The organism is Cupriavidus sp. 2TAF22, from assembly GCF_052115045.1.
Classification (GTDB): Bacteria; Pseudomonadota; Gammaproteobacteria; order Burkholderiales; family Burkholderiaceae; genus Cupriavidus.
This window is the reverse complement of record NZ_JBFRFX010000032.1, coordinates 1-57,110: the sequence shown is the minus strand read 5'-3', so window position 1 is coordinate 57,110 and position 57,110 is coordinate 1. Positions and strand designations below refer to the sequence as shown.

The window sequence follows — 57,110 nt, the reverse complement described above, 5'->3', positions numbered from 1 at the left end:
GACCCGGGCCGTTTCAACGGACGTTACCAATGCCTTGAGAGGCGGCCTCGCTCCTCAGGGCGGGCGTCCCATTTTTTTGCCATTTGAAAAAATGGAACTCATGCCGATGTTCGAAACAGAGCCGCCCGGCGGGACGCAAAAGTACCGAATCGACATTGTGAGTAGAAAAACCCAAGAGGAGGAGACATGAAAAGTAAGGCGATTGTATGGTTCGCCGGTGTGGCATCGGTTTGCGCCGGAAGCGCATATGGGCAATCCAGCGTCACGCTATATGGCGTAGTGGACACCGGGATAGAGTATGCGAATCACCAAACGGAGGGCAACAATAGCGTCGTCCGCATGACGCCGGGCAATATGGCTGGCTCCCGTTGGGGGCTGCGCGGCACTGAAGATCTGGGTGGCGGATTGAAATCCCTCTTTGTACTAGAAAGTGGATTTGAGTCTGACACTGGGCGCGCGTCGCAGAACAGCCGACTGTTTGGTCGATCAGCATACGTGGGGTTGCAGAGCGGATGGGGTGTGCTGACCCTGGGTCGTCAGACCAATGCGCTCTACGACATCTTCGGCACCGTGGACCCGATGTGGATCGCATCAAAGTATTCCATTCTGGTGCAGGACGCTGCCTTCTCCGCTAGAGCTGACAACACGGTGAAGTATGTGGGCATATTCGGGGGCCTGAAAGCGAACGCAATGTATAGCTTCGGCGCTGACAGCACTCGAGACAATGCGAGCGAAGTGCCAGGAAGTCCGAAGATTGGCCGGGAGATCGGAGGAAGTCTGACGTACACGGGCCAGAACTGGGAGGTGACGGCCGCATATGACCAGATCAACACCGGTACTCGAACCACTACGCCGGACGCCACCACCCGCCGTGCTGTAGTTGGCGGCAATTTCGCTATTGGGAATGCCACGCTCTTCGCTGGCTACCGTTGGGCCAAAGCGCTAGACGGCGCACTCCTACCGGGCGCGCGGGCCGGATCGAATCAACGCTCGAACCTATACTGGACCGGCGTCAGATACCAGGTAACCCAACCGCTAAACGTCGTCGCCGCAGCGTATTACCAAGATTTTTCTGGAGCCAGTGCCGACCCTTGGTTCTTCGTGCTCTCCAGCGACTATGCATTCTCTAAGCGTACCGACGTCTACCTAAACGTTGGTTACACGAAGAACAAGAACGGCTCGACACTTGGCCTGGGAAGCTTCGGAACGGTGGCCAACAGCGCTAACCAATTCGGCGCAGTTGCAGGCATTCGACACAAGTTCTAGCGCCTGAAGCGACGGTGCAGAAGGCTCGTGTAGACCGATGGTGACACGAGCCTAAAGGTGCACAAAGGGACCGGGGCAGCACGAAGCGAAGTGCTATCTCGGCGCGTCGAACAGGTGCGCGTTGAACCGGCCCTTGCTTAAGCGACGAATCTTCACGCTGGCGAACACCCCGGCGGAGTTGTAAGGCTCGCTCCGGATGAATTCCTCTGCCTGTTGATAGGTGTCGATGTTAAGCAGGAAAACGCTTCCTACGAACGCATTGCCGAGTTCATCCAGTTGCGGTCCCGGGATCCTGTCGTTCCAATCATTCAAGTAGTTCCGATGAGTAGCCTGAAGCTCTTTACGAAGCTCCGCCGACCCCTCTCGATCGCAGCAAAACACGATGCAAAGCATAAAGTCTCCTGATGAAGAATTCCTCTGTGACTGACTGCGCGCATGGGCGCCATTCCGACCTTGTGCGTCGCGCACGAAAGTTTCGGTGATTGGAACCCGAATTGTACAACGGAACCAATGTAGAGTATTGTGAAGGTAGTCGGCAAGCCAGGCTCGAAGGCGTTGTGAAGTGGACGGACGCGACAACCAGCAGCCTTGGCCTTGCGCGGGGCGGATGTCCGTCTAAGAGTTCGAGTGTCCATTCAGTTAGAGGAAGGTATGAAGACGTTTGATAGGTTTTACATCGGGGGAGAGTGGGTTGAGCCTGTAGGAACCCGCAGCTTTGAACTGGTCAACCCGGCCACTGAGATTCCGTTCGCGAACGTGCGGCTTGGCGAAGTTGAAGACGTTGATCGAGCAGTAACCGCTGCACGGAAAGCTTTTGAATCTTTCAGTGTGACAACCAAGGCCGAACGGATTGCCCTGCTTGAACGGATCGTCGAAGCCTTCGCGGCGAGGCAGACCGACCTCATGAGTGCGATCTCCGAGGAGATGGGAGCTCCGCTTTCCCTTGCTGGTCAAACGACCACGGCCCTCCAGGCCTTTAAGCAGGCCGTGATTACGCTTCGCGAGTACGACTTCGAGAGCCGTATGGGCGACAACGTGATCCTGCGAGAGCCAATTGGTGTGTGTGCTTTGATTACAGCCTGGAACTGGCCTCTCCAACTACTGTGCGGGAAGCTTGCTTCCGCAATCGCCGCTGGCTGCACGGTAGTGGTAAAACCAAGTGAATACACGCCCATTGACGCGTTGCTGCTTGGGGAGGTATTGGCGGCCGCGGGGGTACCGGCCGGCGTCGTAAACATCATTAACGGCGATGGTCCGACAGTCGGAGATGCACTGAGCCGACATCCGGACGTAGACATGATTTCATTCACCGGCTCGACGAGAGCGGGGATTCTGGTAGCTCAGTCAGCCGCAGATACCGTCAAGCGCGTTTGCCAGGAACTCGGCGGGAAGTCTGCAAATATCGTTCTTGAGGACGCAGACCTCGAGGCAGCCGCTCGGTATAACGTCACCCGAGGGTTCTCGAATACGGGCCAGTCCTGCCATTCGCCCACTCGCATCCTGATCCACGAGAGCCAAGCCGAGCAGTTTATTGGCCTACTGCAACGCGAGGCGCAGAAGGTACGGGTAGGCGATCCGCGAAGTCCAGACACGACAGTTGGCCCCGTAGTGAATCGGCCGCAGTTTGAGCGAGTGCAAAGCTACATCGAACGCGGAATCGAAGAAGGAGCGCGATTGGTATGTGGAGGCCTTGGCCGACCTGGCAACCTGGATCGCGGCTACTTCATCCAGCCGACAATCTTCGCCGATGTTCGAGCAGACATGACCATCGCGCAGGAGGAGATCTTCGGCCCGGTGTTGTCGTTGATTACCTACCGTACAGAAGACGAGGCCGTCGCCATCGCGAATGGAACGAAGTACGGACTGGGCGGGTACATCTTCTCCTCGGACGCCGGACGTGCGCGCAAGCTTGCCGCGCGTATGCGGGCGGGGCGCATCTTCTATAACGGAGCTGCGTCTAACTACGTTGCCCCAATGGGCGGTTACCGTCAGTCAGGCAACGGAAGAGAGGTGGGTGTATTTGGCTTGGAGGAGTATCTGGAAACGAAGGCCCTCCTGGGCTTCAATCCAGGCGACTAAACGCAATTTGATTCCAGGTGGTCTCCTTTGCGCAGGAAGCCGGCTCTTTCCTGGCCGCTCTTGCGCACTTTTTACCGTGCACATTGACGACCGGAAACGACAAGACTCAACGACGCCCCGGTAGACCTCTAAGCCTGCCTCCGCACGCGCGTAACGTTTCGGTATGCGAATTCAATACAGCAGGACTGATTCCGCTGAACGTTTACGCCAAAGGTAACAAACCGGTAGGTAAAGACCAAATTTAGATGAACCCAAACGTCCACGACAGGGTGGGAAACGATTGAACCACCGAACGATGGTTGGGAAGATTAAATCGAGAACTAGGAGGAGGCACGTGGCAAAGAATATTTGGCGGCAGCTATGTCTTGCTGGCATCTGTTTGTCGGCATTTGGAGCGGCAGCCGATCCAGGAAGCGCACCGACTCGCATCGTCGTCGCATCGGCACCCGGCGGAAATATCGATGTCCTTGCTCGAATCCTGGCTGAGAAGCTCGGAGTCAGGCAAAAGCGGACATACATCGTAGAGAACCGTCCAGGAGCCGGTGGAAACATCGCGACCGCACAGGTCGCCCAGGCGAATCCGGACGGACGCACGCTGCTTATCGTCTCCACTAGTCACACCAGTAACGTTCACGTCTACAAGAAGGTCGGCTACGACCCGATCAAAGACTTCACGCCAATCGCGAAGCTGGCTGAATCGGCATTTGTGGTCGCGGTCCCGTCGGATTCCAGCATCACAAGTCTCGAGGACCTCGAGAAGGTGGCAAAGGCCCGTCCTGGCTCGCTCAACTATGGGTCTTCAGGCATCGGACAGGGCAATCACTTGGGAATGGAGATGTTGAAGAATCGGCTGGGTGTGAAGATTACTCACGTTCCGTTTACCACAGCAAATGCCCTCGTGACCGCATTGATGGGGAAGCAAGTCGATGTTGCCATGCTCACTCTGCCTGGAGCGTTCATGGGTGTGAAAGCGGGAAAGATTCGTCTTCTGGCTGTAACCAGCCAGAAGCGCGTGGAACGACTTGCCAATATTCCAACGGTCGAAGAGAAGATCGGGGGCGACTTCGTCATGACGAGTTGGCAAGGCCTCGTTGCACCCGCGGGCCTTCCGGCAAAAGAGGCCGCCGAACTAAGTCAACAGGCCGCGAGCGTGATGGCCCTGCCGGAGGTCGTCGATGCGCTCGACAAGATCGCACTTACACCCCAGGTCACAACCCCGGAAGCGTTTCAACAGTTCCTTGTGAAAGAGACGCGGCGTTGGGGTGACGTCGCCAAGCAAAGCAACATCAAGATGGATTGAAGATGAAGAACGCTACTCTCTCTCGCCGATATGGTGAGTTCATCGCTTCAACGCAGTATGACGAAATCCCCGCTGAAGCGGCTGAATACGGGAAGATGCTGATCGCCAGTACTTTAGCCAGTTCCGCTCTCGGATCGACGCTCCAATCGAGCAAGATCGTTCGAACCCTGGAAGTCACGCGAGGAGGCTCTCCGGAGTCGACTGTTTGGTTTGGAGGCTGGGAGTCGGTGCCGGCCGTGGCCGCTGCACGCCTGAACGCTCTTATGAGCGATGCGGCTGCTTCGGATGACAGCGATCTCAGGAACATTGTCCACAGTGGGACCCAGGCGTGTGCTGCGGCGCTCGCCGTCGGAGAAAAGGTCGGTGCGTCCGGAGCGGAGGTAGTTGCCGCAGTAGTTATCGGCTATGAAGTTGCCGGCAACATCAACACTGCCATGATTGGAGGCCTGCAGCGAAAAGGCTTTCACGGGTGCGTAGTGGCAACGTTTGCAGCGGCGGCAGCTGCAGCTCGACTGCTGGGGCTCGACGCAGACGCCGCGGCCCATGCACTCGCATTGGCGGCAACCTCAATGGGCGGCTTGCACGCCGCGGCGGCAACCAGCTTAGCGAGGGAGTACCACGCGGGGAATGCAGCAATGATGGGCGTGAACGGCGCTCTAGCCGCTCAGCTGGGATACACCGCCGAGCTCGCCACGTTCGAGATGAAGCGCGGCTTCTTCGAAACACTGGGCGTCACCCAGCAAGCCGAGGAGGTGATCAGTCAGCTCGGGGAGAAATGGTGCATCCTGACCGAACTAGGCATCAAGCTAGTTCCTGGTGGGTCGCCATTTCACGCCGTTGCCGAAGCTGCCGCCAATGCGGCGCGCCGAGGGGACCTGGATGTCGTGGACATTCGCAAGATCGAGTTTACCCTTCCCGATTATCCTTTCCCGGGGCCAAAGCATCCAACCGACCTCATCGGGATCGCGCACAGCCCGTTCTATTTCGCGGCTGCAGGCGCAGCGGATCGTGACTACAGCTGGGAGCACGCATTCCCAGAGAAGATTCAGGACCCCAGGATCCGCTCCTTGTTCGATAAGGTCTTCCGCGTAGATACAGAGGTCGCGGATAAGGCCAACTACAAGAGCGGCGCAATTGTTCGCATCGAGACTGTCGGTGGACAGCTTATCGAAGAACATGTCCGGTATCCGAAGGGTGCCGCTTTGCGTGGAATCACCTGGCTAGAAATTGAAAGCAAGTACAGGAGCCTGATGCCGTATGGCGGCGTCGGAGAGCAGCAGATCTCAGCGTCCATCGAAGTGATACGTGCAATGGAGAATCTCCTGGACGTGCGGAGACTTATCGGCACTCTTTGGCCTGGGAAATCGTAGCCGACGCGCATTCTGCAAAAAAATACACAGGAGATAAGATGACCAACGTTAAAAAAATAAGGCAGGTTACCCTATTCGCGGCAACGCTTTCTGCAATTCCCATCGCCCACGCGGCTGAGCCCTATCCCTCACGACCCATCAAAGTGGTCGTCCCTGTATCTGCGGGTGGGTGGGGCGATATCACGACGCGGATTATTGCCCAGCGACTGGGCCAGGAAATCGGTCAGCCCGTAGTGGTGGAGAACCGGCCTGGCGGGGGCGGGTTGGTGGGTATCCGCTATACGAAATCGGAGTCTGCGGACGGGTACACCTTGATGTCGACGGGAGGGACGCTACCCATCCAAAGCGCTCTCTCACGCGAGACTGGCATTGATGCCATGAAGGACTTTGTCTCGGTAGGTTCAATGGTCCGTTCGCCAGCTGTGGTTGTGGCGGGCGCAGGAACCGAGTACAAGACCATGGCTGACGTATTCAAGAGTGCAAAGGCCAGCCGTGGCGCGATCAGTTATGCATCGGCCGGGGTTGGAACGACCACGCATATTGCGGCGGAGATGATGCTGAAGCAGGCGGGCGTACAGATGCTTCACATTCCGTACAAAGGAAACGGGGCTGCCATGCCGGATGTGATTGCGGGGCGCGTGAGCTTCATGGTCGATGCGTACGGAAGCAGTTCGTCCAATCTCGCGGGTGGAAAATTGCGGGCGCTCGCGGTCACATCGCAGGATCGTCTGAAGCTTCTTCCCAACGTGCCAACCGTGGCGGAGCAAGGCTTGCCGGGCTTTAGTTACTACTATTGGCTCGGCCTCTTTGCGCCGGCCGGCACGCCGCGCGATGTGGTCGAGAAAGTGTCGGCGGCCCTGGAGAAGACCATGAAAGATCCGCAGGTGACAGAGAGGCTTCAATCGGATGGTACAGAGCCGTACTTTAAGAACCCCGCGGAATTCACATCCTTCGTTCGTAAGGAAGTGGCGGACACGACGGCTCTGGTCGAGAAGTTGAACATTCAAAAGCAATGACCCTAGGAAGTCCTCGGCGGCTCGTAGCGTGGCGCTAGGGACTGGCGTCGGATGAAAGGGAGAGAGTGTTGCAAATATCCAGTCAAACAGTGCGTCCGATCGACCCAGAGGCAAGCAAGGCGATCGCAGCATCGATGCTTTCATTGTGCAGCCTGATGACACTCGAAGTCATCGCAATGGGCCTGAAGGCGGGGCTTGCGTTGTCTCCGATGCTTGATGCAATCAACGGAAGCAGCGGGCGTAGTCGATTTACGGAACAGCGACTTGCGGCACTCGCGGACCATCGTCCTGGATTCGAGGGCCCGTTGCTATCAGAACTCTCCGACGGCATTCGACGAGCAATCCAACTCTCCGAGCAATGTGGCGTTTCTCTGCCTCTGGCATCCGTGGCCCGCGGCTTACTGGATGTGGGCATGAACGTCTATGGTGGAGATTCTCGCCTGGGCAGCATGCTGTCTCTTATAGGCTCAATGGCGGGTGTAAGCGACGACGCATATAGACACACACCGCAATCGCCGCTTCCTCAAAGCAGGGTGGGTGCACAAAAGCCGACTATTGGCTACGTGGGTCTGGGCGCAATGGGCTCTGCCTTGGCGCGTAGAGTCCGTACGGCTGCAGACAGGCTTCTCGTGTTCGATGTGGTCCAGGATCGGGTGGCTGAGCAAGTACGGGATGGAGCTATGGCTGCAACGGACATGCCCTCCCTCGCGCGTGAGAGTGACATCATCATGCTTTGTGTCCCGACGTCAGCCCATGTTCGGGAGGTGCTGTTGGGCGAGAAAGGGATGCTGAGGGGCCTGTCACCCGGCAAAGTGGTGATCGATCAGACAACTGGAAGTCCCTCGGATGCCCGCTCGATATCGCAGGCGCTCAACCAACTGGGAGTCGGGTTCGTCGATGCTCCGGTCGCAGGGGGGCCTGCCAGTGCGGACAACGGAACTCTTCTTGCGCTCTGCGGAGGGTCCCAAGAAGACTATCAGAAGGTCTATGGCCTTCTCCAAACTATGGGCCGCAGCATCTACTTCGGTCCGACCGGTAGCGGACAAACGGCGAAACTTGTGAAGAACGCAACTGGCGCTTGTAATCGGTTCATCTGCTACGAAAGTATCGATTTGGCCCGGCGCCTGGGCCTGGGTCTGGCGGACCTCCTGGAACAGACGAAGGACACGGACGCGTGGACCGCGGCACTCCAGAGAATCGCGGAGGCCGAACGCACGGGGGTGCCAACTGCCATCATTACGTCGAAACTGTTCTATAAGGACTTGCGTCTTGTTTCGGAGCTAGCGGCGTCGTTCGGGGCTCCGATGCTTATTGCAAATGCGGTTAGGAGCCGAGTTGAGGCTCTCATTAAAGAGATCGGCCCAGACTCGAACATCGATGAACTTGGCCGGGCATATGGGCTGTCTCGGAAGTGACTGACATTCCAGTGTCGGCCTCGGTGCCCGTCGAGGGAGCCTGACAGTCCCATCTAGGTTTGCTCGTGCCGAGGAGGTGATACATGGAGAGCGTTCGGGGCATCAATACCTTCATACGTGTCGTGCAGACCGGGAACCTAAGCCGGGCCGCTCGGGAACTGGGAATCACGCCCCAGGCCGCCAGCTTGCATATCAAGCAGGTCGAGGAGTGGGTCGGAATTCGGCTTCTGAATCGCAGCACGCGCAGACTAAGCCTAACCGAAGAGGGTTCCAGCTTCTATCGGACCTGTGTCAATGCATTTGACGCCATCGACAGTGAGGTAGAGCGAATGCGTGATGCCTCTGCGGAGGTATTCGGCACGGTCAAGGTTGCTGCACCTGTCGGGATGGCCGCGCGCTTTGTCGCACCAGCTCTCGGATCCTTCCTCGAGAAGTTTCCGCGCCTCTCGGTCGATTTGATCGCCCAGAATCGAATCCCGGACGTGGTCGCCGAGGGCATTGACGTCGGTATCCTTCCACACCCATTGCCCGACACGAGACTCATTGCGCGGCGCGTGGTGACCTCGCCCTTCGTTCTCTGCGCTTCGCCAGCCTATCTGCAGCGGCATGGCAGACCGTCAACAATTGAGGATCTTAAGCGTCATCGACGGATCGATCTGCGGAGCTGGGTGACCAATGCGATCCGGCCGTGGCGCCTCCGCTTCGGCAACGAAATCCTGGTAAGCGAAGGGCAGCCGTCACTTGTCACAAATGACGGCGATAGCCTGATCGAGGCAATGCTGAGTGGAGTGGGGATCGGACTCCTGACTCTCTATCGCGTCACGCCCTACCTGCGTTCGGGTCGGCTCGATACGGTGATGGACGGACAGGTCGAGGGGGAGTTGAGCTACTCCATCTATATGCAGCAACGCCACCACGTGCCGCTGAAGGTCCGTGCCATGGCAGATTTTCTCTACGACGTGCTTAGCCAACATCCCGACCTGCAGCGGCGGGAAGAGCGACCTCCAACGATTCAACGCTAGTCACATCGCGCGGCCGGCGTTTGACACTCGGGAATTGCTTAACTTCAAGGCGTCGTTACGCTGTGCGCGTTCGCCGACGTTTTCAACTCTCCAGCTGTATGGAGACATTGACGTAGTACACGACGCGACCATCGGAAGCAGAGGATTCGATCTTCAATTCGTACTTGAAAGTCCTTAAAGGATGGGCGCGGTTGTGCAGGTATCTCCGCCATAAGATTCATTCATCGGTGCGCTAGATCGCAGTCTCGTCGGGAGCCAGCGTCGGAAGTGCTATCGGAGATTCAGCCAGTTACTGGAGTGGGCATGGATGTCGTCAATACAGACGTTGCTGTCATCGGCGCCGGAATCGCGGGCCTGACAGTCGCTCTACGGCTCGCAGAGCAAGGAATCAGAACGCTGGTAGTTGAAAAAGGTGAGCAGGGTAGGTACCCGTGCAACACCCGGATGGCAGGCGGGGCATTCCACGTCGCCCACCAGGACGTAGCCGAAGATCCTGAAGTCATTCTGGACGCCATTGTCAGCCGCGCTGGCAACTCGGTTGCGAAGGACCTCGCGGAGGCACTCGCACATGACGTTGGGCAGGCAACGCAATGGCTGCAGCAGCACGGTGTGCGGTTCATCAAGGTTGGACACGAGCCTTACCGCAGACATACGCTGGCACCTCCTATTGCAACGCAAGGACGCCACTACTGGCAGGGGCGCGGCGGGGATGTACTGCTACGAACCCTGGCAGCCAGGCTGGAGGCCAATGGGGGAACGGTCCTCTACGGAACTCGTGCCGAGCGCTTGACGATGCGGGGTGGGCAGTGCGTCGGCTTCCTGGCGACGCAATCTACCGCGCAAGTCGGCATTGAGGCAGGCGCGGTTGTGATCTGCGACGGGGGATTCCATTCCAACCTGGACTTGCTGCGCGAGCATATCGCACCTGCGCCAGAGAAGCTTAAGCAACGAAACGCACGGGCAGGCTGCGGAGACGGATTGCGCATGGCAGGTGAAGTCGGTGCTCAGTTCGTGGGAATGACGCGGTTCTACGGGCACGTGCTCGCACAGGATGCGATCTACAACGACGATTTGTCGCCCTTCCCGATGCTCGATCTCGTTTGTGCCGCGGGCATTGTGGTTGATAGATCCGGGCGACGATTCATGGATGAAGGGCTGGGTGGAGTCACCATGGCAAACACCATTGCGGCACAGGCCGATCCCCTGGGAGCAACCGTCATCTTCGACTCGGATATCTGGAATGGCCCAGGGCGCGAGTACCTCATTTCCGCAAATCCCACCTTGATCACGAACGGAGGCACCGTCTACGCCTCGTCCGACGTGGAGGGCTTGGCGCAACAGGCTGGCTTGCCTGCAAACCAGTTAGCAGAGAGCGTCGCGCAGCACAACGCCGCAATCGAGGCCGCCGGTACCGGAGAGCTTCGGCCCCGGCGCAGCACAGGCGTTCATCGAGCGTGGCCCATCCGAACCGCACCCTTCCATGCGGTAAAGCTCTGCGCCGGGATCACATACACCATGGGCGGAATCGCGACCGACGCTGCCGGTCGGGTGCTTGATATTGCCAATCGTCCGATTGCGAATTTGTATGCGGCAGGCTGTACGACCGGCGGAATCGAGGGTGGCGGTGATCTTGAACAGGTTGCATACATAGGCGGTCTCAGCCGGTCGACTGTCTTCGCCCTGCGCGCTGCAAATGCAATTGCGTCAACATGGGCCGCCGCCTGATTTAACCGGTTTTGCAACGTTAATTTTTAATATCGATGAATTTGATTGATGAAATCACATTTCAAACAGACGATGCCGACATTTCCTGCTCTGCATTTCCTTGTTAAAAATGGCAACGCGATTGCATTGCTGCTGGCGTCGAGTATGCCGATAGCCGGATTCTGGATTTGGGAAGTCAGCGGATCTACTGCTTTTCTTATTGGCGGCGGGATCGCAGGTCTTTTTGCTTACCTGATCATGCGCAGTTACGTCGACTTGGTCAGGCTTGTTGTGGACGCGATGCTTCCGAAGTGAGCTACGGCATCGCGCCGTATTGCACGTTAGAGATAGCGCTACTGAATGGTATTTTAACTGGATGGCCTGACATGAATGATGCCATATCGCAGGCACCGGCTTTGAGCGGTGTGCCGCTAGGAAAACGCCGGTCACTGCTCCTGGCGGGAGTGCTGACCGGTGTCCTGGGAAGTCTTGCATCAAGAGACGTAGCGGCCATGGCCTATCCGGATCGCCCCGTTCGCTGGATTGTTCCATGGCCGCCGGGTGGTGGTGCAGATCTTCTCGCACGCATACTTCAAGCGCGGTTGGGTCAATTACTGGGGCAGCCAGTGGTCATCGAGAACCGTGGTGGAGCGGCGGGAAATATTGGCGCATCAGCCGGTGCACGGGCAGCTGCCGATGGCTACACGCTGACGTTTGCCTACTCAGCGACCCATTCGATCAACCCGCTTGTGTTCACGAAGATGCCGTTTGCGCAGAGTGACTTTGCGCCGGTGATTTTCTTGACGACCGTCCCGCAGGTACTCGTTGTCAACGCAAAGCTGCCGGTGCACAACATCCGGGAACTGATTGAGTTATCGAAGAAGCGACAGATTACATACGGATCGGCTGCGCCGGGATCTCTTGGACATCTCGGAGGGGAGTTGCTCGCGTCAATGACAGGCGCAAACATGTTGCATGTTCCCTATCGTGGGGGTGGACCAGCCTTGTCTGCCGTCCTTTCTGGGGAGATCGACGCCCTTATTGGTGTGCCGGTCGTGCTTAAGCCGCAGATCCAAGCGGGGAGGCTCCGCGCATTGGGCATTACCGCCGCGAAGCGGACAAGCGTCTTGCCGAACGTGCCGACGATTGCGGAATCCGGAGTGCCTCACTTCGACGTGAGCTCCTGGAATGGCGTACTGGTACCCGCGGGAACCCCAGGGGCGGTAATTACCACCCTTAACGCCGCTTTCAAAGAGACTCTTCTGGATCCGAAGGTGCGAGAGCAACTCATCGATGCCGGCTATGAGGTCGTCGGAGGCGAACCTGCTGTCCTGTCTAAGTTCATCGCCGGTGAACTCGAAAAATGGAAGCCCGTCGTGAAGAAGATAAATCTCCACGTGGAATAGAGAAGTATTGCCGCACGCATTCGACACCTTGGACTATCGATATGACTGAGAAACTGCTGGACACCGATAACGAAAACTCAATTCGACTGAGCGTAAGTGAGGCGCATGATCTTGGCGTGAGCACCCTTATAAGGATTGGATTCACACGTGCAGAGGCGGATGTCATCTCCGGACATCTGCTTGATGCATCCATGTGGGGTTACGAGTTCGCAGGCCTTCCGCGGATTCTTGTCATTGCGGAAAGACCGGAAATGAAGAAGCCCCGTGTGCCGGTTTCAATCGTGCGCGAGTCTCCGGTCTCGGCATTGCTCGACGGAGGGAACCACGTCGGCTACATCTCTTTAAACCGTGCTGTCGATGTTGTCATCGACAAGGTGCGTCGCTCCGGCATAGCGGTTGTGGGGTTGAGGAACAGCTGGTTTGCGGGACGCAACGCATATTACCTGGAGAAGATTGCCAGGGAGGGGTATGCGGCGATCTACTTCGGCAGCAGCAGCCCAAGCGTTGTGCCGCCAGGGGCGTTAAGCAAGGCGTTGGGGACCAACCCGCTAGCTATTGCCCTACCTGGCAAAGTGGACCCATTTATCTTTGACATGGGGACGGCCTCGGCGATGTCAGGCGAAGTCCTGATGAAGGCCTTCCTCGGCGAGGAATTCCGTGATGTCGTTGGCATCGACAAACATGGCGAGCCCACGCGCGTTGCCCGAGATTTGCTGGAGGGCGGTGTCTTTCCATTCGGCGGACACAAGGGTTACGGCTTGTCCCTCGCAATCCAGAGTCTTGGCCTGATGGCGGGTTCACGGCTACGGAATGGCGACGTTAGCGATTTTGGATATCTCTTCGTCGCTTTCAATCCGGAACTATTGATGCCTGCCGAGCAGTTCAAGGACCAACTGGAGGAGTTATTGAACAAAGTAAGAACACTGCCTCGCCAAACAGTTTCTGCGGAGATTCGAATTCCATCGGAGCGCGGCTTTCGGGAGCGTGAGATTCGACGTCGGCAGGGCATCTTGGTGAACAAGACTGTTTTGGAGCGTCTACAGCAGTTGAAGTGAGCTTCCATCTGTATGGAATTGGAGAGAGACATGGATAAGCCAGTGAAGGGCAGAACAACGTTGGTTACAATGGTGGTATTGACAGCTGCCCTATTTGCCAATGCAGCCTCGGCTCAGGATCACTATCCGAGTCGACCCGTGAGGATTCTTGTCGGCTTTGCGCCTGGAGGCTTTACGGATGTGGCCGCTCGCATCATTGCCCGGAAGCTGACCTCCGCACTGGGCCAGCCCGTGGTGGTAGAGAACCGACCGGGTGCAAATGGATTGATTGCGAGTGACGCCACCGCACACGCACCGGCCGATGGTTATACGTTGATGCTTGCGTCGATTGGTCTCACGACTAATCCGCTGCTTATGAAGGGGGCTAACTATGACCCCGTCAAAGCCTTTACGCCCATTTCTCTGCTCGCGATGGTCCCCAATGTCCTGGTCGCTTATCCCGGTATTCAGGCAAGGAACCTGGCAGAGCTGTTGACGCTGGCCCGCACTCGACCGGCGCCCCTCACGCAGGCCTCGGCCGGAAACGGCTCTCCGGGGCATCTATCTGGCGCCCTTCTTCAGGTGATGGCTGGAATAAGGTTGGATCATGTCCCCTACAAGGGTAGCGGACTGGCAGTAAATGACCTCGTTGGAGGACACGTCGACATCTCGTTTCCCACCATTCCTACGGCCTTGCCGTTGATTCGTGCCGGCAAGCTCAGGGGAATCGCGGTTACAAGCGGGAAGCGATCGCCACTTATGCCCGACGTGCCGACCATCGCGGAAGCTGGCGTACCAGGCTACGACACCGGAGGCTGGTATGGAGTGGTTGGGCCGGCGGGTATGCCCAAGGATGTGGCACAAACACTCAGCAATGAGATTTCCAAAATCATGAAGATGCCGGATGTCCGCGAGCGGTTTATCGCCGAGGGTGCTGAGCCGGTTGGCTCGAATGGCCCGGAAATGCTGACATTCCTCGGACGCGATACCGAGCGGTGGGGGATGGTGGTGAAAGCGGCACACATTGCGCTGCAATAGCGCAAACCGATCGTTTCAGAAAGTTCTCTGCGTCCTCACCGTCATTCAATTGGTTGCCATGGCTACACCTATCAGCAAGACATCTCAAGAGCCGCCTCCGGGCCACGCGCGTAACCTCATTGAATATCTGCGCGCCTTGGGCGACGAAACGCCGCGCGATGCAATAGATAAAGCACGTTGGTGTCTTCTCGACGCTATTGGTTGTGCTCTGCTTGGCGTGCGGCAACCCTGGGGCAAGATCATGGCAGAGGAAGTCATCGCGGATTCTTCTCGTGGCTCTTCCACTATCCTGGGCTGCGTCGATGAGGTTGCCTCGAGCCAAGCTGCGCTCTGCAATGGTACCGCGATGCATGGATTTGAACTCGATGATCTGCTATCCGCCGCCTTGGTTCACCCCGGTGCAGTCATCGTTCCAGCAGTACTCGCAGCGGGGGAAGCCGTCGATGCGTCTGGTGTGCAGATTCTTCGGGCTATTGTGGCTGGCTACGAGGCAACTGCACGCATCAGCATGGCGCTGGGCACGGAGCCCTCCCAGCGCGGGTTCCACAAGACCAGTGTAGTGGGGCCTGTTGCCGGCGCCCTGGCGGCGGGGGTGGCAATGCGCCTGCCACTCGAACAACTATTGAGCGCAACCGGCCTTGCTTGCTCGTGTGCGTCTGGCGTCAAGAACTTTGCTCTGGGTTCCGCGGGAATGGTAAAGCGGATGCATGCGGGCCGAGCGGCGGAAGCGGGTGTTCGAATGGCGATGCTCGCTCGTCGTGGTTTTACCGCCCCCCCAACGGCGATTGACGGAAAGTTCGGATTGCTGGATGCATTTGGCGGCGGGAGGGCACAGCCGGAGTTATTGGACGCAGGCCTCGGGACTGGATGGGCAATCGACGATGTCTGGGTAAAGGTCTATCCAATTTGTGGGTGGATCCAGGGCGTTGTACAGCTTCTGCTTGCAATGCGGGAGCAAGTCGGTATCGATGTGCGGGAAGTAGAGAAGATTGTCGTCGCGACAAGTGCGTTCGCTGTCCAGAACAACGCCAATGCGGACGTCTGCGATACTATGGATGCCCAGTACAGCATCCCATACTGTGCAGCTTTGGCGCTTACCGGAGATCCGAGCGACCCGATGGCGTTTAGCCCCGACGCCATTCGAGATCCTATGAATTCGAGTGTTGCCAGGCGTGTTGAACTGGTGGTCGATCCAGTCGCGGAACTGGTCTATCCACGACAGTTCGCCTGTCGTGTGGAAGTTCACTTGAAGAATGGAGAGGTGCATCGTGCGGAGACGCGTGACGCACACGGGACACCGGGGGATCCATGCGATGAAGAGGAGAGGATCGCAAAGTTCAATCGCATGGTTCGGCTGTCAGGCCTGCCAATTCCTGCGCAGGAAGTCGTCGATCGTGTGTGCCGACTGGAAACACTGCCTTCGGTGCGGATGCTGACGCGTTTGCTGAGCCCTCAACGAGGAGTAACACGAGAGCTGTAAGGCATGCGAGGACCAGCGCAGGCGCTGGTCCTCGCTGGCCGCTCGATATTCTTCATATTCCAATCTGCTCTGGAGTCGTCATGAAAGTGGAAGGGCAGTGCCACTGTGGGGCCATCCAGTATGAGGCGGAGGTCGAACCTGGCACCATCTCCATATGCAATTGCGCGGACTGTCAGATGCAGTCTGGCTCAGCCTTTCGCGCAAACATTGCGGCCTCTGGGCTATGAGTTGGGTCGACCGGTGAGACAAATATGGACGAAGCGGCGCTTTGAATGGATGCCTGATATCGATGGCGTCGTAGAGTTCGAAGGCCAGCCATAGGTCTCGGTGCCGCGGCCCCTTGACCTCGGCTTCTTCATTCATCCGAGCGATGGCTGATGGTATCGAGCTGCTAGCACCGCTGAGATGATCCATTGGCACAGGTGCAGCCTTTCGAAGCGCGCCCCGTGCCCGCCCGTCGTGCCATCCCGACATTGGAATGCCGCACGCCCGATGGCAATGTCGCTCGTCAGCCGGCCGGACGCCAGTTTTTTGCCTGGAATTCTTCGTAGGCTTCGTCTGCCCAAGTCAGAGCCCGTGCGGCTTCACACATGATTATCGTGAGGCCTGCTCCTGCGAGTACGACGGCTTGGACATGTTCCTTGGAAAGACCGAGGGAGAACAGCCGGATCGCGTGAATCTTGAATTGCACCTCCTTGCCCAGCAAAGCGAACTGCACCGCGATAATCGTCTCGTAAGTAGTCTCGTCTAATGTCTCGGCATTGCCGAGCGCCGCGCGCATCTGCTTGTAGTGCCCGAGCGCCTGCGGGTTGACGGCGGCGATGATTTCACTGGTGCTGTTGACGTCTGTCGTCTTCATATGCGATCCAAAGTTGTATGCGCTTGATCCGCGGTGCAAGCGTTAGTCGGCGTGGCGCCTGAGCCCGAGAGGGTCTTATCGATGTGCCAGGCGCGCGATCTGCGCGGCATCGTGGTCGGCTGTAGGCGGAAACAACGGCTCAAGCGCTAGCGGATTCCGGTATCCGTTATGATTGCTGAGATATCGAATTGCGGCAGCCTTGCAAGGGCCGGCGGTGGAGGAATTTCTCTTCGCACCCCACGGCCTCGTGCACCAGCGTGTGCGGCACCCTGGCGATCATCTGCTGGTTGCCGGGGCTCCATCGCAGCCGAATCCGCTCCTCTGGCGCGAGCACCGCGGTGCGGCCCTCGGCAATCCACAGTCGGTGGCTGTCACATTCGATCTCGGCGCCGGCTCCGAGCGACGTATGCACGAGGGAAAGTCCCCGAACGGGCGAGCGGATATCTCGACTTCGGCGCCATGGCGCAGCGCGTAGATCTTCAGGCGATTGATCTCACCCTTGAACATCGCCGCATCTGGCGCGCCAGGCTTCCAGCCCAGCACATGGTCAGTGAGTTCGCGAGAGACGTGGTCATGCGCCTCCACGCACACATCGGATCGGAGCAGCGGATTGCTATATGGCGCGGAGAGGGCAGGGGGCCGCGGAGAAAGTAGCTATTGCCCGTGTTTCCGGCCTTGCGGTGGTTTCACTGAGCCGCTGCACTGAAACTGCCTGGAAAGGCACAGACTGATCTGCGGGAGGGCTGATTGCCCTTTTCCTTTCCCTGCGCCGGGTACCCGAAAAGCAAAAACCCCACACTTCGGAAAGTGTGGGGTTCGGCAGCAATCTGAAGTCCACATCCGGGCGGGCCACTTCGCCAAGGCATGCGAAGCGGGCTCCTCTTGGTGCCTTTCCCAAGACCTATGGGGCAGGCTGGAGAGGGAAGCGGTCCCCGACCCGGGTTCGCCCCTTTTAGAGGGCGGCGCGGTCAGACGCTATGTAGTACCTGGCACCGTCGGTATAGGTGTCGAATTTGCCGCTTTTCGCGCCGTCAGTGTACACATCGTACTTTCCAGACCGCGCGCCGTCGGTGTAAGTGTCGAATTTGCCACTCTTGGCGAACGCTGGAGCTGCCAGCAGGGCGGCTGCGACTGCGGCGATAGCGATCAGGGCATGGCGATTGGTATTCATGGCTCACCTCTTTCTTAAAGCTGGTGGATGCCATTCTCTTGGTCTGACTTGTTGCATTGCGGCATCCGATGACCGCATATTAGGGGTTTCCCTCATGGAGGTAAACCCCAGCATTCACAACGATTGGTTTCAATACCGACAATAATCTGGCCTGAGCCGGAAAAATTCCGTTGGACTATCCCAGGAGTGGCCCAGGAATCGATGCGCATCCTCGGGAACGGTTGGCGCCACACCTTGCACTGTGCGGCGCCAATGAAGCAGTGGAACATCACTCGCTGACGACCAGCTCGGACTCCGGCACTTCGAGCAACGGCTTCTTTGCAGTGCGGCTGCGCCAGGCCGACCAGGTCACGCCGATCAGCAGAAGCGCCGACGCGACAACGAAGGTGCAGCTGATCGGCCGCTGCAGGAACACGGTCATGTCACCGCGCGAGAGCAGCAGGGAGCGGCGGAAGTTTTCCTCCACCATCGGCCCGAGCACGAAGCCGAGCAGGATCGGCGCCACTGAGAACTCCAGGCACATGAGCAAGGCGCCGATCAGGCCGAAGGCCAGCACTTCCCAGATCTGGAACAGGCTGCTCTGGGTGCTGAACACACCCACCGCGATGAAGAACATGGCTGACGGGAACAGGTAGCGGTACGGCACCTGCAGAAGCTTGACCCAAACGCCGATCATCGGAACGTTCAAGATCATCAGCAGCACGTTGCCGATCCAGAAACTGGCGATCAGGCCCCAGAAAATGTCCGGGTGCTCGCTGATCAGCTGTGGCCCCGGGCTGATGCCCTGGATCATCAGCGCGCCGAGGATCAGCGCCATCACTGCGTCGCCAGGAATTCCCAGGCTCATGGTGGGGATGAAGTCCACCTGCGTCTTGGAGTGCGAGGAGGCCTCAGGTGACGCAACCCCCGCGATCATTCCCGTGCCAAACTTTTCCGGCGTCTTGGAAATCTTGCGCTCCAGCGCATAGGCTACGAAGGTCGTGATCGTCGGCCCCGTTCCGGGCATGGCGCCGAACAATGTTCCTACGCCGGTGCCGCGAACCATCGGCCAGAAGGCCGTCTTGAGTTCGGCCAGGCTTGGGCGCATGTCGCGGATGCGCAGCTTGGTCTTGGCAGTGACAGTGCTCATTCGGTTGACGTTCAGCAGGAAGTCCGCCACACCGAATAAACCCATGGCGATCGCTACCAGCTCCAGCCCGTCGCTCAGCTCGGGAATGCCCATCGCAAAGCGGAAGGCCCCCGTGTTGACGTCGGTGCCTACCACGCCGCAAAGCAGCCCGAACAACGTCATCGCTACCCCCTTCAGCGGTGAGCCACGCGACATCGTCGAGCCGGCCAGCAAGCCCAGCAACATGATCGAGAAGATCTCGGCAGGGCCGAACTTGAACGCAATCGCCGTCAGAACTGGCGACGCGAAGATCATCACGAGAATGCCCACCGATGCGGCGAAGAACGAGCAGATCATGGTGATGCCCAGCGCGGTGCCGCCCTTTCCTGCGCGAGTCATCGGGTAGCCGTCCAGGCAGGTGACTGCGTGCGGCGGGTGGGACGGCAGGTTCAGCAGGATCGCGCCGATCGCGCCGCCATATTGCGAACCGTAGAAGATACCCGCCAGCATCAGGATGGCGGGCACCGGATGCATCGCGTAGGTCAGCGGCAGGAGGATGGAGATCGCGGAGAGCGCGCCCATGCCGGGCAGCACGCCGATCAGGTTTCCGACCAGCACGCCGAAAAACGACCACATCAGGTTGGTGCCCTGAAAGGCGACGCCGAACCCGAACCAGAGATCATGCAAAGCATTGGAAACCATAGCAGTCAAACCCCCCAGCCAAACAGCGGCAATTGCAGCTTCAACGCCCACCAGAACACGCCCGCGGCCACCACGCACATGGCCAGCGCGAGCAGCGCGGCCTGCTTGAGGCTATTGCTGCGGTCACCCAGGGCGGAAATAAAGACAATGGAGAAAGTGGCCGGGATCAGGCCGCCGTACTTGCCGAACAGCAGGAACGCGAGCGCACCCAGCACGATGCACACGGCCCCGCGCAGGTCCGGCGCGCTATGGCTGTGGCCGTGTCCGGCAGGCTGCGCGGCCTGAGGTGAATCGCCGCGGGCGGACATTGCAATCAGCACGCCAACCAGGGCCAGTAGCGCACCCACGGCCACCGGGAAGAAGCCGGGGCCCATGTGGCTCAACGTTCCGGTGTGGTACTGAAGGCCGGCTGCCACCGCGGCCAGGCCTACCAGCGTCATCAACGCGCCCCCGTAATAGTCCTTCCTGAAACGATGCGAGGTGTTCATGCTGCGCCCCTCCTGCCGTTGTGCAGCGTGGGCTGCGATGTGACACTGCCCGCCTCGGGGCAGCGCTCTTTGGCACGTCGTCTGATCATGGATTGGTCTCCTTCGTTCCGTTCTATGAGAACGCCGATGACCATGCGCCCTTCGATCAGGGCGGTGGCGCAACGGGTGAGAGGACTCTAAAGCCGGCTGCTTCCAACCGGCTTTCAGTCGGCTTGCGGCAAGCTTTCTAAATATGTCACGATGTGATGTAATAAATTCAGGGCCACGTAATCTTAGTGAAATCCCTAGGGAGGATCCGTTGCCTGCTGGCGCTTTCTCGCAGCCGCTTCAATGGCCGTCGCGGTGGCCCAAGGGTGGCCTGCTTGAAGCGCCCGGGATGCGTGCCGGTGAGAACCACCGCCCTGACCGCCGCATCGGACTCCACCTTGACAACGCCGCCAGATCTGCATCGTTCACCGCGTCCTAAGGCCAGTAGAGGGAGCGCTGACTAGGCAGTTGTTGTCTGCGGGAAAATCTCAGTACAAATATCGCGCAAATTTGGTATGATGTACGTCATGCGAAATATGAAGATCAACGCTAGAAGCGTCGCCAAGGAAGCGTCGCACGAGCGCATTGTGGCCGCGGCTGCCCGAGCGATCCGGCGCAGTGGTTATGACGGCGCTGTCGTCGCCGACGTCATGAAGGACGCCGGGCTGACGCATGGAGCGTTCTATGCTCATTTCCCCTCGCGCGAAGCCATGCTGGCAGAAGCCGCGGATCGAGCGTGTGCGGAGTCCGCGGCCGCCGCGGAAGGCGTTGTGGCTAATGCGGCTCCCAAGACGGCCTTGGAATCGATGCTTCGAGCCTATCTGTCCAAGGAACACCTCGAACTCGTCGAGATGGGATGCCCCTTGGCCGCGCTAGGCTCGGAAACGCCTCGACAGGCGCCCGAAGTTCGCCGCGCGACGACTCGCCACATCAAGGCGATGACAGACCTGGTCGCCCGCCAATCTCCTGACTGGGGACAGCCCGGTGCTCACGAACAAGCACTCGTGACCATCGCCACCATGGTTGGCGCCTTGGTGCTGGCTCGTGCAGTCGACGAGCCAGCGCTGTCCGATCGCTTGCTCGAAGCTGCGCTGGAGCGCCTGGTCCCCCCTGGTATCTAAACCTGGGTTAATGCAATCATCTCGCTCGCCCATTGATATGATGCGCATCATGCGAAATGGCGGCGACGCTCGTTTTGAGCGTCGCGCCGAATCGCTCTCAACGCGCATCCCGGACGATCCCGAATTCCACACTCTGACGGAGGAACTACATGAACATGCGCGGCAAGATTGCCCTCGTTACCGGGGCCTCCTCAGGCATCGGCCAAGCCACCGCGGAGCGGCTCGCGAAGGCGGGCTACAAGGTGTACGGGACCAGTAGACGCGCAGGCACAACCGGTCAGCGATCGTTCGAGTTGCTGTCTCTCGACGTAGCGAGGGACGAATCCGTCGATGCTGCTGTCCAAAAGGTGATGCAACTGGAAAGCCGTATTGATCTTCTCGTCAACAACGCCGGCTTCGGGGTCGCTCCGGCGGGTGCGGAGGAGAGCTCGATCGAGCAGGCCCAGTCGATCTTCGATACGAACTTCTTTGGGATAGTCCGGATGACCCGGGCCGTCGTGCCACATATGCGCCGGCAAGGGGATGGTCGCATCATCAACATTGGCTCCGTGCTCGGCTTCCTGCCGATGCCTTACATGGCGCTATATTCCGCCACCAAGCACGCGGTGGCTGGCTATTCGGAAGCGCTCGACCATGAACTGCGCACGTTGGGGATCCGCGTTTCGGTGGTCGAGCCGGCCTACATCAACACCCCTTTTGATGCCAACCTGATGGAACCCGATGCCCCTCTCGATGTGTATCGAGAGATTCGCGCGGGCGTGGAGAGGCGGGTGAAGGAAGTTCTCGTCAGCGCGGACGGGCCAGAAGTGGTGGCCGACGTCGTGCTGAAGGCGGCCATGGCGACGCATCCAAAAATTCACTACGCCCCGGGCCTCGCCAGGCGCATGCGCATGCTGCGCAGGTTTGCGCCGGCCAGCGTGCTGGATGCGGGGGTTCGCAAAGACCTGCGGCTTGAAGCATAGGCGGTTACCCGCTTCGCGCGCTTTTCCGTGTTGCACATACCCAGTCATCCAATCTGTGAGAAAGGAATGTCCATGTCATCATGCATCGCCAGGCGGCCACCCGCCGGCCAGGCAACGTTAACCGTTGAAGCCATGGCAGCGCTTCGTTTGAAACAAGCGGCCGGCGTCGCTCTGATCCTTGCGGCAGCGCTGGCGGCACCGCCGGTGCGGGCCGGCGATGCTTCTCCCGCTGGCCTGTGGAAGAACGTTGACGACATCAGCGGCAATCCGCGCGCGCTGATCCGCATCACTGAATCGAATGGAACGCTTCAGGGCAAGATAGAGAAAGTGTTTCCTGCCCCGAGCGAAGACCCGAATCCGAAGTGCGACAAATGCGAGGGTGCAAACAAGAATGCGTCGGTCATCGGCCTGGTCATCTTGAGTGGCCTGAAGACGGAAGGCGAAGAGTATGTCGGCGGCCAGATTCTTGATCCCGACAACGGCAAGGTCTATCGCAGCAAGGTCCGCCTGGCCGACGACGGCAAGACGCTCAGCGTGCGCGGCTACATTGGCGTGCCAATGCTGGGCCGCTCGCAGACTTGGGGGCGTCAAGAATGAGAGCGACCATGAAAGCGTTTCTTCTCGATCGGTACGGGAAAAAGCGCGCGTTGCGTTCCGCGGAGGTACCGAGCCCGATGCTGGGTGAGGATGAGATCCTGGTCCAGGTCCATGCGGCAGGTGTGAATTTGCTGGATTCCAAGATCAGGGACGGCGAGTTCAAGCTGATCCTCCCCTATCGCTTGCCTCTTGTCCTGGGCCACGACGTGGCCGGCGTCGTAGTCAAGGTCGGTTCTCGCGTCCGGCAGTTCAAGCCGGGCGACGAAGTCTATTCCCGGCCTGATGATTTCCGCATCGGCGCCTTCGCCGAGTACATCGCGGTCAAGGAAGCGTCTTTGGCTATCAAGCCCAAGGCACTGAGTATGGAAGAAGCCGCATCGATCCCTCTGGTGGGGCTGACGGCATGGCAAGCGTTGATCGAGAAGGCCAATCTGAAGAAAGGACAGAAGGTATTCATCCAGGCGGGTTCCGGTGGCGTAGGCACATTTGCGATCCAGTTGGCCAAGCATGTTGGCGCCACTGTAGCCACCACCACGAGCAGCGCCAACACCGACCTGGTAAGAGGCCTCGGGGCAGACGTCGTCATCGATTACAAGAAAGACGATTTCGAGCAGATTCTTCAGGACTACGATGTGGTTCTGCACAGTCAAGATGCAACGGCGCTGGATAAATCTTTGCGCGTCCTTAAGCCTGGCGGAACGCTCATCTCGATCTCTGGCCCTCCCGATCCCGTATTCGCAAAAGAAATCGGAGCGCCGTGGTTCGTGAACTTGGTTGTTCGTCTTCTGAGTTCGGGAGTCCGGAAGCGGGCAGCACGTCGCGAACTGAGGTACTCGTTCCTCTTCATGAGGGCCAGCGGGCGCCAGTTGCGCGAGATCACCTCGCTCATTGACGCCGGCGCGATACGCCCGGTAGTGGATCGGGTCTTTTCCTTCGACGAGACCAACGAGGCCATGGCCTATGTCGAGAAGGGGCGAGCTAGGGGAAAGGTCGTCGTCCAGGTCAGATAGGCGCGATCACCCATCGGTTCTTTTTCGACCCTGCTCGACTGCATGGATGACCAGCCGGGGGCGCAGAAGCCGCATGCCGCCAGCGCATGCTCAAGAACTGATGCGACCCCACATTGTTCAGTGCCAGCAAAGCGACCAGACATGCCCTGCCTCCAGCTTGATGTAAATGGAAGCTATGCCCTCGCAGTACGGAAGGAGGCGATGCGAAGACCGGGTGGCTCGCCCCCCCGGTAACAGAGCATCCTCAAATGTCGACGCCATACAAAGAGCTGCAAGGCATTTTTGGCGACCCGTGGTTCGAATCGCTTGAACCGGCGTCGCAAAAGGTGTTGCTAACGCAAGGGCGCCCGTTTCGTGTCAGAAGCGGCGAGTTCGTTGTGCGCAAGGGGGATCCGGCGAACGGACTCTTCGGCGTCGTGAGCGGCGCTCTCGCTGCATCCTCGGTCCTTGAAGACGGGCGGCAGATGATTTTCGGCTTGCTCGAGCCGGGGGATTGGTGCGGCGAGGCATCGTCGCTCGACGGATTGCCCCGCACGCATGACATCCATGCCGTGCGCAACGCCGAAGTGCTGCACATCGCGCCACCACTGTTCGAGCAATTGATGCTGAATGCCCGGTTCGCACGGGCGATTGCGGTCCTGCAGACGGCGCGCACCCGAACCATGTTCAGTTTCTTCGAGGATGCGGCGCTGCGTAGCACGCGCGCTCGCGTCGTGCGGCGATTGCTCAGGCTGGCGCGCGGCGACGCTCCGGCCTTGCCCCGCTCCAGGCGGGTGATTCCCATCACGCAGGAGACCCTTGCGATGATGCTGGGCCTCACCCGCCAGACCTTGTCCCTGGAGCTCAAGGCCCTGGCCGCGACGGGTGCACTGTCGCTGTCGTACGGCCGCATCGTCATCGAGTCGGAGCAGACGCTGAGCGCGCTCAGCGAGGCCTGATCACGGCGCTACGAGCGACTGATCCTAGGACTTACCCGTGGAATGTCAGCTGCCTTGCATTCGCATGCGCACGCCCATCCGTACCATGTGCAATCCCTCATCGCACTGGCTGACTCCCATGACTGAACGCGCAACATTTCGTAGCTTCCAAGAAAGTACGGCCCAAGATTGGAAGGCAATCGCGGGTGAGTTTCAATCATTCTCCCAAGGGCTAGCCGACCGAGTCCTTCATCACCTGAGTCTGCTTCGGGGCGACTTTGGCGGCTTTCCTATCGACCGGCTTGACCACTCCTTGCAAACTGCAACCCTGGCCTTGCGCGATGGCCGCGATGAAGCGTACGTGTGCTGCGCGTTGCTGCATGACATCGGCGACACCCTGGGAACCTTCAACCACCCGGACATTGCCGCAGCGGTGCTGAAGCCGTTCGTGAGCGAAGCCGATCACTGGATGGTTCAGAACCACGGGATCTTCCAGGGACACTACTTCTTCCATCATCTGGGCATGGACCGCGACATGCGCGAGCAGTTCGCCGGGCATCCGTACTACGACCGCACGGCGGAGTTCTGCGAGCTGTACGACAGCCTGGCCTTCGATCCGAAGGCCGAGACGTTGCCGCTGTCGGAGTTCGAGCCGATGGTGCGTCGCCTGTTCAAGCATCCCGTCAACAGCATCTACAAGAAAACGGCTGCGATGGCCGGGACCTGACGGGGCCGTGCGGGCTGGTCCCGCTCGGCCCTAGGCATCCCACGGCACGGCCCTGATGACCGGTACGGCCCTTAAATATAAGAAAAATGTTGGAGACCCACGATGAACCGAACGGCAAAACCCGCCCTGGCAAGTCCTATGGACCATGCGTATGAACTACGCAGGGAGACGATGTACCGGAAGATCACGTGGCGGCTGGTTCCGCTACTTTTCCTGGCCTACGTCATCTCGTATATCGACCGGATCAACGTCGGCTATGCCAAGCTGCAGATGAGCTCGGACCTGTACCTGACCGATTCCATCTACGGGCTCGGCGCGGGCATCTTCTTCGTCGGGTATGCGTTGTTTGAGGTGCCCAGCAATATCTTCTTGATGAGGATCGGTGCGCGCCTGACGATCATGCGCATTATGGTGTGCTGGGGCCTGGTCTCCGCGGCGACGATGTTTGTCACCACGCCCTTGCAGTTTTACATTGCACGCTTCCTGCTGGGGGCGTTCGAGGCTGGTTTCTTCCCGGGCATTGTGCTCTACCTGACGTTCTGGTTCCCGGCAGCGCGCCGCGCGCGCATCATCGCCTTGCTCATGAGCGCGACCGTGGTAGGCGGCCTCTTTGCTGGCCCGCTGTCAGGCTGGATCCTGCAGAACCTCGACGGATGGCACGGTCTTCGCGGCTGGCAATGGATGTTCCTTCTGGAGGGCTTGCCCTCCGCCTTTCTGGGTTTCGTTGTCTACGTCTGCCTGTCCAACTCGCCTGAAGAGGCCAAGTGGCTGTCGGAGGACGAGAAGCGAATGATCTGCGTCGAACTGCCCAGGGAAGCTGCCCCTCACGCCTCGACGCCGGCGCTGGAGGCCGCGGGTGCCGCACTGCGCGACCCCAAGGTCTACCTGCTGTCTTTCCTGTACTTCGCGGCCGTTTGCGGCGGCACCACCCTGAGTTTCTGGATGCCCACGATGATCCAGAGCTTGGGTGCAAAGAGCATGCAGATCATTGGACTGATCTCCGCCGTGCCTTATGCATTCGCGGCCCTGACCATGATCCTGTACGGCCGCCACTCGGACAAGCGAGCCGAGCGTCGCTGGCACTACGCCGTGGCGGTTGCCATCGGTGGGGTGGGGCTGGCGCTCACAAGCTGGACCGGTGCCTACATGTGGCTGTCGGTAGCGTTGATCGCGATCGCGATTGCGGGCTCGGTGTGGGCGCTACCGGTCTTCTGGGCRGTCGCGACCGCCCAGCTGTCCCGACAATCGACTGCTGCAGGCATCGCGATCATCACCAGCTTGGGCAACCTGGCCGGACTTGCGTGCCCGTACGTGCTAGGGGTGATCAAGCAATCCACCGGCAGCCTGACCGGCGGCCTGTTCCTGATCGCCGGCGTCATGCTGGCCGGCGCCTTCGTGATGATCGGCAGCGGGTCGATTCGCCCCCGCGCTGATCATCGATCGCTCCCGGTCGGGAAGATGCCGGATGCCTCCGCGCGCTGAACAATGACCCAGGAACCATCCATGATGACCTTGCCGCTCGAGCCCGGCGTGCGCGCTTGCTATTCCGACAACGGCAATGGCCTTCGCATGCATTGGCTGGAGGCAGGCGACCCGCGTCCCGAGACGCCGATGATCGTGCTGCTGCATGGCTTCCCCGAGCTGGCGTTCAGCTGGCGGCACCAACTGAATGCGTTGGCGCAAGCGGGATTTTACGTGGTCGCGCCCGACCAGCGCGGCTATGGCCGCACGACGGGCTGGATCGCCGAAGCCGACACGGACCTCTGCACATTCCGAATGGACAACCTGGTGCGAGACGTACTGGGCCTTGTCCAGGCGCTTGGAAGGACGTCGGTCCATGCTGTGGTGGGGCATGACTTCGGCGCGCACGTGGCGGCCTGGTGCGCGCTGATCCGCCCCGACGTCTTCCGTTCACTGGCAATGTTGGCCACGCCTTTCACCGGGCCGCCGCCGTTCCGGCTCGGCGCACCTGATGCCCTGGACCTTCGTGCCAGGCAACTGGCGGAAGCCCTCGCGGGCCTGTCGGCCCTCCAGCCCCCGCGCAAGCACTATCAACTCTATTACTCGGGCCCGGACGCCAATGCCGAGATGCACGCCGGCCGCCAGGGCTTGCATGAATTCCTGCGGGGCTACTACTACCTGAAGAGTGCGCAGGGCACCGACAAGCGGCCCGAGCCCTTGCCCGACCTGACCGCGCAATCCTTGGCCCGGCTGCCCACCTACTACGTGATGGACGCCGACCTGGGGATGTCGGAAACCGTCGCCCGCAGCCTTGCACAACGCGAGATGCGGCCAAGCCGGTGGCTGTCGGAAGAAGCGCTTTGCGTGTATAGCCAGGAATTTGGCCGCACGGGTTTCCAGGGCGGCCTGCTGTGGTACCGGGCCGCCACCAGCCGCGAGCTTCAGCAGGGGCTGCAGCTCTATGCCGGATTGACCATCGACGTGCCCAGCTGCTTCATCGCCGGCGAGCAGGACTGGGGTGTCCACATGCTGCCGGGCGCGCTCGACGCTATGCACTGCGATGCCTGTCCCCGCTTGGTCTCGTCCCGGCTTATCGCCGATGCCGGCCATTGGGTGCAACAAGAAAAACCCGAGGCGGTGAATGCTGCGCTTCTCGATTTTTTCAATAGGGGCTGTTGATATGCAATCTGCAACCGCGGAACCGAATACCACATCTGACGCCTTTGGTCCGAACTCGTTGCTGATCAAGCAACTGCTGGAAGCGGGGCTGACCCGCAACCCTTCACAGGAGGTTGTGTACGGCGACGCCGTGCGCTTCGATTACGCCGAACTGAGCCAACGCATCGGRCGCTTGGCGGCCGGCCTGGCGTCGCTGGGTGCGCGGCCCGGCAACACCATCGCCGTCATGGACTGGGACACGCATCGCTACCTGGAGTGCTTCTTCGCCATCCCGATGGCGGGCATGGTCCTGCATACGGTCAACGTCCGGCTGTCGGCCGAGCAATTGCTCTACACCATCAACCACGCACAGGACGACTTCATCCTCGTCAATGCGGAGTTTCTGCCGATGCTCGAGGAGATCTGGGATCGCGTGGACCCGGGAAAGCAGTTGGTCCTGATGACAGACGAGGCCCATCCGGGTGCGATCCGCCTTCCCATCGCCGCCGAATACGAGGCACTGCTCGCTCGCTCGAACGCGGTGACAAATTGGCCTGATCTGGACGAGTCGACGCGTGCCACGACCTTCTACACAACCGGCACCACCGGCTTGCCCAAGGCGGTCTGCTTCAGCCAACGGCAACTCGTGCTGCATACCCTGGCTAGCCGCTGCGCGTTGGCTGGGCCGGGCACCGGTCGATTCAACCCTGACGACGTCTACATGCCGGTGACGCCCATGTTCCACGTTCACGCCTGGGGCATGCCCTACGTCGCCACGATGATGGGCGTCAAGCAGGTGTACCCCGGGCGATACGTTCCGGACCGTCTGCTCACCTTGTTCGAGCGCGAGAAGGTCACCTTCTCCCACTGCGTGCCGACGATCCTGCAGATGATGCTGGACGCGGCAGTGGGGAGAGGCCAGCGCCTCGACGGCTGGACGGTCGTCATCGGCGGGGCGGCGCTCGCGCAATCCCTGGCCAAAGCCGCAATGGCACGCGGAGTCGACGTCTTTGCCGGCTACGGCATGTCGGAGACCGGGCCCATCCTGACGTTGGCACAACCCCGTTCGGCACGGTCCGAGGCACCCACTGACCAGGAGATCGAAGCCCGCTGCCATGCAGGCTGGGCCATCCCATTCGTCCAGTTGCGCGTCGTCGACGAAGCGATGAACGACCAGCCGCGGGACGGCCGCTCGCCTGGTGAACTCGTGGCGCGATCGCCTTGGCTCACGCAGTCCTACCTCGGTGATGCACAAGCGAGCCAGGCGCTGTGGGGCGGTGGCTGGCTGCACACCGGCGACATCGCCGTGATGAATGCAGATGGCTGCGTCCGGATCGTGGACCGATTGAAGGATGTGATCAAGACCGGCGGCGAATGGGTCTCGTCGTTGCAGCTTGAGGACATTCTCCTCAAGCATCCACGGATCCAGGAAGCCGCCGTCATCGGTATTCCCGACCCCCGCTGGAGCGAGCGTCCCGCCGCAGTGATCGTGCCAAAGCCTGGGACGGCCCTTGATGCTGACGCCGTGCGCGCCTACGTCAAGCAGTTCGCGGACGCGGGCGCGATCTCGAAGTTCGCGATCCCGCAAGAGGTGATGTTCGCCGACAGCCTGCCCAAGACCAGCGTGGGCAAGCTGGACAAGAAGCTGATGCGGTCGCGCCGCGCGCAGCAGTCGCAGGCGCAGACCTCGGGCACCGTGTAGGCCAGACATCAGCGCAGCACCCCTTCATTCAAAGGAGTCAATCGTGTATATCCCATCTCTCAAAGAAGTCGTCAGCGCCGAAGAATGGCAGCTGCGTTGCGACCTGGCTGCCTGCTACCGCCTGGTGGCGCTGCACGGCTGGACCGACCTGGTGTTCACGCACATCAGTGCGCGCCTGCCGGGTGACGGCCATGACTTTCTGATCAACCCCTACGGCCTGCTGTTCGACGAGATCACGGCGTCATCGCTCCTACGCGTCGACGCATCGGGCAACCAGCTCACCGAGTCGCCGTTCACGGTGAACCGCGCCGGCTTCGTCATCCACAGCGCCATCCATGCCGCACGGCCGGACGTGCAGTGTGTGTTGCACACGCATACGCGTGCCGGTGTCGGCGTCAGCGCGCAGCAGGCAGGGCTGCTGCCCATCTCGCAGCAATCGATGGTGATCCAGGGCTCGCTGGCGTACCACGACTATGAAGGCATTGCGCTGCGTGACGCGGAGAAGCCGCGATTGCAATCGGACTTGGGCAAGGCCAACTACCTGATGCTGCGCAATCATGGCCTACTCACGGTAGGTGCGACGATCGCCGACGCGTTCCTGGCGATGTACATCTTCGAAAGCGCCTGCCAGATTCAGATCGCGGCACAGGCAGGCGGGCCGTTGACCATGGTCGATGAGTCCATCCAGGCGACCGCGCAGGCCGATGCGCGCGCGCAGACCGGCGGCATTGGCGGCCGTTTCGTGTGGCCGGCCCTGTTGCGCAAGCTCGAGCGCACCAACCCCGGGTACGACGCGTGATTGATTCGCTGGTTGCGCGAGCGGCCCTGTGCCTTCTCCTGCAAGCGTGTGGCTTGAAAAAAACAAGATGATGGAACACATGAACCCTCAATTGGCTGTCGGCACCAAAGTGCTTGCCTTCGATGTATTCGGAACAGTCGTCGATTGGTACACGAGCATCATGCAAGAGCTCGGCGCGATGAACCTCGACGTGGACCGCAACAAGTTCACGCTGGCCTGGAGAGCAGGCTACATGCCTGCTATTCGGAAGGTCATGTCCGGCGAACTTGGCTGGACTTCGATTGACGACCTGCACAGGATGGTCCTGGATGAACTCCTGGAAACGTTTCGGGTGCTGCACTTGACGGAGGCGGAGAAGCGCAACCTGAACAAGGCCTGGCATCGATTGGAGGCGTGGCCGGATACCGTGGAAGGCCTTACCCGATTGAAGTCGCGATACACGATCTGCACCATGTCGAACGGCAATATCGGATTGCTGGCCAATATGTCCAAGAGCGCATCGCTACCATGGGACTGCATTCTTTCGGCAGAGGTCTTTCGCAAGTACAAGCCCGACCCGGCGACTTACTTGGGAGTCGCTCAGGTGTTCGATATCGATCCAGGCGAAGTCATGATGGTGGCGGCTCATCAGGATGACTTGGCACATGCGCGCGCATGCGGACTGCAAACCGCTTACATCGAGAGGCCGCTGGAATACGGTCCTTTCCAGCGGAAGGACGTCTCTCCCAATGCGGACAACACGCTTCACGCCAGGAATCTGGTGGAACTTGCCGTTGCGCTGGACTGTTGATCGAAGGCCTGGGAACAATTCGGGCAGCACCGCGACGACCCGCTTTCTGGCATTGATCGCCAAGACGGGTGTGGATTTGCGCGTCCCCCCCAATCCTCTTTCCTCGCGCACTCGCGTTGGCTGGTGCGTCCGGTCGTTCAATCCCTGGTGCTGGCAAGCCACGCTAGCGGAACAAGTGGGTACGGTCGAGAAAGAGCATCGCACTTGTCCGCTCGGGTATGCGGGTGGTACGCGCTAGCTTGGCTAGTCATCGACACATTGCACGCTGGTTCAGTGATTCCAATCAGAGAAAGAATCTGGTTCCATCAGTAGTAACAAGAAGAGAAAAGGAGAGAGACACCAATGACCCTCAGGAACATCGCTCTTGCAGCACTGCTGGCTTGTCCGCCGGCTGCATTCGCGCAGTTGTCCGTCACGCTCTATGGCGTCGCGGACGTCAACGTCGAGTACGCCAATCACGTTGCCGCATTGCCCACGGCAAGCAACGGCTTCAATTCCGGTTCGGGGGCCAACGTTGTCCGCATGGATTCCGGTGGTTTATCAGGTTCGCGCTGGGGCCTGCGCGGTACGGAGGACCTTGGCCAGGGACTTCGCGCGCTTTTCGTGCTGGAGAGCGGCTTCGGTCTCGATACCGGCACCCTGCAACAAGGCGGCCGACTGTTCGGGCGGCAGGCATTTATTGGCGTGCAAGATGTGCGCTTCGGTCAGATCACCCTTGGCCGCCAGTACACCTCGGTGTTTGACGCACTCGCCAACTTCGTGCCAGGAGCCTACTCGACCCAGTATGAGCCCACTGTGTTGCAGCAGGGCGCCAACTACCGCGAGGACAACACCGTCAAGTACACCGGCAAGCTCGGTCCTATAACTGCCCTCGCTCACTGGTCGTTCGGTGCCGGGGTGGCACTGCCGGCCGCGGTGGGTGCGGCGGTGCCAATTGGCGGCAACGGTGAAGTCCCGGGCCAGTTCCGGCGTGACACCGCGTATGGCGCCGCGCTGGTCTATGGAGCGGGCCCGTTCGGCTTGACTGCTGGCTACGATCAGTGGAATCCGACCATCGGCACTGGCAGCGGTACCGCTAAGAAGGCTGCGGTCGCCGCAAGCTACAACTATGGGCCGGCGAAGGTGATGGGCGGCTATCGCTGGGGTCAGACCAAGAATGCGACCGACGTCCTGATCCAGCGTGATGACTACTACTGGATCGGCGGCACCTATCGAGTGACGCCGGCGGTTGGCCTGACGCTCGAGTACAGCTACGATGATCTCAAGAGCCTGTTCGGCAACACGAACGTGGCCAACCCGTGGCAGATCGCCTTGATTTCGACCTACTCGTTCTCCAAGCGCACCGATGTTTATCTGAGCACGGCATACGCGAAGCACGCCGGTCTGATGATGGAATCACTGGCGACGACTTTCGCCACCAGCCTCTCCGTGGGCAACAGCTATGCGCTGGGAAATGGCCAGACCTCAATGGTGGGTGTCGCCCTGGGCGTTCGCCATCAGTTCTGAGTGCGCTTGGGACACCGGCAGGAGTAGGTGGTAGGTGGCAGTCATCAGCACGTTGACGCTTCGCGCAGCGGCTCGACGGGCGTCCTCTAGCAAGGCGATGCATGTCGCCATGCACGCAATGATGCCTTGATAAAGCGCTCCTTCGCGCACTCCTGTCCGCCAACGCCACTCCGGGCTTGCAGATCGGACCCAACCCAGCCTGATCGGAAAGCGCGGGTGGCCACCGCAGACTTGGTACGGGGCAGTCACCGACTGCCGCAGCGCCGCCTTGCCAACCGCCGCGAATGCGCATGTAATGGCTGCGTGGCGGGCACAGGCAGTCGGGAGGCGAGATGCGCTGCACGAATTGCCAATTCGAGAACCCCTCGGGAGCCAGGTTCTGCGAGGAGTGTGGGCAAAAGCTTGCGCAGATCTGCCCGCAATGCGGCCACGCATCCAGCCCCGCCGCGAAATTTTGCGGCGCGTGCGGCGCGCTGCTGGCGGACACGGCGGCAGCCTCCCCGCGCGTGTCGCCACCGGTGTCACCTTTGCCGGCACCGATTCACTACACACCGCCCCATCTGGCCGAACGGATTCGCGCGGAGCAGGCCGCCATGGAGGCAAAAGGCGGGCACGCCGGTGGCGAGCGCAAGACGATCACCGCCCTGTTCGCGGACATGGCCGGCTCGACGGCATTGATCCAGGACCTGGACCCCGAGGAAGCCCGCAGCCTGATCGATCCGGTCGTGGCGCTGATGATGGAAGCTGTGCATCACTATGAGGGGTACGTGGCCAAATGCCTCGGTGATGGGATCCTGGCCCTGTTTGGCGCGCCAATCGCCCACGAGGACCATGCGCTGCGCGCACTGTTTGCGGCACTCCGCATGCAGCAGGCCATGCGCTGCCATAGCGACAAGGTGCGGCTGGAACAGGGTGTCCCGCTACAGATCCGGGTTGGCGTCCATACCGGCGAAGTGGTGGTGCGCTCGATCCGCAAGGATGACTTGCACACGGACTACGATCCGGTCGGCCACACGATGCATATCGCCGCCCGGATGGAAGGCGTCGCGACCCCGTCATCGATCCTCGTTAGTGAATCGACCCACAAACTGGCCGAGGGGTATTTCGAGTTCAAGGCCTTGGGGCGCACACAGATCAAGGGCCTGCGCGAGCCGCTGGCGGTGTATGAGGTGCTGGGCCTGGGCGCCTTGCGCACGCGCCTGCAGGTGGGGGCGCAACGTGGCCTGGCCCGGTTTGTCGGTCGCGAGGCCGAACTGAAGCGCCTGGGCGAGGCGCTCGAACGGGCCCGGGCGGCGCAAGGGCAAATCGTCGGGGTGGTGGGCGAGGCGGGCGTGGGCAAGTCGCGCCTGTTCCATGAGTTCAAGGCACGCGCGCAGCAAGGCTGCATGGTGCTCGAGACCTTCTCGGTGTCGCATGGCAGGGCGTTTCCCTACTTGCCACTGATCGACCTGCTGCGCAACTATTTCCAGATCACGGCGCAGGATGACGAACGCCGATATCGCGAGAAGGCCACCGGCAAACTCCTGATTCTTGATCGCGCACTGGAGGATCAGCTGCCTTACTTGCTCTACCTGCTGAGTATCGTTGAACCGGGTTCGGCATTGCCGACGATGGATCCGGCCATCCGGCGCCAGCGCACCTTCGAGGCGATCGCGCGTTTGCTGGTGCGCGAGAGTCAGAACCAGCCGCTCATGGTCCTGTTCGAAGATCTGCAATGGCTCGATAGTGAGACGGAAGCCTTTCTAAATGTGCTCATCGCCGAGGTACCGCGTGCCAAGGTACTTCTGCTGGTCAACTACCGTCCCGAGTACCGGCATGACTGGGGTCAACACACCTGCTACACCCAGTTTCATCTGGAACCGCTGGACCGGGCGGAGGCGCAGGGCTTGCTCACTGCGCTGCTGGGCGCGGACCCGTCCCTTGCGCCATTGAAGCAACTGATCCTGTCAAAGACCGAGGGCAACCCGTTCTTCATGGAGGAAGTTGTCCATACCCTGGCCGAGGAGAACGCGCTGCTCGGCCCGGCTGGAAACTACAGGATCGAGAAGGCGCCGTTGGCACTCCATATTCCGACGACCGTGCAAGGGGTGCTGGCGGCGCGTATCGACCGGCTGCCGCTGCCACAGAAGGAACTGCTGCAGACGCTGGCGGTCATTGGCGCGGAGTTCTCTTCCAGCCTGGTGCGGCATGTCACCGGGCAGCCGGAAGCATTGCTCCACCCGCTGTTGGCTGACCTGCAGACGGGGGAATTCATTTATGAACGTCCCGCCTTTCCCGAGGTCGAGTACGTATTCAAGCATGCGCTGACTCAGGAGGTGGCGAGCAACTCCCTGCTCTCGGAACAGCGCAGCCTCCTGCATGAGCGCACGGCCCAAGCCATCGAGGCGCTGTTTCCCGACCGGCTGAAGGAGTACTGGAGCGATCTGGCGCACCACTACAGCCAAAGCGGCAATGTTCCGAAGGCGGTCGACTATCTGCAGCTGGCCGGAAAGCAGGCACTCCAGCGTTCCGCACAACTCGAAGCAATCCGCCATCTCGGTACAGCCCTCGATCTGCTAAAAAGCCTGGCCGACAACCCGGAGCGCCAGCGCCAGGAACTGTCTCTGCTGCTGGCCCTTGGCCCGGCATGGACAGTAGCGCGAGGCGCCGGGGCGCCAGAGGTGGAGGCGACCTACACACGGGCCCTCGCCCTGAGCGAGCAAGGCGGGGAAACGCCGGAATACTTTTCTGCACAGCTTGGTCTGTGGTCCTTCTATCTTTTGCGCTCTCAACTCAAGACGGCGCACACACTGGCCGAGCGGCTACTCAGCCTCGCGCAGCACACGCGAGACCCGGAGCAGCTTGCAGAAGCGCACCGCGTGCTCGGGGCGACCGCCTTCCGCCTTGGCGAGATCAGTCAGGCGCGTACTCATACGGAGCAGGCCATGGCACTGCTCCGTCCAGACCACCAGTCATACGGGCATTTGCTGCGCGATGCGCGCAACCCCGCCGTGCATCTGCGTTGCACCCTGAGCTGGATCCTCTGGTACTTAGGCCTGCCCGGCCAGGCCCGGGCCCGCAGCGAAGAGGCTCTGGCAATCGCCCGAAAAACCTCCGACCCATTCGGCCTTGCCCTCAGCCTGATCTTCGCGGCTGAACTGTATCAGCGCCTTGGCGAACCGGAACAGGTGTTGGAGTACGCGAATGCCGCGCTCGAGCTTTCGAGCGAGCAGGGGTTTCCATTCTATCTGGCCAGGGCAACGATCCTGCGCGGCTGGGCGCTCGCCTGGCAAGGCAGCCACGAGGAAGGCATCGCACTGATACACCATGGACTTGATGCGCACGAAGCCACCGGCGCGGCACTGGGACGGCCCTCCATGCTGGGATTGCTCGCCGACGCATATGGGAGGGCAGGGCAACCCGAAGTGGCGCTTCGCGTATTGGCTGAGTCGCGGACGCTGGTGAGCAACACGGATGAGCGCTTCGATGAAGCAACGCTGATTCGCCGCCAGGGAGAGTTGATATTGCAGTCGCCTGTCGAGAATACGAGGTCGTCTGTCATGGCCGAAGAGGCAGAGGCGCATTTCCAGAAGGCAATCGCGCTCGCGCGTCGCCAGGGAGCCAAGTCAATCGAGTTGCAATGCGTACTGAGCCTTGCCCGGCTGTGGAAGCGCCAGGGCAAGGGCGATGCGGCGAATCAACTATTGATCGACATCCAGGCGACTTTCGCCGAGGGGGCAGATACCGCGGATTCGCGCCAGGCAAGAGAACTGCTGGAAGGGCTGTCGTAGGAATCCTTGGCGAAGATTTGTTGCCGCCCCCAAGGTCTCCAGTCAATCACGGCCCAATGTAGAGCCCCGTTCAACGATCCGGAATCCGACATCGACGACCCGCTCGGCAACCGCTTCCCCCCGGCACTCGTCCAGCAACATGCGGGCAGCCAGCTTGCCAATGTGGGCCCCGTCGACCTGCACGGTGGTCAGCGACGGCACCATGTGCGCCGCGAAGTCGGCATCGCCAAATCCGCACACCGCGAGGTCCTGCGGAATGCGCAGGCCGCGTGCCAAGGCCTCCGTAATGACGCCTTGCGCTAGCTGGTCGGAGCTGCAATAAATCGCTTCAATGCCGGGATCTCTGCCCAGCAGTTCGGACAATGCCTGCCGGCCCAGCGCCAAGCTGCTTGGCGCCGGCACCACGGCGGTCGGCACGTCATGCCCGACCGTCGACAGGAAACCTTCGCGGCGCACGGCCGCGCGCTGGTCGTCGCCGGTCGCGATACCCAGTCTGTGCCATCCCTTGCCGAGGAAAAAGCCGGCGATCGCGCTGCCGACCTTGAGATGGGAGAACCCGACGGCCATGTCGACGGGGCGGTCGGTCAGGTCCCAGGTTTCAACGACAGGGATGCCGGCGCGCCGCAACCGGTCGCGCGACACCTGCGAGTGGATCAAGCCTGTGACGATTATGCCGTCCGGGCGGCGGCTGATCATGGTGCCGAGCAGCGCCTCTTCACGGGCATGGTCATAGCCAGTCTGGCCCAGGATCAGCTGGTAGCCGGCCGCGTCCAGCGCGTCGGTCAGCGCCTTGATGGTCGGCAGGAACTGCGCCACCGCGATGTTCGGCACCAGTGCGGCCACCGTCAGGCTGCGGCGCGACTTCAGGCTGCCCGCCAGCAGGTTGGGGATGTAGCCGGTGGCTTCGACCGCCTGCTGCACGCGCGCAATGGTCTTCTCGGACACGACGCCCGGATTGCTGAGGGCCCGCGACGCGGTGATCAGGGAGACCCCGGCCTCACGCGCCACGTCATGCAGCGTCACGGATTTTGGGGTGTTGGAGTCGCTCATGCCAATTCAGACCTAGGGAAAATCGCTATGCCAAGTCACGAAGTCACCGGTTGATCCCGGGGAATGACAACGTTATCATACGCCCATTCCGCTCCGCAACGGTTCCATGCGGGTCAGAAAATTGATTGGAGTAGGGCGCCATATTCCTCTATAGGGACAGAGCGCCGCATTATACCCAGTCGTTCTCGCCCAAGAATGATAACGTTGTCATGTGCGGCAAGAAGGCCAACCGGCCGGACATCGAACCCATCCCATACCCGACGCACACATGACCCTTTCCAACCGACCCGACACCATCACCGGAATCCGGCTCTCTTCCTGCTATCTGCCGCTGGCGACCCCCATCAGTGACGCCAAGGTACTGACGGGCCGGCAGAAGCCGATGACCGAGGTGGCCATTCTGTTCGCCGAAATCCGGACCGCCAACGGCCATGAGGGCCTGGGCTTCAGCTATGCCAAGCGCGCGGGCGGTCCCGGCCAGTTTGCGCACGCCAGCGAAATCGCGCCGGCGCTGATCGGCGAAGACCCGAGCGATATCGCCCGGCTGTGGGACAAGCTGTGCTGGGCTGGCGCGTCGGTCGGCCGCAGCGGATTGTCGACGCAGGCAATTGGCGCCTTCGACGTGGCGCTGTGGGACCTGAAGGCCAAGCGGGCCGGGCTGTCACTGGCCAAGCTGCTTGGCGCGCACCGCGATTCCGTACGCTGCTACAACACCTCGGGCGGCTTCCTGCACACGCCGCTGGACCAGTTGCTCGTCAATGCTGCGGCCTCGGCCGCGCGCGGCATCGGCGGCATCAAGCTGAAGGTGGGCCAGCCGGATGGCGCACTCGACATCAAGCGCGTGGCTGCTGTGCGGGAACACCTGGGGGACGCCGTGCCGGTCATGGTCGATGCCAACCAGCAATGGGACCGCCCGACGGCGCAGCGGATGTGCCGCACGTTCGAGTCGTTCAACCTGGTATGGATCGAAGAGCCGCTCGACGCTTACGACCATGAAGGCCATGCGGCGCTAGCGGCGCAGTTTGACACCCCGATCGCGACCGGTGAAATGCTGACCAGTGCCGCCGAGCACTGGGACCTGATCCGCCACCGTGCCGCCGACTATCTGATGCCCGATGCACCGCGCGTAGGGGGCATCACGCCGTTCCTCAAGGTGGCAGCGCTGGCGGAGCATGCGGGACTGATGATCGCACCGCATTTTGCGATGGAACTGCATGTACACCTGGCCGCCGCGTACCCGCGCGAGCCGTGGGTCGAGCATTTCGACTGGCTGGAGCCGCTGTTCAACGAGCGCCTGGATATCCGCGATGGCCGCATCACTGTGCCGACAGCGCCCGGGCTTGGGGTCACGATGAGCGAGCAGGCCCGGGCCTGGACGCGCGAACACACCGAATTTGGCAATCAGTCGTAAGCAAGACCTGCACACCAGGTCGTGAGAACAAAAAGGAGACAACCGATGAAAAAGCTGATCGCATCTCTGCTGCTGGGTGCAGCCATGGTGACCGCGCATGCCGCGTGGCCGGAAAAGCCCGTGACGCTGCTCGTTCCCTTTCCCGCGGGCGGATCGACCGACAATGTCGCCCGCATCCTCAGTGCCAAGCTTCAGGCGCAGTTTGGCGGCAGCTTCGTGATCGACAACAGGCCGGGCGCAGCCGGCATGATCGGCGCCGCCATGGCCAAGCGCGCGCCGGCCGATGGCTACACGGTGTTCGTGTCGTCGCTGGGACCGTTCGTGATCGGGCCGCACCTGAGCAAGAACGCCGGTTACGATCCGCTCAAGGACTTCGACTACATCAGCGTAGCGGTGCAGGCGCCTAACGTGCTGGCGGTACCCGTCAATTCGCCGCACAAGAGCCTGAAGGATGTCATCGCTTTCGAAAAAGCCAATCCCAACAAGATGACGTTCGCCTCGGCCGGCAATGGCACCAGCGACCACCTCACCGCGGAGCTGTTCTGGCAGCAGACCGGCACCACCGGCCTCCACGTGCCGTACAAGGGCGGCGCGCCGGCGCTGAACGACCTGCTTGGCGGACAGGTCGATGCCACCTTCATGAACATCAACACCGCGATCCCGCATATCAGGGCCGGCAAGCTGCGCGCGCTTGCCATCACCAGCAGCAAGCGCTCGCCGATCCTGCCGGACGTGGCGACCATGGAAGAATCTGGCGTGAAGGGCGTGACGGTCTACTCGTGGCAGGCCGTCGCAGCGCCCAAGGGCTTGCCGCCGGAGATCAAGGCCAAGCTGCATGCCGCCGTGGTCGCGGCGCTCAACGACCCGGCGGTCAAGCCCAAGCTGCTCGACCTGGGTTTCGAGATCGTCGCCAATACGCCGGAGCAGTTCACGGCGTTCCAGGCGTCGGAGTATGCGCGCTGGAAGAAGGTCATCGAGGTGGGCATGATCACGGCAGATTGATGACTGCCAGCCTGGACAACGCGATCGATTCGTATGGCGTTGTCCGGGCGCGACCCCGGGTCACGTAGAGCGAGGTATTTCCGTCACTCCGGCATCCCCGCCGCGACCCGCGCCAACTCCCGAGTGTCCACGAAGTCGTGGACACGTTTAGCTGGGGCTACGTTGACGCTATCAATATTTCTCTCAAGCCGCCGCTCGAAGCGGCTGAGGTGGAATGGGAAAGCCCGGTGTCGAAGCGGAAAATAGCATTGGCACCGGGGTATTCAGTTGGAATCCTTGTCGCACAACCCGAAGGAGACACGATGCGAACGACCAGAGCGGTATTGCAATGCATGGCAGGCATGCTGATGGCGATGGCCACGGCGGCCGTGTCGGCGCAGCCCAAGTATCCGGCCGCGCCGGTCCGCATGCTGGTCGGCACGCCAGCAGGCGGGACGACGGATGTGATCGCCCGTTTGATTGCGGCCAAGATGAGTCAGTCGCTGGGTCAAAGCGTCGTGGTGGAAAACCGTACCGGCGCTAGTGGCCTGATTGCCGCCGAAAGCGTGGCAAAGGCGCCCGCGGATGGGTACACCGTGTTGATGGCATCATCGCAACTGGCAACGTACCGGGCGCTCTTCGCGACAACGAAGCTGGATCCGGAAAAAGACCTCGAGCCGCTTGGCATCATCGCAACGTCTCCGTATGTGATGGTCGTGCATCCATCACTACCAGTGAAGAGTCTGCCGGAACTGCTGGCGTATGCGAAAGCCAATCCCGGCAAGATCTCGTACGCCGGGTCGACGCCGGGTACCGCGCAGCATCTCGGCTGGGAACTGATCAAGAGCCAGGCGGGAGTCGACATGCAGTATGTGCCCTACAAGGGGACCAGCGCACTGATGCCCGACCTGCTCGCCGGGCGGCTGCAGGCAGGTATTGACAACGTGGCTATCCTGACCCCCTACATCAAGAGCGGACAACTGCGCGGGATTGCTGTCACCAGCCCGTCGCGGACGACGCTGCTCCCGGATCTGCCGACCGTAGCGGCCTCCGGCGTTCCCGATTTCCAGGCAATGGGCTGGTTTGGCGTTTTCGTGACAGCCAAGACACCGCCCGAGGTCGTTACCGCCCTGAAGAGCGCAGTGCGATCTGCCGTGGAAACCGCGGAAGTAAAGGACAAGCTAGCCGGCATGGGAGCGGAACCGCAGAGCGGCGATGCGAATGCATTGCGTACCCTGCTCAAGCGGGAAACCACCGTCTGGTCAAAAGTTATCAAAGACCACAACATCTCGGTTCAATAGTTGCCGCGGGATGGGTGCAGAAGTCGGATAGTCACATCGGAGTAGAAGGTGTCGAAATCGGCGCTCCCCGATTTTTGCACGCTCTCCTTCGCGCCGTCCGGCTCCTTAGATCCTTAGTGCCGCTCAGGCGCGGGTCCAACGTAGCGGCCGCGCGGACGAATGACCTGCCCGACGCTCAATTGCTCCAGGCTATGTGCAAGCAGCCCCACGCTGCGGGCGGTTGCAAACAGGCCAAATGCCGCATCTTCCGGCAGTCCGTAGTGCGTCACCAAGGCCGCCAGCGCCACGTCGATGTTGGGCTGCAGACCTGTCAGTCGAGTCGCCTTCTCGATGAAGCGCGCGATCACGGGCGGTGGGTCGAACAGATTCAGCAGCGCAGTCGCGCGGGGATCGCCTTCGGGATAAAGGTGATGCCCGAATCCGGCAAGCGGCAGACCGGTGGAGAGGTGGTGGGCAATGACTTCGTCCTCGCCCTGACGCTCCAGTTCACTGAACAGCGCCTTCACTCGTCCCGAGGCATCGCCGTGCAATGGGCCGGACAGCGTGGTCAGGCCCGACAACAGGCACGCCGGCAGCGATGCGCCAGTGGACGCCGCGATCCGCGAGGCAAATGCGGAACTCGTCAGCTCATGGTCGACCAGCAGGACCATGGCGGTGCGCAACAGTTCCGCCACCGGCGCCGGCTGCTTCCAGCCTTGTGCAAAGCGGATGTGCAACGGCTGCTGTCCCGGCTGCGCGCCGAATGAATTTGCGAGTTGCCCCACCAAGCTCTGGCCTTCGCCATGCAGGACGCGCGTCATGCGCCCATGTGTGGAATGTCCCGTCGCGGCAAGTTCCGCCAGGGTCTTGAAGGCCGCCACGCGCCCAGGACGGGTCACTCGGGCAGACGACGAGAAATCTACCAGTTGCTCTGCATCCCAGAGAAGATGCGCAGTCTCTTCCAGCGTGGCTGATCCGGCCAGCGCCACGGCGTCCTGCCCCCGGTAGTACAGCCGTTCCCGCACGAACGTGGAAATTGCGGTCGGAATACTTGGCTCTGCACCGAACAGCGTGTTGGTGGCCAGCGTCTCGTATTTGCGCCCCGCTTTCTTGCGCTTGGCGAGCGTCGCCACGTCCTCGGCGCGGTACAGGCTGCGGCGCGTGTCAATGGGGTCGGACACGACTTCGATCTTGCCACGGCTAACGTAGGCATACACCGTCTGCGGCCGTACTCCCAGGCACGTACACGCCTCCTCCATCGATATCCAGGCTCCCATTCGTCACTCGCTTGGCTAATTTATATTGATTTTATATATCAAGATTGCGTTGGTAATCAACTATTGCCTACGATGTGTCCACCTTCCATGCCTGACATCCACTGCTCATGAAGCCGCAGATACTGCAACTGAATCCCATCCTGATTCCCGCCGCGAACGAAGAGCTTGCCGCGCTCTATCAGGTCCACAAATACTTCGAAATCCAGGACCAGGCCGCATGGTTGCGGCAACATGGCGCGTCCATCCAGGCGGTGATCACCGGCGGTCACACCGGGATTTCCCGCGCGATGCTGGAACAATTGCCTTCGTTGAAAGTGGTGGCCGTCAATGGGGTGGGCACCGACGCAGTGGACCTGGGCTATTGCCGCGAGCGTGGCCTGCCCGTCACCGCGACGCTGGGCGCGCTGACCGAGGACGTGGCCGACCTGGCCATCGGTCTGTTGATCGCGGCATGCCGCAACATCTGCGCAGGCGACCGCTTTGTCCGGGACGGCCAGTGGGAACTTCACCCCTCGCCGTCCGCCATTCCGCTGGCGCGCCGCTTCAGTGGCATGCGCGTTGGCATCGTCGGCATGGGCCGTGTAGGTCGCGCCGTGGCCACGCGGGCGGCGGCTTTTGGCTGTCCGATCCGCTATACGGATTTGCGCGCCATGGACGACGTGCCGCATACATTCGTGGCCGACCTGATCGACCTGGCGCGCGACAGTGATGCGCTGGTGCTTTGCGCGGCAGCCGACAAGGCCGAAGGCATCGTCAATGCGGCCGTACTCAATGCCCTCGGCCCGCGTGGCTTCCTCGTCAACGTGGCGCGCGGCCGCCTGGTCAACGAGACCGATCTCGCGCAGGCCATCGAAGCGGGCAGTATTGCTGGCGCGGGGCTGGACGTCTTCGTCGAGGAGCCGCGCGTGCCATTGACGCTGCGCCAGTCTGACCGCACCACGCTGCAGGCGCACCGGGCCAGCGCCACGTGGGAAACGCGCGGTGCCATGGCTCGCATGGTGCTGGACAGCGTGGCGCAAGCCCTGGGTGGCAAGCGCCCCACGATGAGCCTGACCACCTGAGCCAGCAGCTTCGGAGCACGAACCTCATGATCGATTTCGTTCTGCCGCCGCCAGTGCCGTGCGCGCTACCCGTCGCGGACAGCACCACGCATTTCCCGATCGCCCGGGTGTTCTGCATCGGTCGCAACTACCGCTGGACGCCCGACGAACCGGCACCGCCCGACATGCCAGCCTGGTTCATGAAGCCGGCCACCGCAGTCGAACTGGCTCGCGACGCGTTGCCCTATCCGCCCGGCACCGACGAGTTCTGCCATGAGGTCGAACTGGTCGTCGCGATCGGGCGCGGGGGGCGCGATATCGATCCGCGCGATGCATCGGACCATGTCTGGGGCTACGCAGTCGGCCTGGACATGACGCGTCGCGACCTGCAACAGCAGGCCAAGCGGGCGGGTGGCCCATGGGAGCCATCGAAAGCGTTCGACCATTCGGCGCCGTGTAGTCCGATCGTAGAGGCGTCGCGCTGCGGACATCCGGGCGAAGGCGCGATCCACCTTTCGGTCAACGGGGCCGAGCGGCAGCGTGCCGACCTGTCCGGGCTGCTCTGGCCGGTGGCGGAACTGGTGTCGATGCTGTCCCGCTCCGTGGCGCTGATGCCCGGCGACCTGATCTTCACCGGTACGCCAGCGGGCGTGGGGCCATTGCAACGTGGCGACGTGGTCCACGCCGGCGTGGACGGCATCGGTGAATTCACGCTAACCGTCACCGGGTAAGCGCAGCATTACCCCTGTACTACCTGTCGACATCACAACCTCCCATTGGAGACCATCTTGAATGCATCCAGAAAAATCGCGCTGGTGACAGGAGCCGGCAGCGGCGTGGGCCGTGTCACCGCACTGGCCCTGCTCGATGACGGTTGGACCGTCGTGCTGGCCGGCCGGCGCGCCGAACCGCTGCAGACGCTGGTGGCCGCCGCCGCCGCACGCGGGCAAACCGCGGCGGCCGTGCCCACCGACGTGACCGATCCTGCCAGCGTGCAGGCACTGTTCGACACGATCGAACGCGAATTTGGCCGGTTGGACATGCTGTTCAACAACGCAGGCGTGAACGCGCCAGCGGTTCCGATGGATGAGTTGTCGCTGGACGCGTGGTTCAACGTCATCAACACCAACGTCACCGGCGTATTCCTGTGCGCGCGTGCCGCGTTTGCGCTGATGCGCCGGCAGTCGCCGCAAGGCGGACGCATCATCAACAACGGCTCGATCTCCGCCCACACGCCGCGCCCCTTCACCGCGCCCTATACCGCAAGCAAGCACGCTGTCACGGGCCTGACCAAGGCACTGGCGCTCGATGGCCGCGCCTACAACATCGCCGCGGGCCAGGTGGACATCGGCAATGCGCTGACCGAGCTGTCCGAACGCATGACACGCGGCGTGCGGCAGGCCAACGGCACCATCGCGCCGGAACCGATGATGGACGTCAGCCACGTTGCCAATGCCGTGCGGCACATGGCATCGCTGCCGCTTGACGCCAACGTCCTGAACATGACCGTCATGGCTAGCGCAATGCCGTTCGTCGGCCGCGGCTGACACCGCCGATACCGCTGACACCGATTACCGCGCTCCCACGGCTTCGCATCCGTGGGACGCCAACAGAGTTGACATCAGTTAACCAGCATCCAGACGGAGACTCTTCATGCGAATCCCCACACGCCACCTCGCGACCTTGATCGGCACCATGACCGGCTGCGCCGTCATGATGATGATGTCCGGCGCGGCCTCGGCCCAGAGCAACTATCCGGCCCGCGCGGTCACCATCATCGTGCCGGCGCCGGCCGGCGGTGGCATTGACCTGATCGCCCGCGTCGTCGGCGAAAAGCTGTCGGTCAAGCTCGGCCAGCCGTTCGTCGTCGAGAACCGCCCCGGCGCGTCCAACAACCTGGGCACCGCGATTCTTGCCAACGCCAAGCCCGATGGCTATACCATCGGCATCGTCGGCGGCAGCCACAACATCAACAAGTTCCTGTTCAAGAATCTGGGCTGGGACCCCGAAAAGAGCTTCGAGCCGATCGTCTATACGCACGAGATCCCGCTGGTGTTCGCGGCCTATCCCAAGCTGCCGGTCAAGACGGTGCCCGAACTGCTGAGCTGGATGAAGGCCAATCCCGCCGAGGCCAAGGTGGCGACGTCCGGACGTGGCAGCGCACAGGAGATGGCCGCCGAAATGTTCCGCATGGTCAGCGGCGTGCCGGTGCTGCTGGTGCCGTACAAGGGCTCCTCCGCGGCGCATCCTGACCTGATCGCGGGTCGCACCGTGCTCTATATCGACACGATCAGCGCCATCCAGGAGCAGGTAAAGTCTGGCAATGTACGAGCCATTGCCGTCTCTACGCGCAAGCGTTCCAGGGCATTGCCCAACGTGCCCACTGCCGAGGAGCAAGGGCTGAAGGGCTATGATGCCAACACGAACGGTGGCTTCCTGGCGCCCGCAGGCACGCCGAAGGAAATCGTCGCCAAGCTCAACGCCGAGATCAACGCCGCGCTGAAGCTTCCGGAAGTACGAGCCAAACTGGAAGCCGCTGGCATCGAGGTGCAAGGCGGTACGCCGCAGGATTACGCGGCACTGATCAGATCGGACCTTGCGAAATGGGGGAAAGTGGTCAAGGAGGCGGGAATTCAGTTGGAGTAGCGGCCACCTGCTTTCGTAGGCCTGCCGTTCGATGATCGTCAGGTCAATGTCGACAGGTTGTGGGCACCCGGCAAATGCAGCCTCGCCGAAGAATGTAGCTCTTAAGAGCCACGCGCTTGTTCGGACTGCTGAAAACGGGATGATTGCTCGCGGTTACGGAGCGATCGGCCCACTCGTGGCAATACAGGCCATCCTTCTCGCTCGTCTGCCAAGCTATCTCGTTTGATATTGCGTCTTGCCGAACAGAATTTCGCGGGCCTTGTCGTCTCCTTCCGGCTTGCGCAGTTCCGCCATGACCTTCAGGCCCCGCCGGACGGCGGGACGCTCGGCGATCTTGTCAAACCATGCCTTGAGGTGAGGATAGTCGGTGAGCGTGATGCCTTGCTTTTCCCAGCTACGCAGCCAGGGAAAGATCGCGATGTCCGCGATGGAGTATGCGTCACCGGCAATGTAGCTGCGCTTGGCCAACTGCTTGTTGATGACGCCGTAGATGCGTCTCGCTTCATTGGTATAGCGGTCGATTGCATACGGCAGCTTCTCACGCGCATACAGCCTGAAATGGTGCGCTTGCCCGAGCATCGGGCCAACGCCACCGATCTGGAACATCAGCCACTGCAGGACATCGTAAAGCTTGTGGTCGTCAGTCGGCAGGAACCGGCCGCTCTTGGTCGCGAGGTAAAGCAGGATTGCACCGGATTCGAATATCGAGATGGGCTTGCCGTCCGGACCGTCCGGATCGACGATCGCAGGGATCTTGTTGTTCGGGCTGATGGCGAGAAAATCGGGCTGAAACTGATCGCCAGCGCCGATATTGACCGGGTGGGCCAGATAGGGAAGCTCGGCTTCCTCCAGCATGATGTGGATCTTTTGCCCGTTGGGCGTGGGCCAGGAGAAGAGATCGATGGGAGCTTGGGTCATTGGGTGCGAGTTGCTCTGATGAAGGTTCTTAGAGGTCGGTGCGTGCATAGGGCAGAGCTGGCCGCCCGGCTCGGTGCGCTGCGCATCCTGCGAGCTATTCGGGTTTCACTCCGGCCTGGTTGAGCCGTTCGAGAATCACGCGAGTGTTGTCTTCCGCCCACGTGCGGAACTCGGCCTGCGATTTCGAGGGCGCGACCTCGCTGCCAGTGCCGAGCAGCTTGGCCTGAAGCTGTGGGTCGGCCAGCACCTTGCTGGCTGCTGCGAAGAGCCGGTCCGATACCTTCGGCGGTAAACCGGCAGGGCCGAACAGTCCAAACCAGAAGGTGAAATCGAAGCCTGGCAATCCTGCATTTGCCAGGGGTGCCAGGTCCGGCGCAATAGCCGATTGCCGGGGAGTGGTGACGCCCAGCATGCGCAGCGCGCCACCGCGGCCAAGCGGTAACACGGAGGCGGCGGTGCCAAAGGACAACTGCACGTTTCCTGCAGCCACCGCCTGCAGTGCCGGGCCGCCGCCCTTGTAGGGTACGTGCGTCATCTTCACGCCCACGGCTTTTTCGAACGACAGTGCGGCAATGTGCGGCAGGCCGCCAACGCCCGAGGACGAATAGTTCAGTTCGCCAGGCCCCTTCTTCCTGGCGTAGGCGATCAGGTCGTTCAGGTTGGCAATGCCCATGTCCTTGTTGACCGCGAGAATCAGCGGCGACACCGTGAGCCTGGTGATGGCCGTGAAGTCCGCCGGTGTGTACCTGGCCTTGTAGAGCGCCTGGTCAATGCCATACAGCGTACCGGTTGCCAGCCCCAGCGTGTAGCCGTCGGGCGCCGCCCGTGACAGGATCGACGACGACAGTGTGCTGCCGGCGCCGGGTTTGTTGTCGATCAGAATGGGCTGGCCAAGCTCCTTTGCCATCGCGTCCCCGACGATGCGGGCGACGAAATCGGCCGCTCCTGATGGCGAATAGCCGACTAGGATGCGGATAGGCTTGTTCGGGTAGGTCTCGGCCTGGGCCGGGAGGGCGGAAATCGTGATGAGGAGGGCCGCCGCGATGTGGGCTTGAGTCATGGATCGTCTCCTTCCTTATGGATTGGGACGCGCTCGCTGGCGGATCGGCATCGCCGGCGCGCAATCCCTGCGTGGTGACGTCAACGCCCGGTAAACACCGGAGCCCGCTTTTCAAGGAACGCACGGCGGCCTTCCCGGTAGTCATCGCTGTCAAAGCAGCGATCGACCAGCGCAGAGATCTCCTCGGCGTCTTGCGCGGCCGAGTACCGTTCGAACGCTCGTACGGCGGACTTGGCTGCATGCACGGTCAGCGGCGCGTTGCCAGCGATGCGGCCCACATATGCATGCACTTGCTGCGCAATCTGCGCTTCATCGACGACAAAGTTGACCAGGCCGATGCGCAGGGCCTCATCGGCCTCGAGAAAGCGTGCGCTGAACAGCATGTCCTTTGCCGTCGACGGGCCAACCAGGCGTGCCAGCGCGGCGATGCCCGCGTAGTCATAGCCCAGCCCCAGCCTGGCGGCTGGAATGCCGAACTTCGAGCCCGGCGTGGCGAAGCGGACGTCGGCACTCAGCGCGAGGGCCAGGCCGCCGCCGATACAAAAGCCCTCGATCATCGCTACCAGCGGTTTGCTCAAGCGTGCCAGACCGGTGTGCGCACCAGACGCGATGTCCGCGTAGGCCTTCTTTTGCTCGGCATTGGAACGATGTTCTTCGAACTCCGAGATGTCGGCGCCCGCCACGAAAGACCGGCCGCCGGCGCCGCGCAGCACGACCACGCGCACTTCCGGGTCGGCCTGGAAGGCTTTGATCGCCTCGCCCAGTCCCTGCCACATTTCGAGTGACATCGCGTTGCGTCGCGCGGGGTTGTTGAATGTGAGCCAGCCGATGCCTTGGTCAGCCTGCGCGATGATCTTTGCCGTGGCGAGCGGCAGTTCGCGTGCGGTGGCGGCGGTCACGCGATCGCTCCCGCGGATTTCAGTCGCTCTATCTCGTCAGGGGCGTAGCCCAGTTCCGTCATCAGTGCTTCGGTCTGTTCTCCGGGGTCAGGGGCCGCGTGATGGAACTGGTCGGGATGCGGGAAGGAGGAAAGGTTGATCGGTGAACGGATCAGATCGACCGTCCCCAGGACCGGATGCGTCGCGGGACGCGTCATGCGCAAGTGCTTGACCTGCGGATCTTCAAAGGCCTGGCCGATGTCGTAGACCGGGCCGCAGGGCACGCCGGCTGGATTCAGGCGCGCGACCAGGTCGGCCACGGTGAATTGCCGGGTCACCGCATTGATGTCCGCGTCCAGTTGGCGGCGATGCGCTACGCGCGCCTGCATGTCCTGATAGTCAGGGTGCGCCTGCAAGGCCTCGGCCCGCAATGCCCCGCAGAAGCCGGCCCACATCGGCGGCGTGCTTGCACAGATATTGACCAGCCCATCGCTGGCCTCGAAGGTGCCCATGGGAACCTGGGTGGGATGCGCGTTGCCTTCCTGGACCGGCACATCTCCCTTGACCGTGTAGCGCGCGCCCTGGAAGTCCAGCTTGTTGAGCATTCCCTCCAGCAGCGAGGTATGCACCCATTGGCCCTCGCCGGTGCGCTCGCGATGGAGCAGCGCCAGCAGAATCCCTTGACCCAGGAACATGCCCGCGGTGGTGTCGGAGATGGCGATGCCGACCCGGACCGGACCGCGGCCGGGCTCGCCGGTGACCGAGCTGAGCCCGGACATGCCCTGGACGATCTGGTCCACGCCGGGACGCTCGCTGTACGGCCCTTCCTGGCCGAAGCCGGAAATGCTGGCCAGGATGATCTTGGGATTGATCTGCCTGAGTTGTTCATAGGTCAGCCCCAGCCGCTCTTTGACGACGGAGCGGAAGTTCTCCACCACGACGTCGCTCTGCGCGATCAGGCGCTTGAGCACCTCCGCGCCCTGCGACGTCTTCAGGTCGATACAGAGGCTGCGCTTGTTCCTGTGGAGGTTCTGCTCGTCCGACTCGCGCCGGCGGCCCGTGACCGAGCCACGGTCCTTCAATGGCGGTGGCTCGACTCGCGTCACGTCCGCTCCCCAGTCCGCAAGCAGCCGGACCGCCGTGGGGCCGGCGCGCGCAATGGTCAGGTCCAGGACCTTGAAGCTGGAAAGTGGAAGGCTGGGCTTGGGTTGGTCAGGCATGAAAGGAGCACTCTCCAAAGGCATGGTTGTAGGGTTGCCCGCGGCTGCAATCCCGCAGCCGCGGGCAACGGACGAACGAAACAGCGCCCGATGTCAGGCAAGCGTGGGCAGGAGGCGAAATGCTGGCGCAGCGTGGTGAGCGCATTTGGCTTGCTGGCACGGCCGTGCTGGCGGAGCACTACGAAAGTCGGGCGGCAAGGCGCGAGATGTTGCCAACGGGCTCCCGCGCCTGTCGAACGCATGGAAGTGCTTTATGCGCAACGGCACGTTTGTCTCCTGCAAGCCGATTCATGATCGCGAATGCATGGCTTAAGTGTACGTTGGTAGCAGTTAAAAATACACAACACACTTGTAAGTATTTATACTGTGGTTTCGCATCGATTATGACGCTAAAATAAGCGACGTTATGCATACACAGATGTCGCAAGTCCAGCCTTACCGTCTCGACGGAGCCCCGAAAGGCATCGCCGGGAGGAAGCCACTGCGAGCAAATGTGCGCGGCTGCACGGTCTCGGCCGCAGGCTTCGACGCCAGCGTCGTCGTCTCCTAACCATGCAAAGCACTTCCGTTGGGGAATTCACATGGAAACAACCGCTATCCGCATCCACAGCCACGGTGGCCCGGAGGTACTCGAAATCTCGACGGTCGACGTCGGCGAACCGGGCCCGGGAGAAGTGCGGATCCGCCAGTCCGCCATCGGGCTGAACTTCGCCGACATCTATCAGCGGCGCGGCGAGCACGGGCCCCACAGCGCCGCGCCGTTCCCGATCACGCTGGGCTCGCAGGGGGCGGGCGTGATCAATGCGCTGGGGTCCGGAGTCGAGGGATTGCGGCTTGGCCAGCCGGTTGCCTGCTTTCAGCCGGGGGCCTACCAGGCAGTCCGAAACGTGGCGGCTTCGCGGGTGATTCCATTGCCCGACGGATTCCCGCAAGACGTGGCCGGTGCAAGCCTGCTGCGCGGATTGACCGCCGAGTATCTGTTGCGCCGGCTGTACGTCGTCAAGCCTGGCGATGCCGTTCTGGTCCACGCTGCTGCCGGCGGCATGGGCCAGATCCTCTCGCAATGGGCGCGGGCACTGGGTGCCACGGTGATCGGCACGGTGGGGTCTGACGCCAAGGCGACGATTGCGCAGGCATACGGCTGCCACCATGTCATCAACTACCGCACCGAGGATTTCGTGGCCCGCACCCTGGAATTCACCAAGGGTGCAGGCGTGGCCGTGGTGTATGACGCGGTGGGCAAGGATGTCTTCCTGCCCTCGCTCGACTGCCTGAAGCCGCTAGGCATGGCGATCAACTACGGCACTGCCTCCGGCGATGTGGAGCGTTTTGATCTGCAGCGGCTGCATGCCAGATCGTTGATGGTGTGCAGGCCAACACTGCGGACGTTCATCAGCGAGCCGGCCGACTTGAGACGCGGGGCCGACGCTCTATTTGACGTGGTGCGCGGCGCAGCCGTGCAACTTGAAGTGAACCGGCGCTACGCGCTGACCGAGGTGCGGCGCGCGCACGAAGAGCTCGAGAGCCGCGCCACGACGGGATCGGCAGTGCTGATTCCTTGATAGGGAAATGATGGAAATGACCATGAAACTGTTCCACGGCTGGCTGTCGAGCGCATCGCGTCGGGTGCGGCTCTGTCTTGCGGAAAAAGGGGTGGACTACGAAAGCGTGCCCATCGATATGAGCAAGCAGGAGCAGCATTCACCAGAATACCTGGCAATGAATCCCAACGGCGTTGTGCCCGCTCTGCTGCTCGCGCCAGGAAAGTCTCTGTACGAGAGCTCGACCATCTGTGAGTACCTGGATGACATTCATCCGGAGCCGCCCCTGCGGCCGAGCGACCCGTTCGATCTGGCCGTGATGCGTAACTTCGTGCGCTGGACCGATGAAAAATCCTTGCCGAACCTGCTGATCCTGAACTGGAGCATCGCGCTGCAACCCGGTGCGGGCCAGTGGACCGACGCGCAACTCCAGGAGCGGCTCGCACGGATCCCAACCGCGGAGCGCCGGGAAGCGTGGATCCGCATTGCCCGCAATCCCTATACCGACGAGGAGAAGGCGGCAGCCCTGCACAAACTGCTGATGCTGGTCGACAAGATGGAAGAGATGCTGGCAGGGTCGCCGTGGCTGGTGGGCGAGCGCTACTCGCTGGCCGATATCGCAGCCGTACCCTTTATCGCCCGCATCGACGAAATTGCGCCCGAGGCACTGGCCGCTGCCACACATCCCCGCGTCCATACCTGGTGGCGCGAAGTGCGGCAGCGCCCGGCGTTCGCGGCCGCGCGCTTCGATCGGTTCGACGCCGCGTTGCGCGCGCGTCAGCTCGAATCCGCCGCTACTCAATAAAGCCTGTCTTCACGAGATGAGCCGGCTTCGGGCCGCAGTTAGTGTAGGCCTTGAATCAGGCCCCAGGCCGCTCAGCGCGAGACACGCAGTGGGCTGAGGCCCTTGCACAGTAAGCCGGCGCCAAGTTCGACTGACACCAGCGGGCATCGCGGCGCAACGCGACAACCGCAATGCAACCATCTTTCAGGACATGACCATGACCGAATCGTCCGGCCTTCCGACCCTTGCCCAGGCAGGGCGCATCGCCACCATTACCTTCCAGAGGCCAGAGGTCGCCAATCGACTGGGACCCGAGGACTTGGCAGAGTTGCATCGCCACATCGAGACAGTCAACGCCGGCGACGCTCTGGTGTTGCGCATTCGTGGGAGGGGAAAGTACTTCTGCAGCGGCTTCGATATCGGCAGCCTGGCTGGCGGGCAGGGTGGCCAGGATGCCCGGCGCGCCCAGAGCGGCTCTGGCTTCGAGGAACTGGTCAACGCGCTGGAAGATTGTCGGCCGGTTACCATCGCCGCGATCAACGGTGGTGTCTATGGCGGCGCCACCGATCTCGCGCTGGCTTGCGACTTCCGCATCGGGGTCAGGCAGACCGAGATGTTCATGCCGGCGGCACGCCTCGGCCTGCATTTTTATCAGCGTGGCATGGAGCGCTATGTCACGCGCCTTGGCCTGGACACGGCCAAGCGGTTGTTCCTGACGGCCGAGACGCTCGATGCCGAGGAACTGGCGCGCTGCGGATTCCTAACCTCGCTGGTCGACGCGCAGCAACTCGAAGACCGCGTGGATGGCCTGAGCGCCACCATCGCCGATATGGCGCCGCTCGCGGTGATCGGCATGAAGAAGCACCTCAACCATATTGCCCGCGCCGTACTGGACGTACAGGTCCTGGCTGCCGATATGCAGCGTGCCGTGCAATCGGCGGACATCCGCGAGGGCGCGTTGGCGTGGAAGGAGAAACGCAAGCCCCGCTTCACCGGGCAATAGGCGAGCCCAGGCTCCGCCATTGCCTGCGCCACTACCATGATAAGAAATCCGGAGACAAAGATGAGTATCGCGAAACGCTTCGCGGCCGTAGCCGTACTACTGGCCGCGCCGGTGTCGCTTGCCTGGGCGCAAGGCACCTACCCCAGCAAGCCTATCCGGCTGATCGTGGGCTTTCCACCGGGGGGCGGCGCCGATGCCGTGGCCCGCGTGGTGGCCGAGCGCATGTCGCGCGAGTTGGGCCAGACCATTGTCATCGACAACAAGCCGGGTGCCGGCACCACCATCGCGGCCGAGGCCGGTGCGCGTGCCGAGCCGGACGGCTATACGCTGTTCATGGGCAGCGCGAACATCTTCGGCTCTGACCGCGTCCTCTACAGGAACATCCGCTACGACGGCCAGAAGGACTTCACCGCCATTTCGCGGTGGACCATCGCGCCCATGGTGCTGACCGTGAACAAGGATCTGGGTGTGAAAACAGTGCAGGATCTCGTGGCCAAGGCCAGGCAGAATCCCGGCAAGTTCTTCTATGCATCGTCGGGCAGTGGCGGCGCGCCGCATATGGCCGGCGTCTATTTCAACAAGCTCAGCGGCACGCGGATGGAACACGTGCCGTTCAAGGGCGGCGCGCCCGCCGTCACCGCGGTGATCTCAGGCGACGCGCAATTGATATTCGGCACACCGCCATCCGTGCTGCCGATGGTAGAGGCCGGCAAGCTCCAGGCGCTCGCGGTGACCTCGGAGAAGCGATCGCCGTTGCTGCCGAAGCTGCCGTCGGTTGCGGAAGGCGGCCTCAAGGGCTACGACCTGACATTCTGGTTCGGGCTGTTCGGGCCGGCAGGCCTTCCTCCTGCCGTTGTGCAGAAACTGTTTGTGGCCAGCCAGAAAGCCTTGGGCGACCCGGAGGTTGTCAGCAAGCTTGCAGCGCAAGGCAATGAGGCGCTAGCCTCGGCATCGCCGCAGGAGTTCAGGCAGTGGGCGATTGCCGAAGGCGCAAAGACCAAGCAGTTGGTGGAGCAGTCCGGCGCCAAGCTCGACTGAAGGAGGGCAGAGTGGCCATTTGCGTATGCGCAGTTCTCCTGTGGGGCCGTCCAGGGCGGTAGAATTGCGCATCTCCATATACGCAAGCTGCAATGTCGGAAGAAAAAATGAGCCGGTCAGAAGCCATCCGCTTCGCCCTGGAGGAGGAAATCCTGTCGGGAAAGCTGCCTGGTGGCGCACAGATCGACGAGCAGCAACTCGTGGAGCGGTTCGACGTATCGCGCACGCCGGCGCGCGAGGCCCTGATCCACCTTGCCGCGGCCGGCCTCGTGACACTTGTGCCCCGGCAGGGGGCCGTCGTGTCGTCCATTACCTTGCGCGAGTATGTCGCGTTCAGTGAAATACTTGTGCAGCTAGAGGCCCTGGCGACCCAACTTGCCGCCCGGCGAATGTCGCTGGAGGAGCGCCAGGCTTTGCGCGAAGCATTCGAGGACGGCGAAGCCGCCGCCCAGAGTGGCGATGCTGAACAGTACCGCATTGCCAACGACACCTTCCACGGTATCTTGTACGACGGCAGCCGAAATGACATCCTGAGTCGCCAGATCCGCACCATGCGTGCGCGTATGCGCGGTATGCGTGATTTCCGCTTCGAGCAGCCCAGCCGGGTCCGCGCGTCGCTTGAAGAGCATCGGGCCGTCCTCGATGCCGTGCTGCGTGGCGACGAAGACGGCGCCGCGCAGGCCATGATTCGCCATATTTCGGCCGGCGGAAACGTCTATGCAGACATGATTGCGGCAATGCCCGGCGACGATGTTGGCGGCCGGGCTCGCGCCAAACGCCCGTGAACGCGGGAGCGTTTCCCAGTTCAGGGTGGTCTGGGCGATATCGCCTGCTTGCCCAATCGCCCAGGCTACTGCCTTGCCATGCCAACGGAATGCTGGCCTTTTCTCGGGAATCTGGTGTCGTCGATGATCACCACCCCAGGTGCGCCTGCGCGCGCACCTGCTCCAGCGCATAGGCGCGCACCGCATCCAGCATGGCTTCGTCCGACCACGGTGCCATTGCCGACGAAATGATCCAGGCGCCAATGAAGAATTCGGTACTACTGGCGGCGGACGGGAAAATCCCGCTGGCCGACGCGTGCGAACTGAGGGACAAGGAAACGCCGATGATTGCAGGACGGGGGGCGCAAAACCGCGTAAGTGCAATAGCGTGCCCTCTACATCGAAACTTAAGGTATGGCAGAGGAGGTCGGTCGCCTCAGAAGGATCACCTTGTCCTTTCCGGCAAGACCAAGTACTGCAGCAGCCATGCTTCCAGAGCCAGCCAATTGCCCGCTGTGTGGCCCTGCCGCTGAACGGATTCGGTCGCCCCAACTACGGGGATTCCGTTACACCTGCCCGAGCTGCGCTTCGTTCGTGGGAAATACTAGCGAAGTCGTTCCTAGGATTGGCGAACGTTTCGGCAGTCCACCAAAGGGGCGGACTGCCTCCATGTGTAAAATGACGGTACATTACCGCCGCCTCCGTGGGGTAGTGTTGCTGGTTTGATGCATTGGGGTTGCACTCAGGCGACGGGGTGCACGCAATTTTGAACTGTCGTCTTGATTGATTCCTCGTGAGCTTATGGTGGACGAAACAACAGATATGACTTTGCAAGAACGGATTGCAAAGGTATTGGCGGATCGCATCATCAAGGGTGTGTTGAAGCCCGGCGAGCGGTTGCGCCAAGACACCTTCGCACACGAGTTCAACATCAGTCATGTACCTGTACGTGAAGCATTTCGTCGGCTCGAATCACAGGGGCTCGTGCTCAGCGAGCCCCGCAAGGGCGTCAGAGTTGCGCATCTCGACGAAGCGTCCCTCGTAGAAATCACAAGGATGCGAGCGGCATTGGAAACCTTGGCGCTGCGGGTAGCAGTACCGCTTATCAGGGACAGTGATATCGCTGACGCAGCCACAGCAATCGAACGCGGCAACCATGCCTCGGATATCGAGGAATGGGAAAGCTGTAACCGCGCTTTTCACGGAGCATTGAT

The 57,110-nt window shown here is 61.4% G+C and carries 53 protein-coding genes; 40 read left to right on the top strand and 13 right to left on the bottom strand.

What is annotated here, in order from left to right; all coding sequences use genetic code 11:
- The first annotated feature begins 186 nt into the window (after positions 1–186).
- Complete coding sequence (locus AB4Z48_RS30030) at positions 187–1,266, top strand: porin (protein ID WP_441620748.1); 1,080 nt, start codon at positions 187–189, stop codon at positions 1,264–1,266.
- A gap of 93 nt (positions 1,267–1,359) precedes the next feature.
- On the opposite strand, the gene AB4Z48_RS30025 is transcribed toward AB4Z48_RS30030, so the two are convergent.
- On the bottom strand, positions 1,360–1,659 hold the full coding sequence (locus AB4Z48_RS30025; protein WP_441620746.1) for a YciI family protein: 300 nt from the start codon (positions 1,657–1,659) through the stop codon (positions 1,360–1,362).
- Positions 1,660–1,917: 258 nt separating this feature from the next.
- Here AB4Z48_RS30025 and AB4Z48_RS30020 point away from each other — a divergent pair, with 258 nt between their 5' ends.
- The 13 genes from AB4Z48_RS30020 to AB4Z48_RS29960 all read left to right on the top strand — a co-directional run bounded on the left by AB4Z48_RS30020 (position 1,918) and on the right by AB4Z48_RS29960 (position 16,357).
- Positions 1,918–3,345, top strand: coding sequence for an aldehyde dehydrogenase family protein (locus AB4Z48_RS30020; RefSeq protein WP_441620744.1), 1,428 nt, complete (start codon positions 1,918–1,920; stop codon positions 3,343–3,345).
- 334 nt (positions 3,346–3,679) lie between these two features.
- Positions 3,680–4,645: a Bug family tripartite tricarboxylate transporter substrate binding protein gene (locus tag AB4Z48_RS30015; RefSeq protein WP_441620742.1), complete on the top strand. Its 966-nt coding sequence runs from the start codon at positions 3,680–3,682 to the stop codon at positions 4,643–4,645.
- A 2-nt stretch (positions 4,646–4,647) separates the two neighbouring features.
- Positions 4,648–6,015, top strand: coding sequence for an MmgE/PrpD family protein (locus AB4Z48_RS30010; RefSeq protein WP_441620741.1), 1,368 nt, complete (start codon positions 4,648–4,650; stop codon positions 6,013–6,015).
- A gap of 38 nt (positions 6,016–6,053) precedes the next feature.
- Entirely contained in the window at positions 6,054–7,031 is a 978-nt protein-coding gene (locus tag AB4Z48_RS30005; protein WP_441620739.1) for a Bug family tripartite tricarboxylate transporter substrate binding protein, read from the top strand.
- A gap of 68 nt (positions 7,032–7,099) precedes the next feature.
- Positions 7,100–8,446 (top strand): NAD(P)-binding domain-containing protein, encoded by a 1,347-nt coding sequence (locus tag AB4Z48_RS30000; protein ID WP_441620737.1) that lies wholly within the window; start codon positions 7,100–7,102, stop codon positions 8,444–8,446.
- 83 nt (positions 8,447–8,529) lie between these two features.
- Positions 8,530–9,468 (top strand): LysR family transcriptional regulator, encoded by a 939-nt coding sequence (locus AB4Z48_RS29995; protein WP_441620735.1) that lies wholly within the window; start codon positions 8,530–8,532, stop codon positions 9,466–9,468.
- 303 nt (positions 9,469–9,771) lie between these two features.
- Entirely contained in the window at positions 9,772–11,193 is a 1,422-nt protein-coding gene (locus tag AB4Z48_RS29990; RefSeq protein ID WP_441620733.1) for an FAD-dependent oxidoreductase, read from the top strand.
- A 48-nt stretch (positions 11,194–11,241) separates the two neighbouring features.
- Positions 11,242–11,487 (top strand): hypothetical protein, encoded by a 246-nt coding sequence (locus tag AB4Z48_RS29985; RefSeq protein WP_441620731.1) that lies wholly within the window; start codon positions 11,242–11,244, stop codon positions 11,485–11,487.
- 71 nt (positions 11,488–11,558) lie between these two features.
- Entirely contained in the window at positions 11,559–12,578 is a 1,020-nt protein-coding gene (locus AB4Z48_RS29980; RefSeq protein WP_441620729.1) for a Bug family tripartite tricarboxylate transporter substrate binding protein, read from the top strand.
- Positions 12,579–12,619: 41 nt separating this feature from the next.
- Entirely contained in the window at positions 12,620–13,633 is a 1,014-nt protein-coding gene (locus AB4Z48_RS29975) for an Ldh family oxidoreductase (protein WP_441620727.1), read from the top strand.
- 30 nt (positions 13,634–13,663) lie between these two features.
- Entirely contained in the window at positions 13,664–14,650 is a 987-nt protein-coding gene (locus AB4Z48_RS29970) for a tripartite tricarboxylate transporter substrate binding protein (RefSeq protein WP_441620725.1), read from the top strand.
- On the top strand, positions 14,637–16,130 hold the full coding sequence (locus AB4Z48_RS29965; RefSeq protein ID WP_441620723.1) for an MmgE/PrpD family protein: 1,494 nt from the start codon (positions 14,637–14,639) through the stop codon (positions 16,128–16,130). The genes AB4Z48_RS29970 and AB4Z48_RS29965 overlap by 14 nt, the downstream gene beginning before the upstream one ends.
- A gap of 80 nt (positions 16,131–16,210) precedes the next feature.
- On the top strand, positions 16,211–16,357 hold the full coding sequence (locus AB4Z48_RS29960) for a GFA family protein (protein WP_441620721.1): 147 nt from the start codon (positions 16,211–16,213) through the stop codon (positions 16,355–16,357).
- A 281-nt stretch (positions 16,358–16,638) separates the two neighbouring features.
- Here AB4Z48_RS29960 and AB4Z48_RS29955 read toward each other — a convergent pair whose 3' ends face one another.
- The 5 genes from AB4Z48_RS29955 to AB4Z48_RS29935 form a co-directional block, all read right to left on the bottom strand.
- Positions 16,639–16,989 carry a hypothetical protein gene (locus AB4Z48_RS29955; protein ID WP_441620719.1) on the bottom strand — a complete coding sequence of 117 codons (351 nt, stop codon included), beginning with the start codon at positions 16,987–16,989 and terminating at the stop codon, positions 16,639–16,641.
- Between the two features lie 166 nt (positions 16,990–17,155).
- On the bottom strand, positions 17,156–17,401 hold the full coding sequence (locus AB4Z48_RS29950) for a hypothetical protein (RefSeq protein ID WP_441620717.1): 246 nt from the start codon (positions 17,399–17,401) through the stop codon (positions 17,156–17,158).
- A gap of 540 nt (positions 17,402–17,941) precedes the next feature.
- On the bottom strand, positions 17,942–18,160 hold the full coding sequence (locus AB4Z48_RS29945) for a hypothetical protein (protein WP_441620715.1): 219 nt from the start codon (positions 18,158–18,160) through the stop codon (positions 17,942–17,944).
- A gap of 268 nt (positions 18,161–18,428) precedes the next feature.
- Positions 18,429–19,970: a tripartite tricarboxylate transporter permease gene (locus AB4Z48_RS29940; protein WP_441620803.1), complete on the bottom strand. Its 1,542-nt coding sequence runs from the start codon at positions 19,968–19,970 to the stop codon at positions 18,429–18,431.
- 5 nt (positions 19,971–19,975) lie between these two features.
- On the bottom strand, positions 19,976–20,458 hold the full coding sequence (locus tag AB4Z48_RS29935; RefSeq protein WP_441620713.1) for a tripartite tricarboxylate transporter TctB family protein: 483 nt from the start codon (positions 20,456–20,458) through the stop codon (positions 19,976–19,978).
- A gap of 542 nt (positions 20,459–21,000) precedes the next feature.
- Here AB4Z48_RS29935 and AB4Z48_RS29930 point away from each other — a divergent pair.
- From AB4Z48_RS29930 to AB4Z48_RS29870, 13 genes are all read left to right on the top strand, one after another.
- The gene (locus AB4Z48_RS29930; RefSeq protein ID WP_441620711.1) at positions 21,001–21,606 is read left to right on the top strand and encodes a TetR/AcrR family transcriptional regulator; all 606 of its coding nucleotides are present in this window, start codon (positions 21,001–21,003) and stop codon (positions 21,604–21,606) included.
- A gap of 149 nt (positions 21,607–21,755) precedes the next feature.
- Positions 21,756–22,568 (top strand): oxidoreductase, encoded by an 813-nt coding sequence (locus tag AB4Z48_RS29925; RefSeq protein WP_441620709.1) that lies wholly within the window; start codon positions 21,756–21,758, stop codon positions 22,566–22,568.
- 132 nt (positions 22,569–22,700) lie between these two features.
- Entirely contained in the window at positions 22,701–23,165 is a 465-nt protein-coding gene (locus AB4Z48_RS29920; RefSeq protein WP_441620801.1) for a DUF2147 domain-containing protein, read from the top strand.
- 8 nt (positions 23,166–23,173) lie between these two features.
- Complete coding sequence (locus tag AB4Z48_RS29915) at positions 23,174–24,175, top strand: NADP-dependent oxidoreductase (protein WP_441620707.1); 1,002 nt, start codon at positions 23,174–23,176, stop codon at positions 24,173–24,175.
- A 248-nt stretch (positions 24,176–24,423) separates the two neighbouring features.
- Positions 24,424–25,113 (top strand): Crp/Fnr family transcriptional regulator, encoded by a 690-nt coding sequence (locus AB4Z48_RS29910; protein WP_441620705.1) that lies wholly within the window; start codon positions 24,424–24,426, stop codon positions 25,111–25,113.
- A gap of 118 nt (positions 25,114–25,231) precedes the next feature.
- Positions 25,232–25,819 (top strand): HD domain-containing protein, encoded by a 588-nt coding sequence (locus AB4Z48_RS29905; RefSeq protein ID WP_441620703.1) that lies wholly within the window; start codon positions 25,232–25,234, stop codon positions 25,817–25,819.
- Between the two features lie 102 nt (positions 25,820–25,921).
- Positions 25,922–27,301, top strand: coding sequence for an MFS transporter (locus AB4Z48_RS29900; protein ID WP_441620701.1), 1,380 nt, complete (start codon positions 25,922–25,924; stop codon positions 27,299–27,301).
- A 21-nt stretch (positions 27,302–27,322) separates the two neighbouring features.
- Positions 27,323–28,459 (top strand): alpha/beta hydrolase, encoded by a 1,137-nt coding sequence (locus AB4Z48_RS29895; protein ID WP_441620699.1) that lies wholly within the window; start codon positions 27,323–27,325, stop codon positions 28,457–28,459.
- Complete coding sequence (locus AB4Z48_RS29890) at positions 28,422–30,140, top strand: long-chain-fatty-acid--CoA ligase (RefSeq protein WP_441620697.1); 1,719 nt, start codon at positions 28,422–28,424, stop codon at positions 30,138–30,140. Before AB4Z48_RS29895 ends, AB4Z48_RS29890 begins: the two co-directional genes overlap by 38 nt.
- Positions 30,141–30,180: 40 nt before the next feature.
- Positions 30,181–30,939 (top strand): class II aldolase/adducin family protein, encoded by a 759-nt coding sequence (locus AB4Z48_RS29885; RefSeq protein WP_201777400.1) that lies wholly within the window; start codon positions 30,181–30,183, stop codon positions 30,937–30,939.
- A gap of 67 nt (positions 30,940–31,006) precedes the next feature.
- Positions 31,007–31,729 carry a haloacid dehalogenase type II gene (locus tag AB4Z48_RS29880; RefSeq protein ID WP_441620696.1) on the top strand — a complete coding sequence of 241 codons (723 nt, stop codon included), beginning with the start codon at positions 31,007–31,009 and terminating at the stop codon, positions 31,727–31,729.
- A gap of 342 nt (positions 31,730–32,071) precedes the next feature.
- On the top strand, positions 32,072–33,235 hold the full coding sequence (locus tag AB4Z48_RS29875) for a porin (RefSeq protein WP_441620694.1): 1,164 nt from the start codon (positions 32,072–32,074) through the stop codon (positions 33,233–33,235).
- A gap of 332 nt (positions 33,236–33,567) precedes the next feature.
- Positions 33,568–37,005, top strand: a complete 3,438-nt coding sequence (locus tag AB4Z48_RS29870) for an adenylate/guanylate cyclase domain-containing protein (protein WP_441620692.1) — start codon at positions 33,568–33,570, stop codon at positions 37,003–37,005.
- 42 nt (positions 37,006–37,047) lie between these two features.
- On the opposite strand, the gene AB4Z48_RS29865 is transcribed toward AB4Z48_RS29870, so the two are convergent.
- Positions 37,048–38,055, bottom strand: a complete 1,008-nt coding sequence (locus AB4Z48_RS29865; RefSeq protein ID WP_441620690.1) for a LacI family DNA-binding transcriptional regulator — start codon at positions 38,053–38,055, stop codon at positions 37,048–37,050.
- Positions 38,056–38,323: 268 nt separating this feature from the next.
- Between AB4Z48_RS29865 and AB4Z48_RS29860 the strand changes: the two genes are divergently transcribed.
- The 3 genes from AB4Z48_RS29860 to AB4Z48_RS29850 all read left to right on the top strand — a co-directional run bounded on the left by AB4Z48_RS29860 (position 38,324) and on the right by AB4Z48_RS29850 (position 41,748).
- Positions 38,324–39,466 carry an L-talarate/galactarate dehydratase gene (locus AB4Z48_RS29860; RefSeq protein WP_441620688.1) on the top strand — a complete coding sequence of 381 codons (1,143 nt, stop codon included), beginning with the start codon at positions 38,324–38,326 and terminating at the stop codon, positions 39,464–39,466.
- Positions 39,467–39,511: 45 nt separating this feature from the next.
- Positions 39,512–40,468 (top strand): Bug family tripartite tricarboxylate transporter substrate binding protein, encoded by a 957-nt coding sequence (locus AB4Z48_RS29855; RefSeq protein ID WP_441620686.1) that lies wholly within the window; start codon positions 39,512–39,514, stop codon positions 40,466–40,468.
- A 137-nt stretch (positions 40,469–40,605) separates the two neighbouring features.
- Positions 40,606–41,748 (top strand): Bug family tripartite tricarboxylate transporter substrate binding protein, encoded by a 1,143-nt coding sequence (locus AB4Z48_RS29850; RefSeq protein WP_441620684.1) that lies wholly within the window; start codon positions 40,606–40,608, stop codon positions 41,746–41,748.
- A gap of 113 nt (positions 41,749–41,861) precedes the next feature.
- On the opposite strand, the gene AB4Z48_RS29845 is transcribed toward AB4Z48_RS29850, so the two are convergent.
- Positions 41,862–43,004: a citrate synthase family protein gene (locus AB4Z48_RS29845; RefSeq protein WP_441620682.1), complete on the bottom strand. Its 1,143-nt coding sequence runs from the start codon at positions 43,002–43,004 to the stop codon at positions 41,862–41,864.
- Between the two features lie 107 nt (positions 43,005–43,111).
- Between AB4Z48_RS29845 and AB4Z48_RS29840 the strand changes: the two genes are divergently transcribed.
- The 4 genes from AB4Z48_RS29840 to AB4Z48_RS29825 all read left to right on the top strand — a co-directional run bounded on the left by AB4Z48_RS29840 (position 43,112) and on the right by AB4Z48_RS29825 (position 46,690).
- Complete coding sequence (locus tag AB4Z48_RS29840; protein ID WP_441620680.1) at positions 43,112–44,065, top strand: 2-hydroxyacid dehydrogenase; 954 nt, start codon at positions 43,112–43,114, stop codon at positions 44,063–44,065.
- Positions 44,066–44,091: 26 nt separating this feature from the next.
- A complete protein-coding gene (locus AB4Z48_RS29835; protein ID WP_441620678.1) occupies positions 44,092–44,775 on the top strand; it encodes a fumarylacetoacetate hydrolase family protein in 684 nt (227 codons plus the stop codon).
- A 57-nt stretch (positions 44,776–44,832) separates the two neighbouring features.
- Positions 44,833–45,591: an SDR family oxidoreductase gene (locus tag AB4Z48_RS29830; RefSeq protein WP_441620676.1), complete on the top strand. Its 759-nt coding sequence runs from the start codon at positions 44,833–44,835 to the stop codon at positions 45,589–45,591.
- Between the two features lie 148 nt (positions 45,592–45,739).
- Positions 45,740–46,690: a Bug family tripartite tricarboxylate transporter substrate binding protein gene (locus tag AB4Z48_RS29825; protein ID WP_441620799.1), complete on the top strand. Its 951-nt coding sequence runs from the start codon at positions 45,740–45,742 to the stop codon at positions 46,688–46,690.
- A 213-nt stretch (positions 46,691–46,903) separates the two neighbouring features.
- Here AB4Z48_RS29825 and AB4Z48_RS29820 read toward each other — a convergent pair whose 3' ends face one another.
- The 4 genes from AB4Z48_RS29820 to AB4Z48_RS29805 form a co-directional block, all read right to left on the bottom strand.
- Positions 46,904–47,608, bottom strand: coding sequence for a glutathione binding-like protein (locus AB4Z48_RS29820; protein WP_441620674.1), 705 nt, complete (start codon positions 47,606–47,608; stop codon positions 46,904–46,906).
- 94 nt (positions 47,609–47,702) lie between these two features.
- A complete protein-coding gene (locus AB4Z48_RS29815; RefSeq protein ID WP_441620672.1) occupies positions 47,703–48,668 on the bottom strand; it encodes a Bug family tripartite tricarboxylate transporter substrate binding protein in 966 nt (321 codons plus the stop codon).
- An 80-nt stretch (positions 48,669–48,748) separates the two neighbouring features.
- Positions 48,749–49,567: an enoyl-CoA hydratase gene (locus AB4Z48_RS29810; protein ID WP_441620670.1), complete on the bottom strand. Its 819-nt coding sequence runs from the start codon at positions 49,565–49,567 to the stop codon at positions 48,749–48,751.
- Entirely contained in the window at positions 49,564–50,766 is a 1,203-nt protein-coding gene (locus tag AB4Z48_RS29805; protein ID WP_441620669.1) for a CaiB/BaiF CoA transferase family protein, read from the bottom strand. Before AB4Z48_RS29805 ends, AB4Z48_RS29810 begins: the two co-directional genes overlap by 4 nt.
- A 581-nt stretch (positions 50,767–51,347) precedes the next feature.
- Here AB4Z48_RS29805 and AB4Z48_RS29800 point away from each other — a divergent pair.
- From AB4Z48_RS29800 to AB4Z48_RS29780, 5 genes are all read left to right on the top strand, one after another.
- Positions 51,348–52,328 (top strand): quinone oxidoreductase family protein, encoded by a 981-nt coding sequence (locus tag AB4Z48_RS29800; RefSeq protein ID WP_441620667.1) that lies wholly within the window; start codon positions 51,348–51,350, stop codon positions 52,326–52,328.
- Between the two features lie 22 nt (positions 52,329–52,350).
- Positions 52,351–53,112, top strand: a complete 762-nt coding sequence (locus AB4Z48_RS29795; RefSeq protein WP_441620665.1) for a glutathione S-transferase family protein — start codon at positions 52,351–52,353, stop codon at positions 53,110–53,112.
- A 196-nt stretch (positions 53,113–53,308) separates the two neighbouring features.
- On the top strand, positions 53,309–54,094 hold the full coding sequence (locus AB4Z48_RS29790) for an enoyl-CoA hydratase/isomerase family protein (protein WP_441620663.1): 786 nt from the start codon (positions 53,309–53,311) through the stop codon (positions 54,092–54,094).
- A gap of 60 nt (positions 54,095–54,154) precedes the next feature.
- Entirely contained in the window at positions 54,155–55,132 is a 978-nt protein-coding gene (locus AB4Z48_RS29785) for a Bug family tripartite tricarboxylate transporter substrate binding protein (protein WP_441620661.1), read from the top strand.
- Positions 55,133–55,224: 92 nt separating this feature from the next.
- On the top strand, positions 55,225–55,917 hold the full coding sequence (locus AB4Z48_RS29780; RefSeq protein WP_441620659.1) for a GntR family transcriptional regulator: 693 nt from the start codon (positions 55,225–55,227) through the stop codon (positions 55,915–55,917).
- A gap of 65 nt (positions 55,918–55,982) precedes the next feature.
- Here the strand turns inward: AB4Z48_RS29780 and AB4Z48_RS29775 are convergent, their stop codons facing one another.
- The gene (locus AB4Z48_RS29775) at positions 55,983–56,126 is read right to left on the bottom strand and encodes a hypothetical protein (protein ID WP_441620657.1); all 144 of its coding nucleotides are present in this window, start codon (positions 56,124–56,126) and stop codon (positions 55,983–55,985) included.
- A gap of 592 nt (positions 56,127–56,718) precedes the next feature.
- Between AB4Z48_RS29775 and AB4Z48_RS29770 the strand changes: the two genes are divergently transcribed.
- Positions 56,719–57,110: GntR family transcriptional regulator (locus AB4Z48_RS29770; protein ID WP_441620655.1), on the top strand; the 392-nt coding region annotated here is incomplete at its 3' end.

Bases quoted from the DNA above. Each gene is read 5' to 3' on its own strand.
- AB4Z48_RS30030 (WP_441620748.1), top strand. From the start codon at position 187: ATGAAAAGTAAGGCGATTGTATGGTTCGCCGGTGTGGCATCGGTTTGC.
- AB4Z48_RS30025 (WP_441620746.1), bottom strand. From the start codon at position 1,659: ATGCTTTGCATCGTGTTTTGCTGCGATCGAGAGGGGTCGGCGGAGCTT.
- AB4Z48_RS30020 (WP_441620744.1), top strand. From the start codon at position 1,918: ATGAAGACGTTTGATAGGTTTTACATCGGGGGAGAGTGGGTTGAGCCT.
- AB4Z48_RS30010 (WP_441620741.1), top strand. From the start codon at position 4,648: ATGAAGAACGCTACTCTCTCTCGCCGATATGGTGAGTTCATCGCTTCA.
- AB4Z48_RS30005 (WP_441620739.1), top strand. From the start codon at position 6,054: ATGACCAACGTTAAAAAAATAAGGCAGGTTACCCTATTCGCGGCAACG.
- AB4Z48_RS29995 (WP_441620735.1), top strand. From the start codon at position 8,530: ATGGAGAGCGTTCGGGGCATCAATACCTTCATACGTGTCGTGCAGACC.
- AB4Z48_RS29990 (WP_441620733.1), top strand. From the start codon at position 9,772: ATGGATGTCGTCAATACAGACGTTGCTGTCATCGGCGCCGGAATCGCG.
- AB4Z48_RS29985 (WP_441620731.1), top strand. From the start codon at position 11,242: ATGAAATCACATTTCAAACAGACGATGCCGACATTTCCTGCTCTGCAT.
- AB4Z48_RS29980 (WP_441620729.1), top strand. From the start codon at position 11,559: ATGAATGATGCCATATCGCAGGCACCGGCTTTGAGCGGTGTGCCGCTA.
- AB4Z48_RS29975 (WP_441620727.1), top strand. From the start codon at position 12,620: ATGACTGAGAAACTGCTGGACACCGATAACGAAAACTCAATTCGACTG.
- AB4Z48_RS29970 (WP_441620725.1), top strand. From the start codon at position 13,664: ATGGATAAGCCAGTGAAGGGCAGAACAACGTTGGTTACAATGGTGGTA.
- AB4Z48_RS29960 (WP_441620721.1), top strand. From the start codon at position 16,211: ATGAAAGTGGAAGGGCAGTGCCACTGTGGGGCCATCCAGTATGAGGCG.
- AB4Z48_RS29955 (WP_441620719.1), bottom strand. From the start codon at position 16,989: ATGAAGACGACAGACGTCAACAGCACCAGTGAAATCATCGCCGCCGTC.
- AB4Z48_RS29945 (WP_441620715.1), bottom strand. From the start codon at position 18,160: ATGAATACCAATCGCCATGCCCTGATCGCTATCGCCGCAGTCGCAGCC.
- AB4Z48_RS29940 (WP_441620803.1), bottom strand. From the start codon at position 19,970: ATGGTTTCCAATGCTTTGCATGATCTCTGGTTCGGGTTCGGCGTCGCC.
- AB4Z48_RS29935 (WP_441620713.1), bottom strand. From the start codon at position 20,458: ATGAACACCTCGCATCGTTTCAGGAAGGACTATTACGGGGGCGCGTTG.
- AB4Z48_RS29930 (WP_441620711.1), top strand. From the start codon at position 21,001: ATGATGTACGTCATGCGAAATATGAAGATCAACGCTAGAAGCGTCGCC.
- AB4Z48_RS29925 (WP_441620709.1), top strand. From the start codon at position 21,756: ATGAACATGCGCGGCAAGATTGCCCTCGTTACCGGGGCCTCCTCAGGC.
- AB4Z48_RS29920 (WP_441620801.1), top strand. From the start codon at position 22,701: ATGGCAGCGCTTCGTTTGAAACAAGCGGCCGGCGTCGCTCTGATCCTT.
- AB4Z48_RS29915 (WP_441620707.1), top strand. From the start codon at position 23,174: ATGAAAGCGTTTCTTCTCGATCGGTACGGGAAAAAGCGCGCGTTGCGT.
- AB4Z48_RS29910 (WP_441620705.1), top strand. From the start codon at position 24,424: ATGTCGACGCCATACAAAGAGCTGCAAGGCATTTTTGGCGACCCGTGG.
- AB4Z48_RS29905 (WP_441620703.1), top strand. From the start codon at position 25,232: ATGACTGAACGCGCAACATTTCGTAGCTTCCAAGAAAGTACGGCCCAA.
- AB4Z48_RS29895 (WP_441620699.1), top strand. From the start codon at position 27,323: ATGATGACCTTGCCGCTCGAGCCCGGCGTGCGCGCTTGCTATTCCGAC.
- AB4Z48_RS29880 (WP_441620696.1), top strand. From the start codon at position 31,007: ATGATGGAACACATGAACCCTCAATTGGCTGTCGGCACCAAAGTGCTT.
- AB4Z48_RS29875 (WP_441620694.1), top strand. From the start codon at position 32,072: ATGACCCTCAGGAACATCGCTCTTGCAGCACTGCTGGCTTGTCCGCCG.
- AB4Z48_RS29870 (WP_441620692.1), top strand. From the start codon at position 33,568: ATGCGCTGCACGAATTGCCAATTCGAGAACCCCTCGGGAGCCAGGTTC.
- AB4Z48_RS29865 (WP_441620690.1), bottom strand. From the start codon at position 38,055: ATGAGCGACTCCAACACCCCAAAATCCGTGACGCTGCATGACGTGGCG.
- AB4Z48_RS29860 (WP_441620688.1), top strand. From the start codon at position 38,324: ATGACCCTTTCCAACCGACCCGACACCATCACCGGAATCCGGCTCTCT.
- AB4Z48_RS29855 (WP_441620686.1), top strand. From the start codon at position 39,512: ATGAAAAAGCTGATCGCATCTCTGCTGCTGGGTGCAGCCATGGTGACC.
- AB4Z48_RS29845 (WP_441620682.1), bottom strand. From the start codon at position 43,004: ATGGGAGCCTGGATATCGATGGAGGAGGCGTGTACGTGCCTGGGAGTA.
- AB4Z48_RS29840 (WP_441620680.1), top strand. From the start codon at position 43,112: ATGAAGCCGCAGATACTGCAACTGAATCCCATCCTGATTCCCGCCGCG.
- AB4Z48_RS29835 (WP_441620678.1), top strand. From the start codon at position 44,092: ATGATCGATTTCGTTCTGCCGCCGCCAGTGCCGTGCGCGCTACCCGTC.
- AB4Z48_RS29825 (WP_441620799.1), top strand. From the start codon at position 45,740: ATGACCGGCTGCGCCGTCATGATGATGATGTCCGGCGCGGCCTCGGCC.
- AB4Z48_RS29820 (WP_441620674.1), bottom strand. From the start codon at position 47,608: ATGACCCAAGCTCCCATCGATCTCTTCTCCTGGCCCACGCCCAACGGG.
- AB4Z48_RS29815 (WP_441620672.1), bottom strand. From the start codon at position 48,668: ATGACTCAAGCCCACATCGCGGCGGCCCTCCTCATCACGATTTCCGCC.
- AB4Z48_RS29805 (WP_441620669.1), bottom strand. From the start codon at position 50,766: ATGCCTGACCAACCCAAGCCCAGCCTTCCACTTTCCAGCTTCAAGGTC.
- AB4Z48_RS29800 (WP_441620667.1), top strand. From the start codon at position 51,348: ATGGAAACAACCGCTATCCGCATCCACAGCCACGGTGGCCCGGAGGTA.
- AB4Z48_RS29795 (WP_441620665.1), top strand. From the start codon at position 52,351: ATGAAACTGTTCCACGGCTGGCTGTCGAGCGCATCGCGTCGGGTGCGG.
- AB4Z48_RS29790 (WP_441620663.1), top strand. From the start codon at position 53,309: ATGACCGAATCGTCCGGCCTTCCGACCCTTGCCCAGGCAGGGCGCATC.
- AB4Z48_RS29785 (WP_441620661.1), top strand. From the start codon at position 54,155: ATGAGTATCGCGAAACGCTTCGCGGCCGTAGCCGTACTACTGGCCGCG.
- AB4Z48_RS29780 (WP_441620659.1), top strand. From the start codon at position 55,225: ATGTCGGAAGAAAAAATGAGCCGGTCAGAAGCCATCCGCTTCGCCCTG.